The sequence below is a fragment of the Desulfotruncus arcticus DSM 17038 genome (assembly GCF_900113335.1).
GTDB lineage: Bacteria > Bacillota > Desulfotomaculia > Desulfotomaculales > Desulfallaceae > Desulfotruncus > Desulfotruncus arcticus.
This window is the reverse complement of record NZ_FOOX01000013.1, coordinates 57,672-115,342: the sequence shown is the minus strand read 5'-3', so window position 1 is coordinate 115,342 and position 57,671 is coordinate 57,672. Positions and strand designations below refer to the sequence as shown.

General features: G+C 46.9%; 62 protein-coding genes, 1 tRNA gene, 1 other RNA gene, 1 riboswitch and 1 other annotated feature (2 of these 66 cut by a window edge). Of the genes, 13 read left to right on the top strand and 51 right to left on the bottom strand.

Translation table 11 applies throughout. The annotated features are described in order from the left end of the window. A protein-coding gene (locus BM056_RS16965; protein WP_092472599.1) for a 50S ribosomal protein L25 crosses the window boundary here: on the bottom strand, nt 1–94 show its 5' end (the start). It extends 536 nt beyond the left edge of the window; only the first 94 of its 630 coding nucleotides appear in the window; it begins with the start codon at nt 92–94; the stop codon falls past the left edge of the window. 137 nt (nt 95–231) lie between these two features. On the opposite strand from BM056_RS16965, the gene BM056_RS16960 reads away from it, so the two are divergent. Then, complete coding sequence (locus BM056_RS16960) at nt 232–930, top strand: PRC-barrel domain-containing protein (protein WP_092472598.1); 699 nt, start codon at nt 232–234, stop codon at nt 928–930. Between the two features lie 27 nt (nt 931–957). On the opposite strand, the gene BM056_RS16955 is transcribed toward BM056_RS16960, so the two are convergent. The 7 genes from BM056_RS16955 to ispE all read right to left on the bottom strand — a co-directional run bounded on the left by BM056_RS16955 (nt 958) and on the right by ispE (nt 7,610). After that, nucleotides 958–1,902 (bottom strand): ribose-phosphate diphosphokinase, encoded by a 945-nt coding sequence (locus BM056_RS16955; protein ID WP_092472597.1) that lies wholly within the window; start codon nt 1,900–1,902, stop codon nt 958–960. Nucleotides 1,903–1,923: 21 nt separating this feature from the next. Beyond that, nucleotides 1,924–3,297, bottom strand: coding sequence for a bifunctional UDP-N-acetylglucosamine diphosphorylase/glucosamine-1-phosphate N-acetyltransferase GlmU (gene glmU, locus BM056_RS16950; protein WP_092472596.1), 1,374 nt, complete (start codon nt 3,295–3,297; stop codon nt 1,924–1,926). 169 nt (nt 3,298–3,466) lie between these two features. Then, complete coding sequence (gene spoVG / locus BM056_RS16945; protein WP_092472595.1) at nt 3,467–3,721, bottom strand: septation regulator SpoVG; 255 nt, start codon at nt 3,719–3,721, stop codon at nt 3,467–3,469. Nucleotides 3,722–3,823: 102 nt separating this feature from the next. Next, on the bottom strand, nt 3,824–5,053 hold the full coding sequence (ilvA, locus tag BM056_RS16940; protein ID WP_092472594.1) for a threonine ammonia-lyase: 1,230 nt from the start codon (nt 5,051–5,053) through the stop codon (nt 3,824–3,826). 189 nt (nt 5,054–5,242) lie between these two features. Then, entirely contained in the window at nt 5,243–6,004 is a 762-nt protein-coding gene (locus tag BM056_RS16935) for a nucleotidyltransferase family protein (RefSeq protein WP_092472593.1), read from the bottom strand. Next, on the bottom strand, nt 5,997–6,689 hold the full coding sequence (locus BM056_RS16930) for a GntR family transcriptional regulator (protein WP_092472592.1): 693 nt from the start codon (nt 6,687–6,689) through the stop codon (nt 5,997–5,999). The genes BM056_RS16935 and BM056_RS16930 overlap by 8 nt, the downstream gene beginning before the upstream one ends. A gap of 69 nt (nt 6,690–6,758) precedes the next feature. Next, the gene (gene ispE, locus BM056_RS16925; RefSeq protein WP_174549971.1) at nt 6,759–7,610 is read right to left on the bottom strand and encodes a 4-(cytidine 5'-diphospho)-2-C-methyl-D-erythritol kinase; all 852 of its coding nucleotides are present in this window, start codon (nt 7,608–7,610) and stop codon (nt 6,759–6,761) included. A gap of 368 nt (nt 7,611–7,978) precedes the next feature. Here ispE and BM056_RS16920 point away from each other — a divergent pair, with 368 nt between their 5' ends. Together BM056_RS16920 and BM056_RS16915 are read left to right on the top strand one after the other, a co-directional pair. Further along, nucleotides 7,979–8,530, top strand: a complete 552-nt coding sequence (locus BM056_RS16920; protein WP_092472590.1) for a L,D-transpeptidase family protein — start codon at nt 7,979–7,981, stop codon at nt 8,528–8,530. Between the two features lie 23 nt (nt 8,531–8,553). Further along, complete coding sequence (locus tag BM056_RS16915) at nt 8,554–9,273, top strand: ZIP family metal transporter (protein ID WP_092472589.1); 720 nt, start codon at nt 8,554–8,556, stop codon at nt 9,271–9,273. On the opposite strand, the gene BM056_RS16910 is transcribed toward BM056_RS16915, so the two are convergent. From BM056_RS16910 to BM056_RS16900, 3 genes are all read right to left on the bottom strand, one after another. Further along, nucleotides 9,262–9,708 carry a DMT family transporter gene (locus BM056_RS16910; protein ID WP_092472588.1) on the bottom strand — a complete coding sequence of 149 codons (447 nt, stop codon included), beginning with the start codon at nt 9,706–9,708 and terminating at the stop codon, nt 9,262–9,264. The genes BM056_RS16915 and BM056_RS16910 overlap by 12 nt on opposite strands. A 436-nt stretch (nt 9,709–10,144) precedes the next feature. Next, nucleotides 10,145–10,378 carry a heavy-metal-associated domain-containing protein gene (locus tag BM056_RS16905; RefSeq protein ID WP_238456510.1) on the bottom strand — a complete coding sequence of 78 codons (234 nt, stop codon included), beginning with the start codon at nt 10,376–10,378 and terminating at the stop codon, nt 10,145–10,147. A gap of 28 nt (nt 10,379–10,406) precedes the next feature. Beyond that, on the bottom strand, nt 10,407–11,042 hold the full coding sequence (locus BM056_RS16900; protein ID WP_092472587.1) for a hypothetical protein: 636 nt from the start codon (nt 11,040–11,042) through the stop codon (nt 10,407–10,409). Nucleotides 11,043–11,149: 107 nt separating this feature from the next. On the opposite strand from BM056_RS16900, the gene BM056_RS16895 reads away from it, so the two are divergent. Beyond that, nucleotides 11,150–11,665 (top strand): hypothetical protein, encoded by a 516-nt coding sequence (locus BM056_RS16895; RefSeq protein ID WP_092472586.1) that lies wholly within the window; start codon nt 11,150–11,152, stop codon nt 11,663–11,665. Between the two features lie 28 nt (nt 11,666–11,693). Here the strand turns inward: BM056_RS16895 and BM056_RS16890 are convergent, their stop codons facing one another. From BM056_RS16890 to yabG, 7 genes are all read right to left on the bottom strand, one after another. Next, a complete protein-coding gene (locus BM056_RS16890; protein ID WP_092472585.1) occupies nt 11,694–11,951 on the bottom strand; it encodes a hypothetical protein in 258 nt (85 codons plus the stop codon). Nucleotides 11,952–11,968: 17 nt separating this feature from the next. Next, on the bottom strand, nt 11,969–12,265 hold the full coding sequence (locus tag BM056_RS16885; RefSeq protein ID WP_092472584.1) for a YbaB/EbfC family nucleoid-associated protein: 297 nt from the start codon (nt 12,263–12,265) through the stop codon (nt 11,969–11,971). A 100-nt stretch (nt 12,266–12,365) separates the two neighbouring features. Continuing rightward, nucleotides 12,366–13,460: an SPOCS domain-containing protein gene (locus BM056_RS16880; RefSeq protein WP_092472583.1), complete on the bottom strand. Its 1,095-nt coding sequence runs from the start codon at nt 13,458–13,460 to the stop codon at nt 12,366–12,368. Between the two features lie 36 nt (nt 13,461–13,496). After that, nucleotides 13,497–15,041 carry a DUF3794 and LysM peptidoglycan-binding domain-containing protein gene (locus BM056_RS16875; protein WP_092472582.1) on the bottom strand — a complete coding sequence of 515 codons (1,545 nt, stop codon included), beginning with the start codon at nt 15,039–15,041 and terminating at the stop codon, nt 13,497–13,499. A 225-nt stretch (nt 15,042–15,266) separates the two neighbouring features. Continuing rightward, the gene (locus BM056_RS16870) at nt 15,267–15,659 is read right to left on the bottom strand and encodes a hypothetical protein (protein ID WP_131820779.1); all 393 of its coding nucleotides are present in this window, start codon (nt 15,657–15,659) and stop codon (nt 15,267–15,269) included. A gap of 54 nt (nt 15,660–15,713) precedes the next feature. After that, on the bottom strand, nt 15,714–16,715 hold the full coding sequence (locus tag BM056_RS16865) for a chymotrypsin family serine protease (RefSeq protein ID WP_092472580.1): 1,002 nt from the start codon (nt 16,713–16,715) through the stop codon (nt 15,714–15,716). A gap of 59 nt (nt 16,716–16,774) precedes the next feature. Next, entirely contained in the window at nt 16,775–17,653 is an 879-nt protein-coding gene (gene yabG, locus BM056_RS16860) for a sporulation peptidase YabG (protein WP_092472579.1), read from the bottom strand. 130 nt (nt 17,654–17,783) lie between these two features. On the opposite strand from yabG, the gene BM056_RS16855 reads away from it, so the two are divergent. Next, a complete protein-coding gene (locus tag BM056_RS16855; RefSeq protein ID WP_092472578.1) occupies nt 17,784–18,602 on the top strand; it encodes a glycosyltransferase family A protein in 819 nt (272 codons plus the stop codon). Nucleotides 18,603–18,623: 21 nt separating this feature from the next. On the opposite strand, the gene BM056_RS16850 is transcribed toward BM056_RS16855, so the two are convergent. From BM056_RS16850 to metG, 9 genes are all read right to left on the bottom strand, one after another. Then, on the bottom strand, nt 18,624–19,796 hold the full coding sequence (locus tag BM056_RS16850; RefSeq protein WP_092472577.1) for a quaternary amine ABC transporter ATP-binding protein: 1,173 nt from the start codon (nt 19,794–19,796) through the stop codon (nt 18,624–18,626). A 15-nt stretch (nt 19,797–19,811) separates the two neighbouring features. Continuing rightward, nucleotides 19,812–20,663, bottom strand: a complete 852-nt coding sequence (locus BM056_RS16845) for an ABC transporter permease (protein ID WP_092472576.1) — start codon at nt 20,661–20,663, stop codon at nt 19,812–19,814. A gap of 203 nt (nt 20,664–20,866) precedes the next feature. Next, complete coding sequence (locus tag BM056_RS16840) at nt 20,867–21,898, bottom strand: ABC transporter substrate-binding protein (protein ID WP_092472730.1); 1,032 nt, start codon at nt 21,896–21,898, stop codon at nt 20,867–20,869. Nucleotides 21,899–22,195: 297 nt separating this feature from the next. Beyond that, nucleotides 22,196–22,666: a ribonuclease H-like YkuK family protein gene (locus BM056_RS16835; protein WP_092472728.1), complete on the bottom strand. Its 471-nt coding sequence runs from the start codon at nt 22,664–22,666 to the stop codon at nt 22,196–22,198. Between the two features lie 25 nt (nt 22,667–22,691). Continuing rightward, nucleotides 22,692–23,555: a 16S rRNA (adenine(1518)-N(6)/adenine(1519)-N(6))-dimethyltransferase RsmA gene (rsmA, locus tag BM056_RS16830; RefSeq protein ID WP_092472575.1), complete on the bottom strand. Its 864-nt coding sequence runs from the start codon at nt 23,553–23,555 to the stop codon at nt 22,692–22,694. Nucleotides 23,556–23,675: 120 nt separating this feature from the next. Further along, on the bottom strand, nt 23,676–24,677 hold the full coding sequence (locus BM056_RS16825; RefSeq protein ID WP_092472574.1) for a resuscitation-promoting factor: 1,002 nt from the start codon (nt 24,675–24,677) through the stop codon (nt 23,676–23,678). 290 nt (nt 24,678–24,967) lie between these two features. Next, entirely contained in the window at nt 24,968–25,504 is a 537-nt protein-coding gene (gene cobO, locus BM056_RS16820) for a cob(I)yrinic acid a,c-diamide adenosyltransferase (RefSeq protein WP_092472573.1), read from the bottom strand. Between the two features lie 32 nt (nt 25,505–25,536). After that, the gene (locus BM056_RS16815; RefSeq protein WP_092472572.1) at nt 25,537–26,310 is read right to left on the bottom strand and encodes a TatD family hydrolase; all 774 of its coding nucleotides are present in this window, start codon (nt 26,308–26,310) and stop codon (nt 25,537–25,539) included. After that, nucleotides 26,311–27,867, bottom strand: coding sequence for a methionine--tRNA ligase (metG, locus tag BM056_RS16810; protein ID WP_092472726.1), 1,557 nt, complete (start codon nt 27,865–27,867; stop codon nt 26,311–26,313). Nucleotides 27,868–27,909: 42 nt separating this feature from the next. After that, nucleotides 27,910–28,177 (bottom strand) — a binding site (T-box leader). Between the two features lie 187 nt (nt 28,178–28,364). On the opposite strand from metG, the gene BM056_RS16805 reads away from it, so the two are divergent. After that, nucleotides 28,365–28,619, top strand: coding sequence for an AbrB/MazE/SpoVT family DNA-binding domain-containing protein (locus BM056_RS16805; protein ID WP_027364316.1), 255 nt, complete (start codon nt 28,365–28,367; stop codon nt 28,617–28,619). 7 nt (nt 28,620–28,626) lie between these two features. Here the strand turns inward: BM056_RS16805 and rsmI are convergent, their stop codons facing one another. The 6 genes from rsmI to BM056_RS16775 form a co-directional block, all read right to left on the bottom strand. Next, the gene (rsmI, locus tag BM056_RS16800) at nt 28,627–29,499 is read right to left on the bottom strand and encodes a 16S rRNA (cytidine(1402)-2'-O)-methyltransferase (protein ID WP_092472571.1); all 873 of its coding nucleotides are present in this window, start codon (nt 29,497–29,499) and stop codon (nt 28,627–28,629) included. A 6-nt stretch (nt 29,500–29,505) separates the two neighbouring features. Continuing rightward, nucleotides 29,506–29,814 (bottom strand): initiation control protein YabA, encoded by a 309-nt coding sequence (locus BM056_RS16795; protein WP_092472570.1) that lies wholly within the window; start codon nt 29,812–29,814, stop codon nt 29,506–29,508. Then, a complete protein-coding gene (locus tag BM056_RS16790; RefSeq protein ID WP_092472569.1) occupies nt 29,726–30,658 on the bottom strand; it encodes a PSP1 domain-containing protein in 933 nt (310 codons plus the stop codon). The genes BM056_RS16795 and BM056_RS16790 overlap by 89 nt, the downstream gene beginning before the upstream one ends. Nucleotides 30,659–30,661: 3 nt before the next feature. Then, nucleotides 30,662–31,642 (bottom strand): DNA polymerase III subunit delta', encoded by a 981-nt coding sequence (gene holB / locus BM056_RS16785; protein WP_092472568.1) that lies wholly within the window; start codon nt 31,640–31,642, stop codon nt 30,662–30,664. 140 nt (nt 31,643–31,782) lie between these two features. Then, nucleotides 31,783–32,403: a dTMP kinase gene (tmk, locus tag BM056_RS16780; RefSeq protein ID WP_238456509.1), complete on the bottom strand. Its 621-nt coding sequence runs from the start codon at nt 32,401–32,403 to the stop codon at nt 31,783–31,785. Nucleotides 32,404–32,422: 19 nt separating this feature from the next. Next, entirely contained in the window at nt 32,423–33,892 is a 1,470-nt protein-coding gene (locus tag BM056_RS16775; protein WP_131820778.1) for an aminotransferase class I/II-fold pyridoxal phosphate-dependent enzyme, read from the bottom strand. A gap of 426 nt (nt 33,893–34,318) precedes the next feature. Between BM056_RS16775 and BM056_RS16770 the strand changes: the two genes are divergently transcribed. Next, nucleotides 34,319–34,576, top strand: coding sequence for a hypothetical protein (locus tag BM056_RS16770; protein WP_092472565.1), 258 nt, complete (start codon nt 34,319–34,321; stop codon nt 34,574–34,576). Here BM056_RS16770 and BM056_RS27685 read toward each other — a convergent pair. The 10 genes from BM056_RS27685 to dnaX all read right to left on the bottom strand — a co-directional run bounded on the left by BM056_RS27685 (nt 34,486) and on the right by dnaX (nt 41,577). Further along, nucleotides 34,486–34,701, bottom strand: coding sequence for a sigma factor G inhibitor Gin (locus BM056_RS27685; RefSeq protein WP_092472564.1), 216 nt, complete (start codon nt 34,699–34,701; stop codon nt 34,486–34,488). The two genes, BM056_RS16770 and BM056_RS27685, sit on opposite strands and share 91 nt — an antisense overlap. An 85-nt stretch (nt 34,702–34,786) precedes the next feature. Beyond that, nucleotides 34,787–35,047: a 4Fe-4S dicluster domain-containing protein gene (locus BM056_RS16760; protein ID WP_092472563.1), complete on the bottom strand. Its 261-nt coding sequence runs from the start codon at nt 35,045–35,047 to the stop codon at nt 34,787–34,789. Between the two features lie 15 nt (nt 35,048–35,062). Further along, nucleotides 35,063–35,629 carry a 2-oxoacid:ferredoxin oxidoreductase subunit gamma family protein gene (locus BM056_RS16755; RefSeq protein ID WP_092472562.1) on the bottom strand — a complete coding sequence of 189 codons (567 nt, stop codon included), beginning with the start codon at nt 35,627–35,629 and terminating at the stop codon, nt 35,063–35,065. 1 nt (nt 35,630) lies between these two features. Further along, nucleotides 35,631–36,389: a thiamine pyrophosphate-dependent enzyme gene (locus tag BM056_RS16750; protein ID WP_092472561.1), complete on the bottom strand. Its 759-nt coding sequence runs from the start codon at nt 36,387–36,389 to the stop codon at nt 35,631–35,633. Nucleotides 36,390–36,520: 131 nt separating this feature from the next. Beyond that, on the bottom strand, nt 36,521–37,609 hold the full coding sequence (locus BM056_RS16745; RefSeq protein ID WP_092472560.1) for a ferredoxin oxidoreductase: 1,089 nt from the start codon (nt 37,607–37,609) through the stop codon (nt 36,521–36,523). A gap of 45 nt (nt 37,610–37,654) precedes the next feature. Beyond that, nucleotides 37,655–38,329 (bottom strand): hypothetical protein, encoded by a 675-nt coding sequence (locus BM056_RS16740; RefSeq protein WP_092472559.1) that lies wholly within the window; start codon nt 38,327–38,329, stop codon nt 37,655–37,657. 175 nt (nt 38,330–38,504) lie between these two features. After that, nucleotides 38,505–38,831, bottom strand: coding sequence for a pro-sigmaK processing inhibitor BofA family protein (locus BM056_RS16735; RefSeq protein ID WP_092472558.1), 327 nt, complete (start codon nt 38,829–38,831; stop codon nt 38,505–38,507). Between the two features lie 29 nt (nt 38,832–38,860). Next, the gene (gene recR / locus BM056_RS16730) at nt 38,861–39,460 is read right to left on the bottom strand and encodes a recombination mediator RecR (RefSeq protein ID WP_092472557.1); all 600 of its coding nucleotides are present in this window, start codon (nt 39,458–39,460) and stop codon (nt 38,861–38,863) included. Between the two features lie 20 nt (nt 39,461–39,480). Then, complete coding sequence (locus tag BM056_RS16725; RefSeq protein ID WP_092472556.1) at nt 39,481–39,795, bottom strand: YbaB/EbfC family nucleoid-associated protein; 315 nt, start codon at nt 39,793–39,795, stop codon at nt 39,481–39,483. 21 nt (nt 39,796–39,816) lie between these two features. Further along, a complete protein-coding gene (dnaX, locus tag BM056_RS16720) occupies nt 39,817–41,577 on the bottom strand; it encodes a DNA polymerase III subunit gamma/tau (protein ID WP_165613573.1) in 1,761 nt (586 codons plus the stop codon). A gap of 63 nt (nt 41,578–41,640) precedes the next feature. Between dnaX and BM056_RS16715 the strand changes: the two genes are divergently transcribed. From BM056_RS16715 to BM056_RS16700, 4 genes are all read left to right on the top strand, one after another. Further along, on the top strand, nt 41,641–41,835 hold the full coding sequence (locus BM056_RS16715) for a hypothetical protein (protein ID WP_092472554.1): 195 nt from the start codon (nt 41,641–41,643) through the stop codon (nt 41,833–41,835). 218 nt (nt 41,836–42,053) lie between these two features. Next, nucleotides 42,054–42,141, top strand: a riboswitch (cyclic di-GMP riboswitch). A gap of 92 nt (nt 42,142–42,233) precedes the next feature. Further along, nucleotides 42,234–42,473, top strand: coding sequence for a helix-turn-helix domain-containing protein (locus BM056_RS16710; protein WP_165613572.1), 240 nt, complete (start codon nt 42,234–42,236; stop codon nt 42,471–42,473). Between the two features lie 195 nt (nt 42,474–42,668). Continuing rightward, entirely contained in the window at nt 42,669–43,010 is a 342-nt protein-coding gene (locus tag BM056_RS16705) for a sigma factor-like helix-turn-helix DNA-binding protein (RefSeq protein ID WP_238456508.1), read from the top strand. Between the two features lie 91 nt (nt 43,011–43,101). Then, on the top strand, nt 43,102–43,443 hold the full coding sequence (locus BM056_RS16700; protein ID WP_092472551.1) for a hypothetical protein: 342 nt from the start codon (nt 43,102–43,104) through the stop codon (nt 43,441–43,443). Between the two features lie 95 nt (nt 43,444–43,538). Here BM056_RS16700 and ffs read toward each other — a convergent pair. From ffs to BM056_RS16685, 3 genes are all read right to left on the bottom strand, one after another. Continuing rightward, nucleotides 43,539–43,803, bottom strand: an RNA gene (gene ffs, locus BM056_RS16695) — signal recognition particle sRNA large type. A 72-nt stretch (nt 43,804–43,875) separates the two neighbouring features. Then, a tRNA-Ser gene (locus BM056_RS16690) sits at nt 43,876–43,969 on the bottom strand. Between the two features lie 592 nt (nt 43,970–44,561). Beyond that, a complete protein-coding gene (locus BM056_RS16685; RefSeq protein ID WP_092472550.1) occupies nt 44,562–45,926 on the bottom strand; it encodes an ArsB/NhaD family transporter in 1,365 nt (454 codons plus the stop codon). A gap of 266 nt (nt 45,927–46,192) precedes the next feature. Here BM056_RS16685 and BM056_RS16680 point away from each other — a divergent pair, with 266 nt between their 5' ends. Beyond that, complete coding sequence (locus BM056_RS16680) at nt 46,193–47,557, top strand: alanine/glycine:cation symporter family protein (protein WP_238456507.1); 1,365 nt, start codon at nt 46,193–46,195, stop codon at nt 47,555–47,557. Nucleotides 47,558–47,707: 150 nt separating this feature from the next. On the opposite strand, the gene cshA is transcribed toward BM056_RS16680, so the two are convergent. The 5 genes from cshA to BM056_RS16655 form a co-directional block, all read right to left on the bottom strand. Beyond that, the gene (gene cshA, locus BM056_RS16675) at nt 47,708–49,150 is read right to left on the bottom strand and encodes a degradosome RNA helicase CshA (RefSeq protein WP_092472548.1); all 1,443 of its coding nucleotides are present in this window, start codon (nt 49,148–49,150) and stop codon (nt 47,708–47,710) included. Between the two features lie 102 nt (nt 49,151–49,252). Beyond that, a complete protein-coding gene (locus tag BM056_RS16670; protein WP_092472547.1) occupies nt 49,253–51,322 on the bottom strand; it encodes a DNA topoisomerase III in 2,070 nt (689 codons plus the stop codon). A 193-nt stretch (nt 51,323–51,515) separates the two neighbouring features. Continuing rightward, nucleotides 51,516–53,384 (bottom strand): translational GTPase TypA, encoded by a 1,869-nt coding sequence (gene typA / locus BM056_RS16665; RefSeq protein ID WP_092472546.1) that lies wholly within the window; start codon nt 53,382–53,384, stop codon nt 51,516–51,518. 538 nt (nt 53,385–53,922) lie between these two features. Then, entirely contained in the window at nt 53,923–54,534 is a 612-nt protein-coding gene (locus BM056_RS16660; protein WP_092472545.1) for a pyruvate kinase alpha/beta domain-containing protein, read from the bottom strand. A 322-nt stretch (nt 54,535–54,856) separates the two neighbouring features. Further along, nucleotides 54,857–55,642 carry an amidohydrolase family protein gene (locus BM056_RS16655; RefSeq protein WP_092472544.1) on the bottom strand — a complete coding sequence of 262 codons (786 nt, stop codon included), beginning with the start codon at nt 55,640–55,642 and terminating at the stop codon, nt 54,857–54,859. A gap of 264 nt (nt 55,643–55,906) precedes the next feature. On the opposite strand from BM056_RS16655, the gene shc reads away from it, so the two are divergent. After that, nucleotides 55,907–57,671: the 5' portion of a squalene--hopene cyclase gene (gene shc / locus BM056_RS16650; protein ID WP_092472543.1), read on the top strand. It continues 104 nt past the right edge of the window; the window shows 1,765 of its 1,869 coding nt (coding positions 1–1,765); it begins with the start codon at nt 55,907–55,909; its stop codon lies beyond the right edge, outside the window.

Genomic DNA, 57,671 nt, shown 5'->3' with positions numbered 1-57,671 from the left:
TGACCCCGGGAACCATGCCCCGGCGGGTTAATTCCTTACGATACGACTTACCGGTTTTCGTGCGATAATTAACCTGCAAACTTACATTTTCCATATATGTGACCTCCTTTGGGATAATATTCCCTGTTTATAGTTATATCAAACAAATTACTATCATAACAATAATTAATACCTATCGGGGACATTACTTCGTCGTGTCCCTTTTCTTAAGAACGCAAAGGGGGGTTTACCATGCGTAAAAGCAAACAATTTCTTAACTTGCCTGTAATAAGCCTGGAAGAAGGTACCCAAATAGGGCTAATTAAGGGGCTGATTGTCAACCCCGCCTCCAAAAAGGTAATAGCCCTGGCCGTTGACCAAAAGGGCTGGTTTAACGATCAAAAATTTATTCCCTACGGGAAAATACACAGTGTCGGCGATGACGCCGTAACCGTAAATCACAGTGCCATAGTTCAAAAAGGCAACAGCCTATCGGAAATAATCGGCCTGGTTAAAGAAAAAAACAATATCAACGGCGTTCGCATAATAACAGAAAACGGCACCATGCTTGGCCAGGTGGACGATTATTACGTCAATCTTGCTTCAGGTGATATTGTAGGCATGGAATTCGGGGGCGGTTATCTAAGCGGCGTTTATAGCGGATCTGCTTTCCTGGACATAGATCACGTGCTTACCATCGGTAAGGAAATGATTGTATGTACAGATGAAGCCATGGAAAAAGCGGTCAAGCTTGACGGCGGACTGCACGATAGATTGCAGGACGTAAAGGAATCCACCGGCAAGCTATTGGAAGCCACGGTACAAAAAAGCAAAAGTATTGGATCAAACCTGGGCTCAAATGTAACCAGATCAATTTCACGATTAAAACGGAATAAAGATGACCATGCGCCTCAGGATGATGCTAACAAAGAGGAACCGCCCAAGGAATAACCTGATGCTTAATCGGGATGCCGGACCTCAATCAAACAGTTTGCTCACCGACAGGTCCTCATGGACCCGGATGATAGCCTCCCCAAGCAACGGTGCTACCGATAATATTTTTAGGTTATTAACTATTTTAATTTGCGGTAAGGCAATCGTATTTGTCACCAAAACTTCTTTTATTGGCGCCCCGGCCAGCCGTTCCACCGCCGGACCGCTAAGCACAGGATGTGTGCAGCAGACATAAATTTCTTCCGCGCCCCACTTTTTCAATGCAGCCGCCCCCTGGGTGATGGTGCCGGCGGTATCGATAATATCATCAATCATGATTACTTTTTTACCTTGAACGCTTCCGATGATATTCATAATTTCGGCCACATTGGGCTCCGGGCGTCTCTTATCGATTATGGCCAGGGGGGCGCCGATTCTTTCAGCCAAATCCCTGGCACGCTGCACTCCGCCTAAATCAGGACTCACCACGACAACATCATTTAATTGCTGCTGGAGAAAATATTGAGCTATCAGCGGTACACCGGGCAGGTGATCTACGGGTATATCAAAAAAACCCTGGATTTGCCCTGCATGCAAATCCATTGTAATAACCCGCCTGGTACCGCTGGCGTATAATAAATTTGCCACCAACTTGGCGGTAACGGGATCGCGGGCCCTGGTTTTGCGGTCCTGCCGGGCATAGCCGTAATATGGCATAACGGCCGTAATTCTCCGTGCCGATGCCCTGCGTACGGCGTCAACCATTACCAGCAGCTCCATTAAATGCTCGTTGACGGGTTCCGACGTGGGCTGAATGATAAAAACATCAGCACCTCTGACACTTTCATTTATTCTAACCTGAATCTCTCCATCACTGAAGCGGGTGACTTTGGCCGCCCCAACCGAAACACCCAGGTAATGGGCTATTTCTTCCGCCAAAGCAGGGTTGGCGTTACCAGTAAAAATTTTCAGCCGTTGTCGCGATGACATTTCTTAGCTTACCTCCAAAAATTATTGATCGCCACTTTTTCTTTTTGCAGCCCAGTTGTCAATATTTTTTTGTTTACCCCGGGCCACCCCCAGTGCTCCGGACGGCACATCCCGGGTTATGGTGGAACCTGCGCCCGTATACGCTTCCCGGCCAACCACAACTGGAGCCACTAAATTAGTGTTGCTGCCTATAAACGCGTTATCCCCGATTACAGTTAAAGACTTTTTCTCCCCATCATAATTGCATGTAATTGTACCGGCGCCAATATTAGCTCCCGAACCGACTTCGGCATCGCCCACATAGCTCAGGTGAGGCACTTTGCTGCCCTGACCTATCCGAACGTTTTTCAATTCCACAAAGTCCCCGACTTTAACCTGGGATTCCAGTTTACAACCGGGCCGGATGTAGGCAAAAGGCCCAATATTGCAGCCATCCGCTACGCTGCTTTCCAGAATAATAGAATTTTGAACTGTTACCCCGGATCCAATACTTGAATTTACCACGCGAGCAGAAGGACCAATAATACAATTCTCGCCAATCTTCGATTTTCCTTCTATGAATGTATACGGATAAATAACTGAATCTGGTCCAATTTCCACTGAATCATCAATAAATGTAGAAATAGGATCAACTACAGTAACACCTGTCAGCATCAACCGCTCCAGAATCCGGCGGCGCAATAGCCCTTCTACTGCAGCTAATTGAATGCGATCGTTAATACCGGAAATCTCTTCCGGATCATCAACAACCACCGCGCCAACCTTTTTACCCTCCCGGGCATAGTATTGGATTATATCTGTAAGGTAATACTCTCCCTGGGCATTGTTGGCATCCACAGCCGCCAGCGCTTCAAACAAACCATTGGAACAAAAACAGTAAATCCCCGTGTTAATTTCTTTAACCGCAAGCTCCGCGGGCTTACCGTCTTTTTGCTCCACAATTTTTTCCAGTCCACCTTCAGTATTGCGAATTATTCTTCCGTAACCTTGGGGATCGGAAAGAATTGCGGTAAGAACAGTGGCAGAGTTTCCCTGCTTGATATGCTGCCGGTAAAGCTCATTAAGAGTTTCCGGACGAACTAAAGGAGTATCCCCGCATAAAACAAGTATATCTCCTTTATAATTACCAAGAAGGCCTTGCGTTTGCATCAATGCATGGGCAGTACCCAATTGTTCATACTGATAAGCAATTTCTGCCCTGTCTCCCACCAAATTGGCAATAAGTTCACCCTGGTGACCCAATACCAGCACGGTTTTTTGCGCTCCTACCTTTTTAACGGATAAAAGCACATGTTCCACCATTGGCCTCCCGCCAACACGGTGCATTACTTTGGGCAGTTGGGATTTCATCCGGGTCCCCTTCCCGGCGGCAAGTATCACAGCAGCTAACTGCATTAAAAAACCCCCTGAAATATTCATACCTAATTCTTATTCAACATAATATTATTATTCCCTGCTTATTTTCGGGGTGCGGGGTGGGACAGGGGGACAGGTAGCGCGTCCCAATGGTGGGACGCGCTACCACCTCCTGCCGTACATACATAAAAAGAGAGCTGACGCTCTCTTAAATGGCACTTGAGTATGCTTCAAGTACCGCATTTTGTATTATTTCCCGGGCCGAAGAATTAATGGGGTGAGCTATATCTCTAAACTCCCCGTCAGGTGTCTTTCGACTTGGCATGGCTACGAACAGGCCGTTCTGGCCTTCCACCACCTTAACATCATGAATGACAAACATATCATCCAAGGTTACCGATACAATAGCCTTCATTTTACCTTCAGTGAGTACTTTACGCACTCTCACGTCGGTAACAATCATTTACTCACCACCTTCCGCTATCCAAATATGCCTGATTTTGCATATTTTTCTCTATGCAATCGAAAATTCCTGCAAATTTCCAAAAAATTTAGAAAAACTTTCCTAAAAATTTTTTTCACTAATTATTTTATAGCCTTTTTCTTTTAATAAATTGGTAATTTCCATGATATGTAGATCATTACGCGTTTCCAAAAGTAATTTTACTTCAGCTTTTTTTAAAGGCACCCGGGGGTCGACCCTGTCGTGGCTTACCGAAATAATATTAGCCTGTAAATCCGCTATTGCCTCCAGTAAGTTTTGCAATGTCCCCGGGCGGTCATCTACAATCGCTCTCAGGTATACTCTGCGTCCGGACCTGAGCAAACCCCGTTCAATTAAAATAGAAACAGCGTTAATATCAATATTGCCGCCGCTTAGCACCACCACAACATTCTTGCCGGGCATGACTATCCGTTGTTGCAGCAGGGCGGCCAGGCCCACGGCGCCCGCGCCCTCCACCACCATTTTAGACCGCTCCAGCAACATGGTAATTGCCCGGGCAATTTCCTCATCTTCCACTGTCACCATTTCATCAACATAGCGGCAAAGCAGGTCAAAATTAAGCCGGCCCGGCCGGCGCACAGCAATACCATCCGCCAGCGTACAGACCTGGCCATGCATTTCCTGCCAGCATTTTGACTGATGGCTTAAAAACATTGCCGGCGCAGCCTCTGACTGTACCCCGATTATTTTCACCTCAGGGCGCAGCGACTTAACGGCAAGCGCCACCCCCGCAATCAGTCCGCCGCCGCCAACCGGTACCACTATAGCATCGGTTTCCGGCAATTGTTCAAGTATCTCCAAGCCAACGGTACCCTGCCCGGCTATAATATCGGGATCATCAAATCCGTGTACAAATATCGCCCCGGTTTGGTTCTGCAGCTCCATGGCCCGGGCATAGGCATCATCATACCCCTTGCCCGCCAGTACAGTTACCGCTCCATAGTCCCTGGTAGCCTCTACCTTGGCTATTGGTGCATTGGCAGGCATTACCACTGTAGCGTTGATGCCTGCTTTAGCTGCAGCATAAGCAACACCCTGACCGTGATTGCCCGCCGAGGCGGTAATTACCCCTTTATCCCACTGTTCTTTGGCCAGCCGGGAAATTTTATAATACGCCCCTCTTATTTTAAACGAGCCTGTTTTTTGAACATTTTCTGTTTTAAAATAAACGTTACTGCCTGTCAGCCCGCTAAAAGTGCGCGAATAATCGACGGGAGTGGTGTAAATTACTCCCTTTAATACCCCGGCCGCTTCTTTAATTTCGGCAATGGTCAGGGACATCAGTCCCATCCTCCGCTTCGCTTATTTTCCACTATTTTCCCCCACCTTTAGCCCAAAAATACATAAACCCCGCGTCTCATAAATAACCGGGGCAAATTAAATCACGATCCAAAAAACGTGGGCGGACAGGTCGTCCGCCCCTGCCTAATATTTCACCCTGCCGCTGGTACCGCGCCGGCGGCAGGGGCCTCTATCTTCCTATTGGGCCAAACCTAAATACGCATTTACCAGGTCCAAATCGCTGGGTTTGTCAACATCCACCCCGACTTCGGGATACATGCTGATTACTACCTGGCCGTGAATTCCCAAAAGCCGGGATACCTTGGTTTGCGCTTCCTTTAATGTTATATTTCTCATTAAAAACTTAATTAAAAACATGATCCCTACAATTCGGCACAATTTGATCGGGCTTTTCCTTGCTTCCACCAGCTTTTGCCCCCTGGGCATGCATTCCTCTATAATGCCGGGATTAAACATAAACATATTACCCCCCGTAAAAGCCCCTTCCTTTAAGCTGACATAAGTCCGGTTGCAGTAAGCATATCTCTTCTCAATAACTTCCCTGGGCACAATAGGGTAATAAAGATCGGCTTCAACTTTTTCACATTGCATAATAAAATCTTCAATGGCAATGTGCGTTATCAACGGAATATCTGAAGTAAATAATAAAACTCTTTTAGAACCCGGCAACCTGTTTAGCCCCAGGAGCACATTTTCGGTTAGTTCACTGCCGTGGTTAATCAGCATAATATGATCATCTTCATTGATATACTTGGCCAGATCGTTGCGCGGCCCCACAATAGCAACCCTGTTAATTTGCCCGCATTTTCTTATTGCCTCAATCACGTATTGCACCATGAGCTTGTCACCTATGGTAATCATGGCTTCATACGCCGCTTTGCTGCAAGAACTCAGCGCTCCATTGTTAGGACTGCCAGCAAGAACCAGGGCGTCAATCATATTTTTCCTTGACCTCCCCCATGGCGGTTAAAAATAATTGTTCAGCTGTATCGATATGCTCCCGGGCCAAACTGCCGGCAAGTTCGACATTGCGGCTGCTAATGGCCTCAACAATATTTTTGTGTTCCTCCACTGCGTGTCTGCCGCGGCCCGGAAGGGCCAAAGACGTGGTACGGAATCTTTGTACTTGTTCTTTTAAATGAGTCACAATTTGAACTAGCCGTTGGTTGCGGCTGGCTTTGTAGATCAGATCGTGGAAACTGATATCACGCTCAACCAGGGTATCAATATTCTTGCCGTGGCTGACTTCGTAATTCAGCAAAACGGCTCTTTCCATTTCCTCCAATTCTTCGGTGGTAGCCCTCTCCGCTGCCAGTCCGGCCGCCAGTGCTTCCAGTGCCGCCCTGACCTCAAAAACATCAACTATATCCTTAACCGATATACCTGCAACGTAGGCTCCCTTGCGGGGAACCATCACCACAAAACCTTCCAGCTCAAGTTTTCTGATGGCTTCCCTTACCGGGGTGCGGCTGACACCCATTTCCTCGGCCAATTGGATTTCCATCAAGCGCTCGCCCGGTTCAAGGCGTCCCTGAATTATTGCCTCACGCAATGTCTCGAAAACTATTTCCCGCAGGGGCTTATAATTATCAAGTTTAATGGGGACCAACCTGGGTTGTTCCATTCCCCCCGCCTCCTTAAAATTACTTCACTTATTTTACCTTTTTTAGTCTTCCCAAGCAAGTCGAACCAGCTAGAGTGTTGGACTGGAAAACTTTGTGGCACAGATCCAGTTGTTACCACGGCCTAATCTCCCGGCAGCTTCTGCTGCGGTGTTGCAGTCATGAAAAATGCCAAATACAGTTGGACCGCTGCCGCTCATCAAAACACCCCGGGCCCCTGCAGCCAGCAGATCCTTTTTAATAGCGCCGATTAACGGGTGCATTGTCGTCGTTACCGCTTCCAGGTCGTTGTCCAGCAGGCTGGCAATTTGGTCTGTGTCACCCTGCCTGATCGTTTCAACCATTTTTAAGCAGCGGGGCTCAATTTGATCGACAGTCTGATCGTAACTCCGATATACTTCTGCAGTACTCACGCCAAAAGGCGGTTTAACCAACAGAACACCAAAGGGAGGCAAATCAGGCAAGGGTTCAATTAATTCCCCTCTACCCCGGGCCAAGGCGGTACCTCCGGATATACAAAAAGGAACATCAGAGCCGATATTGGCGGCCAGTTTTAGCAGCTCTTCCCGGGTTAATCCCAACTCCCAAACCCGATTAAGACCGCGCAAGACTGCGGCGGCATCCGCCGACCCGCCGGCTAAACCCGCCGCAATCGGAATTTTTTTGATCAACCTGATCCGGACTCCCTCGCGACAGCCGGTTTCACGACGCAACAAATCAGCAGCCCGGTAGGCAAGATTCTCCGGCCCGGACGGCAAATCAGCACCCTCTACTGCAAGATCAATACAATTTGCCGGGCTTAGCTCCAGAACATCATGAAGGGCCAGAGTTTGCATGACAGTTTCCAATTCATGATAACCGTCGACTCTAACCCCGGTTATATTTAGTACCAGGTTGATTTTTGCATAAGCTTTTACCTGCATAACAATTAAAGTATATCCAATATATACCGGACAGGCAAGTAGGGTGTAAAGCAGCCAAAGAATTCATTATCCAGTAATTTTTATCATATATTTAGTTTTAGGTATTCAGAATTCAGGAGTCAGGAGTCAGAATATAAAAAATGGTAACAAGCACGGTTTTATAACTATATTTCTGATTTTTATCTCGTTAACCGCGACTAAGGTTCAGGTGGGGTCAAAACCCCACCTGAACCAAGTCTTCTTTATTAGTTACCAGCTAAATCAGACGATTAAAACTCAAGAATGCACTGGATCAACTTTACTCATTCTGACTCCTGAATTCTGTCTCCTGACTACTCTAATTATTTTATTCCTAAGGGAGGGATAATATGAGCTCGGATAAAGCAAGCAGCGCCAGCAAGCGCCTTGCTATCAACACTGTAACCAAACGTTTGAGCCATTTTGACGGTGACCGGTTGATCAAAGAATACCCGGTGGCGGTAGGTAAACAGACCACCCCCACTCCTAATGGTTTTTACAAAATTAAAAGCAAAATCGTTAACCCCGGGGGAGTTTTGGGCACCAGGTGGATGGGCATGGACATACCCGGGGGAAATTATGGCATTCACGGCACTAATAACCCTGCTTCTATCGGCACTGCGGCTTCACTGGGCTGCGTACGCATGTTTAACCATCACGTTGAAGAGCTTTTTCCCAATGTTTTCATAGGCACTCCGGTACATATCAACAGCACTATGGCTGTTGACTGGTCAAAAACCAATAAACCCGCACAGGGCAAAAAAACTTATACCATAAAATCCGGTGACACTCTTTGGAAAATTGCACGGGACTTCAATGTTTCTATAAACGAATTAATTGCTGTCAATAACATCAGCAACCCGGATCAAATTCAACCGGGGCAGGTGATTATAATTCCCTGACCCGAAACGGGGGTAAGATTCTATTGGGTGAAATATTGTTGCAATCTACCGTTGCGGGCTTGGGAACCTGCCTCGGCGCCGGAGCAGTACTGCTTTTCGGCCCAATGCGCAGCGGTACCCTTTCTCTGCTGCTTGGATTTGCATCAGGAATAATGGCGGCAGTAGTAATAATAGACCTGCTTCCCACTTCGCTCCAATACGGACAGCCGGTTGTTTGTATTTCAGGCTTTATAACCGGCTTTCTTTTCGTTACAGGAATGGATTATTCCCTGGGTAAGGTTCTGCCGGGACGCCGGTTGCAACAAATTTATCTGCGTATGGGCTATTTGATAGCACTGGGGATTGCACTGCACGACCTGCCGGAAGGAATCGCTATAGCCGCAGGATACTCAGCCTCTGCAGTGCTTGGCCCAGTACTAGTGCTGGCCATTGGGATGCACAACATCCCGGAGGGGATGGCCACAGCTGCACCGTTAAAGGCAGGCGGGGCCAGCAGCAGCCTTATTCTGGCCTTAAACGCGCTGGTCAGCCTGATCACCCCCCTGGGTACTATGCTGGGATTGTTTATTTTGCAAGTTTCCCATGAGATGAATGCATTACTGCTTGCCCTGGCGGCCGGCGCCATGATCTATATCATTCTTGAAAAACTGCTGCCTGCATCAATGGGCAACAACGGTTTTTTGGCCTTAACCGGTCTGCTGACAGGTTTTTTGTTTATGTATGGAATACATTCACTTCTTTAAAAGCAACCAGGAACCTGAAGCCATTAATAGGGTGCCCGCCACCCGGTACCAGTTAAAGGGAATTTTTTCCAACCCGAACAAGCCAAGGTGGTCAACCAACGCAGCCGTTAGTACCTGGCCGACAATAATCGCAGTGGTTGCAACCGCCACTCCCAAACTGGGAATGCTTTTTACCACTCCATAAGTAATCATAACCCCCAGAACCCCACCCAGATAAAAATACCAGGGAACTTCGGCATAATGCTGCCAGTTCCCGCCTCCCAGGCGGAAAACAAAGAGTAGAACACCCACCAGCACCAGGCCCACCAGGTTAACTATAAACGTAGTTTCCAACAAACCAATAATTTTGCCCAGCGCGGCATTTAGCGAACCTTGAACCGCCATGGTGACCCCGGATAAAGCGGCGATCAAGAGGGCCAAAACTTTTATGCTCATTAGATCCCCCTATACTGAAAAAAGTTTTTAAGTTACTTGTATCTGGCGCTCCGGTGGTTCCCTCCGTGCGCTGCGCAATTTTCCTTGTATCTTTAATAGTTACCTGTAGCTAACGCTTACACCAAACAGCCCGGCTAAACTTTACGCCCTTTCGGGGTCAAGCTTTGGGGATTTGACGGGCTATGGACCGCATCCAGTGCTACGCTTACTCCGGGAACCACCGGATCACCTTGCCTACGGTATCTATTTTGCATCCTGCTTAAAGCATATAAAGTCACTTTCGGGTATCATAAGCAACACCTTTATTATTTGCCGTCAATCGAATAATAATGCCCACGGACCGCCCTTTAACAAATAAATCAACGCGCGCCCAAATTAGTTTAATTTAGGCGCGCGCAAATAATAAACCAGAGAAGAGGTGTGTCCCCTCTCCTCTTCAGTATTCAATGTACGGAGAATACCCCAGCGAATTCAGCGTTCGGAGAATATAGTCATTACTAATTACAGTTTGATCAAAATTTACCGTGACTTTCTTTTCATCCAGAGAAACCTGAACATCCTGAACTCCGTCAACTTGCATCAAATTGTGTTCAATTTCCTTTTTGCCACCCTCATCGCTCAACCCGCCTACCCGGGTTGACATGCTGACACTATTTTTCGCCTCAACCAAATTACCCACCCCCGAAAAGGTTATAACTTTAAGATACCCCGAATTTCCATTCCAATACCTCACCGGGCTTAGGCAGTTTTTCTTTTCTTTCATCTTCCCTGATACTCTTGATTATCTCAGTGGGAGGGTTGCTTTCTTGCGGTTTATTTTCTTTTGTCTTTTTTTCTTTTAAATCAAGGTTGATTTCCCGCTGCACGGGTTGTGACGGGCCGTTTGGAGCAGTTGTATCGCTTTGGGCCGGACCTTGCTTAAAAGCGCCGCCCTGCCCGCCAAACAGAGGTGCCAGCAGCCACATTAAACCTGACAAATCCGGCTGCCCTCCTTTGGGTTGCCCGCCCTTCGGTTGCCCTCCCCCAAAAGCGCTCAAAAGATTGAACAGCATAGCTGGGTTAAATGGTGGTTGTTTGCCGGCCTCCCCTCCTCCGGCACTGCCCATACCGGATGCCAATAATCCCAAAAGCGGCCCAAGCATAGCTTGCAAATTGTTCGCATCGGGATTCGCCGCACCGGCAGGTTTATCCCTGTTTAAAACGTCTATCATGCTCATTAAACTTATTAAACTCATCATAGTCATTAAATCCTGGCTGTTAATATTATGTTCTTTCTGGTATTCCAACAATTTTATTAAGGTTTTTTCCATTTTTTCCTGATCTTCAACGGCCATAAACAGCACTCCTTTCCCCAAAGAGTCATGTTAGTTGTAACAGATGCTTCAAATGCTTCATAGGATGTTTAAAATAAATATTTCCAAATAAAAGGAGGTTTGGTTATTTGAACAATCAAATAAAGTTTGCTAACCCGTTAATACTTTTTTTAATGCCAATATTATTTGGTATAGGTATTCAAAGCTTGAGTTACGAAACGCGCCGGTTTGCCGTACTACCGACCGGTAACACTGGAAAATGCGCCAAAGAATCGCCCGAGAAACAAAAATCAGGAGGTAATCAAGAGTTTAACACGACCCCAGGCAAGCAAAATAAAGACGTTCCTGTGAATCCTCCAAACACAGCTGGTCAAAATGAAGGTGTTGCCGTGAATCCTCCAGATGCAGCTAAGCCAAATGAAGGTATTCCCCTGAATCCTTCAAACACGGCTGATCAAGATGAAAGCGTTCCTGTGGATATTCCCGAGGCAGCTAAACCGGATGAAGACGTTGCCGTGGCTCCTCCGGCCACTTCCGATCAAGGGAACAACCAAAAGACAATTAACCCCAAATTTCCGCCAGCTATTGAAGTGGCAATGGAACCTCCCCCAAAAACCCTGCCAACTATCCGGTTCACCAGGTAATGATGCTCAGGGCAGCTTATTTGCTGCCCTAACTTTCATTTTGCTGCTTAAACTTAGGGCCGCCGAACAGGCCGATAAAAGGAGCGGCATCGGCCGGCGAAAACGGTCGCCGGCCTCCTTCACCCTTTTGTGTGGCGGGCACCCGGCGTTCAAGAAGATTTAATATTTCCATCAAATTAATCATACCCAGCATAATTAAAAAATGTTCATCACTCATATTGGATGTGCTTTTTAATTCCAGCAAGCTGGTAACCGCTCGCTCCAGTCCCTTTTCAGAATCCGGCATTATACCGCCTCATTTCACTAAACCAGTCCCGGTATTGTCGGGATATTCATACCGCCAGTCAGCTTGGAAAGCTCCTCCCGCACCATTTTTTTAGACTCCCGCATACCCTCATTAAACGCTTCTGCCGTTAACTGGGCCAGTTGAGACGGGTTCTCCAGCACATCAGGTTTAAAATGTATCTGTACAACTTCCTGGTTGCCGTTCATGATTATTTGAACAGCTCCATTGCCGGCACTGACCTTGACATTCATATTTCGCAACTGTTCCTGCAGTTGTTTGACCATTTGCAGCATACCATCCATATTTCCCATCATGGTTAGTACTCCCCCTTATATTTTAAGCTCTTTACAAATATATGTGGAAAATCCATAAAAAAGAGATGGTATAAATACCATCTCTTTCCACAACCTGCTATTAACCGGTGTAATACTTTTCGTAATACTGGTTTTGAACTCTGGTGCACTCTAACATTACATTGTCAATTAATACCTGGGCAGCATTAACCGCAGAATTAGGATCAAAGGTAAATCTCACCAGGGCGCTCCTGGCCTCTTCCGGCGCCATGGCATTAAGGCAGTACCGGGTGGTGGAGTTATCCGGAATCTGGCTGGCAGTCCATGACTGAGACTCACTGGATACAACCCTACCATGCCTGTTATAGAACACTACTTCGGCGGTCAGGGTATAAGCCGAAGTGGCTGCGCCGCCTGGTGTCACCTCCGTTGCATCGAAGCACATCCGGTATGTCCCGGTGGGGACAATATCCAAGTCAACGGTCTGGAACAAGGAAGCGGAATTAGTGGGAACATTGCCTAAAATAGCGCCTGAATTTTCGCGGATAACGTTGCTGGCACCCCAGAAAATGGGAGTGGTATCAGTTCCCCAGGATTCCAGTTCGCCGTCCTTCAACAGGTTAACCCCTTTAACGCACTTTCTGTCCAACTGCGGACATACATTAACGAAAATTTGCCGGTCTTCCACAACTTTGACCTGGAAAATCATTACACCGGTTTGCTGCAGCCTTGATCCCCTTCTTAAATCCCAGCGCATATCAATTTTCTTATGCTTTAGTTTAATATATACATTATCCTCATTAACCACGGGCTGAGCAACATCCAGGGTTACATCATCGGCAAAGGGAATGTCCTCACCAACGTGCTTAACTATATCATGTTTGTCAACATAATATATTTGCTTGTGCAGTATGCCGCTGACCAGCACTTTTTTAACTACCGGCTGTCTGTGTGTAGACCAGTGCCAGCCAAAGCGCTCCCAACCTTCTTCCTCAATAACGCTGATCCACCTGTCGCCGTTTTCATGGATAAATATCGGTCTGGCATCAAAATCATCCAGGCGGGCATCAATATGATCCACCTTCTGGGCCAGTTCCGGCAGAGCAGCGATATTGTCAACGATAATCTGGACTTCTTCTTCGGCCAAAACAACGGGAATGTCAACTTTCACGCATAATACATTATCTGGCTCACTGTAGAAGTACTCTATAGGCATAAATTGAACCTCCTTATTAATTAATTGAACTGAACATTATCCCTTGGCTCCGCAGGGGATTTTTATTACCTGGCCAACCTTTAGATTGTTGGGGTCAATGCCCGGATTGTGAGCAATAATCTGGTTGACGGTAGTGCTGTACCGGTTCGCCAGTTCGAACAGCGTATCACCGGACTTGATGGTGTAATTAATTACCTGGCCAACCGGGCATTCTTCTTCCTCTTCCTCTTCGACAATCTCAGCGCAAACCTCTTTGCGCATCGTTTCAGTAACTCTGGCCCTGACCTTGATCACCGCTTCAATATTGATATCGCAATCTGCTGGTTCTGCATCAATATACTCAATTACGGGTCTAACATCTAAATCCATACCTGCTTCAGCACCTTGAATTTCCACAAAGGTGCGGAAATTCAACCGCTGGTGCATGGCGTGCACAGCCTGGTCCGGTTTCATGGATACGTAGATAATTTTGACCTCAACGTAGCCGCGGGTAATTACCTTGTTTTTAAGAATCTTTTGCTCTGTAACTACTGTTTTATCAATGGTCACATTGAGCACTTTTTCCGGGCAAGGTTTGGCATCGGGGACGGCAAAGTTTTCCCGGACTACTACCTGTGAACTTTTTTCACCAACTAAACGTTCAACATTTAACTCAACGGTTCTTACCGTAGTTCCGGCACATTCTGTGACGACCCTGACCTCCCTGGGTTCGGTAACCCTGGCATTAAGCTGGATGACGCAATCCGCCGAAAAGTACGGGTCACCTTTTATTTCCACATCACAATTTTCAACCATTGCATCCACTACAGCATCCATATCCGGCTGTGCACCCGGTACTTCAATAAAATCGGTAAAAGTAACCGTATGATGCATATCATGCACAGTTTGTTCCGGTACCGCACCAACATACATAACTTGCAGGGTGACTTCCCCGTCAACAATTACTTTATCAGCCACAATCCTGGCGTCGGTAATCACAACAGTTGTATCAACATTCAAAATTTGCGCTGGTTCCGGTTTCTCGGGAGGATTGTCAAACTCGTCACTAATGATCACCTGGGCGGTTTCTCTGCCCACCACATCATCAACATGAATTAAATCATAATTGGCTTCCATATTGTCAGGCACTTCAACCAGCACATCCACATCCTGGGTTTCGGTGACTTTGGCTGAAACAGCTAATACCGCCGTCACGTTGTATAACCGCACATCTTTATCGCTGGGAGCAAGTCTGACATCTTCAACTACAACATCAACTTTAACGTCCATGTCCGGCAATGCACCCGGCAGGTCGACGTAAACAGTAAAAGGAACCTGCCCGTGCATTGAATGAACTGATTGAGCCGGCTCAAAGGCTACGTAAACAACGTTAAGAGTTATCAGTCCCTCAACCACTACTTTATCCGGTAAAAGGCTGGTATTTTTTACGGTAGCCGTTCTATCCGTGGAAATAATCTGCTCTACGTCCGGCTTGGGATCAGGTATTCTAAAGGTCCCACGCACTACCGCCTGTTGTAAATTTTCACTTACGACCTGGTTAACCGTAATTCTTTCCTTAACCGGTGCATTGTTAGCAGCCATAATACTTCCCCCTTTCAAGAGATTTCTATAATAGTATATGAGTGACTTATTAAAATGTGCAGAATATCTTGTATGAAGGAGCAAAAGGAAAAAAAAAGAAGATTTTCAATGTCCTATTTTTTACTCATTTGGTTTTAAATGGTGAACTTGGCAGATTACTAGAATAAAAAACGCGCTAAACCAATTCCCTTAGCGCGCTTTTCCATACTTATGCCCCGAGGCACGTTATCCTGGCGAATAAAGCACGGCCCCCATTCCCTCTGTCAGGGCCAAACACGAAAGCTTTCCCTCCGGTTCGTCAAAAAAGCAGGTTAGAATAAAAAGATTTCTTTTTAGACCCCTCTTAAACCGCTGCAACATAAGCTCATCCAGATTACTCAACGTTTCCAGCGCCATTTCAGTACCCTTGATTACCAGGGTATATCTTCCATCGGATTGTTTTAGAAAACGTATGCTGCACCGGGGGTTGCCCTTCTTTTCCCGGGAAAGTTGGTCAATCATGCCCAGGTAACTTTTAGCCACTTTTAGTGCATCCTCCTTACTTGGCAAGCGAGGGCCTATAGCAGGAATATCGTTAAGGAACGTTAATGCAACATCATTCGTTCGGTATATTTTCACAATAAGCAACCCTCCCCGGCAAGTCGACCTCGAGTCTAAAAAGACATGGACTACTCAAAATTCAATTTGCAGCAAATCCATGACATTCTGGATCCGGTTAAATATGCAATAGGCATCCGAACCGGCAAAAAGCAAACCAACAGCCCTGTTATCCTGATCCACTATAAGAGAGCCACTGTCTCCGGGCTTGCAAACCAGATCCGAAACCACCTGATCACTGAACCAACCCGCCTCTTCATCAGAAAGATCGACCTTTAAAGTTACCCCTCTGGCTGTAATTTCACCGCTGGTAAGCCCACTGGACCGGCCGCTTTTTTGCACTGTCATTCCTTCTTTGATCTCACCTACACCCGCAACCCGCCCGATTTCAAGTACTCTATCATCTATCACACCCGGGCTTACCGGTTTGGCCACGGCACAGTCCACCATGTTGGAAGAACGTGTAGATTTATAAAGCCTTAATTCGTATGCGGGACGTATCAATTTAATAATACTGTTGCCGATGCTGGCCGCTTTTGCCGCCACAGCGCATTCCGGCTGTTCATATTCCCTAATCAGGGGAATAAACCTGTGTAATTCCGCAATCCTGTCGCTATCTTTACCGCCATCATAAGCGCCGGGCTGCAATATTGGATCACCGATACTCGCCCTGCCATCTTTTCCGTCAGTTCCGTTGGCCAGGATGTGATTATTGGACAAAATCAGCTTCTCCCCTGTTTTGCTGTCCTTTACCACAGCACCAAAGGTGCCTGCCGTTATTTTGTAATGTCCAATACTGCTGCCCGGCACGGCAGGCCGCAATTTTTGCGGGCGTTCCAGCAATTTTACCCGGCCAATCTCAATCACATCGGTTGCCAGGCCTTTTACTTTATTGGGTATCCTGTGGTCCCGGTGCAAATCCCCAACCGGCAGCTTTTTCTCGACAAATACTATAATGGCGGGCTTATCGGTTCTGCTCAGGCCAACCCGCTTATATCCAACACCCACACCCCTGACGTTAGGTAAACCAAGTATCCGGTGGCGCACTTTTTCCAGGGTGCGATAATGCCTTTCCATATCACTCCCTCCTTTACTGATGCCATTTTATGCGCGGGAAGTAAAAATGGTTACCGTGCTTAATAAGGGGACCGTGGAACTCCAAGCCTGTGTTTACCTCGTGTTTCCATACCGCCAATGCCGTCAAAGCCCGTTATGGTGCCGGTAATTACATCTTTAAGGGGGATTGGATCGTAAATAGAAGTGTACGCCACCTTTTCCACTACAAAAACCGGATCAAAGGCATGAATCAGCACTCTTTGGGGTGAACTGGCGAAATTGGCCCCTGCCTTTAAAAGCGCCTCATAATGGGATTGGCAGGCCCCGGCAAAAATAACCAGATCATCCCTGCTTTTTTCATAACGGCGCGCTGCCTTAACCGCATTTACAAAATTTAAAGAATTGTAGTAGTTGCCGATATCTGAAAAATCCTTGGTATCCTTTTTATAACCGTCGTGTCCCGTCAGGACCAATAAATCGGGGCGGTGCTCTTGTAATAAATCTAAAATTTTTTCCGCCTGCTCACGTTCAGGGATGTTAAATCCGTCAGCCGGTATACTTAGCTGACGATAGGTGGTCATGCAAAGATCCAGGTATTCACCGTCACCGTCCACATGCAAGACCCTGCCCGGAATATCGAAGCTTTCCACTTCAACTGACGATTTATGAGCTTCCACAGACCGCATTAATTGTCTTTCCCGTTCTTGTTTGCGCCGCGTAAAAACCCGCCGCATCGCCTCATGGTTTTTAACCATGGCCATGCGCCAGTAATCAGCCACTTTAGCGGATTCAATTTTTTCCAGGTCCTCAATGGGGGCAGTTGCACACAGTCGCATATCAAGTCCGTTTAAACGTGCCATCTTTTTTTCATTATCTACGACAATATCCATCACTTTAAAATATACATCCAGCCCGTAAGACTTTCGCCCGACCACATCACCAACTTTTAATTCTCCCATAAGCAGGTTCCTCCAACTTTTTTTTCATACTATGACTATCCCGGTTCAAGATGTGAGTAAACGTTGAAACATTTTCGGAATCTCAGCATAATCTGGAACAACCTGGGATAGCTTGAAAGGGGCCGTGCATATGTTTGTGGCTATAATACCGGCCAAGAACGAAGCGAAAAACCTGAAAAAAGTTATCATGAAATTACCCCTGGATTCCATTGATTTAATTATTCCGGTACTAAACGGGTGTACTGATAATTCATTACAGGTGTTGCAGCAATTAAACTGCCCCATACTGGCACCGATTGTCTTTTCGGAATCTCTGGGAATTGACGTCCCCCGTGCGGTAGGCGCAATAATTTCTAAAAAAATGAACGCTGAAGGGTCTCTTTTTGTGGATGGGGATATGCATGGTGTTGATACGGGGGCATTAAAAAATTTAATTGATGCTGTTAAATACCGGGGAATAGATTTAGCCTTAACCAATTGTTATCCCGATTATATTCAAACTCAATTAAGCTCAACTGCAGCATGCCTGATCGAAATGCGCAACAGCTTAAACCGTCATCTAAAACTGTTTGATAAAATCAATTCCGCCACACCTTCACATGGTCCCCACGCAGTGTCGGGGAAATTGCATAGCCTGGCTGCACCATACGATTTCGCAGTTCCGCCCCTCTTATTGTCAAAATCAGCCGGGGCCGGGCTCAAGGTAGAGGCTGCAGCTGAAATACCTCATATAATGCTTGGCTCCACGCTAAGGAGTTATGAACATGTTAATAAAATAGCTGAAACAATTATTGGAGATTGCCTCGAAGCCCTGACGTGGAAGGAAGGAAAGAGACCACCGGGCAACAGGACCAAGGATGGCAAGGAATACATCGGGTATAACGGGGAAAGGCGCCTGGACCTTTTGGAGCAATTTGCAAAGGGAGAGGTTGAGCATAACTATTATTGAGAAAACTTGATAGCCTCTAATTTAAACTAAATTAGATAGTACTGTTACCCTCAAGATAATACCTAACATTTTTTTGTTTTCATCAACCACGGCAATGGGGTATTTAGTTTCTGTAGCATAAGGAATCAGTTCGTGCATATAGGTCTCCGGATCCGTAGTGTAAAATTCTTGCTTCAAAATATCTTTTATACTTTTATCCTCTTTAAGAGCTCTAATGGCATCATCAATGGTCACAAGCCCTTGTAACCGACGCTCATTATCCAATACAAAAATACTGGAGATTCCACCTTGTTCCATTTCTTTAATGGCCACTTTTAAGCCATCTTTAAGAGAAACCAGGGTAGAAGGTTTAAACATAATATTTTTTGCTTGCAATACTTTAGAACGGTCGATATCCTGGACAAATTTTTGAATATATTCATTTCTGGGCTTGGCCAGGATTTCCTCGGGAGTTCCGATTTGTTCAATGACCGCATCTTTCATAATGGCAACCCGGTCGCCCAGCTTAAAAGCTTCATTGATGTCATGGGTAATAAAAATAATAGTCTTTTTTAGACGTGATTGAATATCCAACAGTTCTTGTTGCATTTCCCGCTTAATCAAAGGGTCAAGGGCGCTAAAAGGCTCGTCCATAAGGAGAATATCCGGATTGGTGGCCAGGGCTCTGGCCAAACCCACCCTCTGCTGCATTCCTCCGCTTAATTCATTGGGATATTTATCTTCCCAGCCTTGCAAACCGACGCTGCTTAAAGTTTCCCGGGCTATGTTATAACGCTCCGACTGGGAAACATTTTTAATTTCCAGGCCATACGCTACATTATCAATTACTTTTCGGTGGGTGAATAAACCAAAATGCTGAAACACCATGGCTGCTTTCGTTTGTCTAAATGCTTTTAAATCTTTGCTGTCATAATGAACAATGTCTTCTCCATCTACATAGATTTTCCCCTCTGTGGGCTTATTGAGAAGATTTAAGCAGCGGATCAAAGTTGACTTGCCGCTTCCCGACAGACCCATGATAACAAAGATCTCCCCTTCGGCGACTTCAAAGGAAACTTTGTTTACGCCTAACGTATGCCCGGTTTCTTTAAGAATCTGTTCCTTGGACAGTCCTTTTGCTAATTTAGGTAAAACTGAACGGGGATTGCGCCCGAACACTTTCGTTAGTTGTTCAACTTTTAATTTTGCGTTCATTTTTTGACTATACTCCTATTCCGGATACTTAAATCGCGTGGCAACGGATTGTGACAGCCTATCTATAATAATAGCCAGAAAGACAATACTAATGCCGGCTTCAAAACCTTGTCCAATATCAATATGCTGAATTGCCCCCAGCACGTCAAGCCCTAATCCTTTAGCTCCAATCATGGATGCGATTACAACCATGGACAGCGCCATCATAATTGTTTGATTGATCCCGGTCATAATTGTGGGCAGGGCCTGGGGAAGCTGAATCTTGATCAGAGTTTGCCAGTTGGAAGAGCCAAAGGAATGAGCGGCTTCGACCATTTCTTTTGGAACATTGCGGATGCCCAAATCGGTTAAGCGAATAACGGGGGGAATCGCATAAATCATTGTGGCAAATACTGCCGGTACTTTACCCATCCCAAAAAGCAATAGAGCGGGAATCAAATACACAAAGCTGGGCATCGTCTGCATGCCATCCAGAATTGGCCGCATAAAAGTATTAAATACATTATTATAAGCCATGAGAATACCCAGGGGAATTCCCAGCAGCATAGAAATTACAACAGCAGTTATGACAATGGACAGGGTTAGCAGCATGGAATCCCAAAGGCCAAACGCCCCTACCAAAAGAATTAAAAGAGTATAGATAATACTGGACGTCAGGTCTTTAACTTTCCATCCGATCAAGAATACTATGAGCAATACCAGCCACCAGGGTATAAAAAACATTAAATTCTGCATTTGCAGAAGAAACCATAAAATACCGGATGAAACTGCGTGAAAGAATCCTCCAAAATTATGCATCAGCCATGTTATAAAATCTTCAACATATTGCCCAATATTTATGTTCAGAAATTCTGGAAATTGATTCATTTTTTACCCCTTTATCTCGTTTATCGCCACTAAGATTCCCGCCTCTATAGGCGGGAATCTAGCGGCGATAAACTCGAAATAAGTGCGACTAAGGTTCAGGTGGGGTCAAAACCCACCTGAACCAAGTCTTCTTTATTAAAAGCGGACAAAGCCGATATTTTAACATGCGACTTCGTCCTAATTTTAGAAGCTGTAATTAGATCTTATTTGAGTGTCGCCTTAACTTTTTGGGCAATGTCGCCGGGAACCCACTTGGTCCAGGTATCTTCGTTGTTTTTCAAAAACCAGATAGCAGCCTGATCCACTTTGACATCATTTTTCTGCATATAGGCCAGGGCGCTGCTCAATAACTCACTGTTGGTTTGATAGTTTTTTAGAAATTCTGCAACATCCGGCGCCTTTTGGGGAACATTCTTATTAACAGCTATCGTGATGTTCATCGAAGGAAATGCACATCTATAGCCACCATCCCACAATTCTTCACTATAAGGTGTGTCTTGAAGCAAAGTCATATCGTATTTACCCATAATCCAAGTTGGTGTCCAATAATAGCCGAGCCAGGGGGTTCCTTCTTCATAGGCTTTAGTTATGGAAGTGGCAAGAGCTGTGTCTGAACCGGGGCTAAAATAATTGTAGTTTTTATCAAGCTCATAGTTTTTAATCTTTGCCTGAAGAATCTTATCAACTTCCCACCCGGCGGGAGACCCGAAAATCCGGCCTTTAGACGGGTCCTCGGGGTCCTGGAATAACTGCTGGTATTTTGGCAGGTCCTGTACCGATTTCAGATCCGGAGCCAGCGGTTCTATACCTCTGGCGGGATCACCATTAATCAGATATGTGGGTACATAAAGCCCTTGGGCATTGTCACTGAAATTAACGCCAAGTTCTTGGATAGCGCCGCTTTTTACGTCTTCTCCATATTTGGGCTGCAAGTTATCTGTCCAAACTTCCATGTAAATGTCAATGTCGCCGTTAACTAAACCCTCAAAGGTAATTGCCGTAGATCCGCTGGTGGTATCCGTTGGATAACCGTATCCATTTTCAATAATGTATTGAGCCACGGCATTATTAAATTCTACGCTATCCCATTGAGGATCGGCAAAAATAAGTTGTGGTTTTTGCTCGTCGGCTGCCTGTTGTTGATTCTGATTAGTAGCGGCACAGCCACCAAGTAAAAATGTTACCAAAATGACCAATAAACCGGATATAAATTTAATCCAACCTTTTTCCCGCATGTCCACCTATTCCCTCCATTTCCCTCCATTTTTCTGATTATTCTTTAGTTTACTTTATTATTTCAGCAAAATGAAATCCTGGCATTCCTTTATTTCCGGGGCATTTTTAGATTATTCCCACAATAACAGCAATATGCTTATAAATACATCAATTTACAACTTAATATTTTTAGTTAAGTTGTCGGATGAATCTCTCCACACGGCCATTCAAAAATCAACTGGCAGATGCTATATTTTTAATTACATAAAAAAACCGTGCAAAAAAGTTTTTATACACGGTTTACCGATCACCTTTTATTACTTTGTATGTTTATCTGCAACACTGGAGGCCCCGTAAGCCTCAGGTTTGATTTTAGCCTGAAACCCGCTGCCGGTCACCATACCTACTACTTCTTTAATTAAGTTCCTTGTTTCCCCTTGTAAACCAACATCAATATGAATTTCCACCGGCAGCTCTGCAAAACCGCTTTCAGAAAAAACCTTGGCTATTTGTCCACCTAATTCAAGACTTAAGGCCGTTTCATAAAAAACCTTTTGCCTGATGCTTTTAATTTTTCGATGTTTTATTTTACGATAATAGTACCTGGCTCCTTTACCCAAACGGTGCACAACAACTGCAGTTATAAAACAGGTTTCTTCCCTGACCATGGAATCCGTGCCAATAATAATTTTATACGATGATAAAGGCAAACCTTTGATATATTCAGTTATGTCCTTCATCATTTTCTCAAAGGAAAGCCTCCCTTTAGAAGGGCTGATAAAGACCAACAGGTCCATCTCCTTTTTGTTACAGTTACTTGTCATGGGTATAAATATTAGCTAGAATAGCGAATTCCCCCAGGTCCAAAGTTTCTCCCCGGCGCGAGGGGTCAATGCCCGCCTCACCCAGCATACCCAACCAATCTTCCCTGGAATACTCTCTGTCCACCGCGCTAAGGGCATTTAGCAAAGTTTTGCGCCTTTGCTGAAATGCCGCTTTTACCAGAGCAAAAAAATTATCCCTGTTTAAAACACTAACAGGAGGGCCATCCCGTACATCAAGGCAAACTACCGCCGAACCAACTTCCGGTTTGGGAATAAACACCGTTCGGGGAACCCTGAATGCTGTTTCCACGCTGGCATAGTAATTAACGGCAATAGTCAGTGCCCCGTATTCTTTGCTTCCCGGTTTTGCTGTTAACCTGCGGGCCACCTCCTCCTGGACCATTATGACAATCCTGCTTACATTAAAACTGTTTTCTAGAAAGTGCATAATTAATGGTGACGTAATGTAATAAGGCAGATTGGCAACTATTTTATACTGCGCGACGGGACCGGAATACTCCCCAACCACCCGGTTAAAATCAGTTTTCAAAGCATCTGCTTCTATGAGAGTTACATTATCATATTCGCCAAGTGTTTCTTCCAGAATAGGCAGCAGAGTGCGATCAATTTCCAAAGCTATAACCCTGCCCGCCCTTTCCGACAACCTGCGGGTCAGAGAACCGAGACCCGGCCCAATTTCAACCACTGTGTCAGTTGATTTAAGTTCAGCAGCTTCCACTATTTTCTTAATTATATTATTATCAATGAGAAAATTTTGTCCGAAACCTTTTTTTATCCTGAAATTATACCGGCCCAGCAAATCCCGAACCAAACCCGGTGACAGGGATCTCATAGCTCTCCTCCGCTCTACCAGTAATCAGGAGTCAGAAGTCAGATTAATTCTGACTCCTTACCTATTATATTAACCGATTTAATCCTAAAGTCAAAAAAAGAGGGCTTTTTACCCCCTTTTTTAATTAAGCAAGTATACATTTACATTTCGCCTGCCCCATTGTAAAGCCTGGCCTCTGGTATCCATAAACACGTCAATCCGATTCCCTTTGACTTTAGCGCCTACATCCGCCGCCTGGCAATAGCCGTAGCCCTCAACGTAAAGCTTGCTGCCCAGTGGTATTACAGAGGGGTCCACCGCCGCCACCCCCACCCTCGGCGCAATACCGGTGCGAGTGTTTCTACCTGTATGGGTGTATGCAGTTGAAACCATGCTAAAAGCTTTGGAAAATCTAATCTGGTTGCCGCCCCGGGAAACTGTTTGCAGCGTTCCTATTCTGACAACCCTATCCACGGGCTGCTGCACAATATTGCTGGCCAGCAGTCGTTTTTCGGTTTGCTTACCGTTTTTCAAAACAATTTCCCATTTTTTAATAGCTAATCCCTGGCGGCCTTCCCGAATAATCCTGACTATGCCGCTAACCAGGCTGTTATCTTGCTCGCGCTTGATATTATTAGGTATCGAAACTTTTTCTTCAATAACGCTGGTTGTTATTTTATCTACTTGTATTTCCAAGCCTTTTTCAACCGGCTGATCAACCGCGGGATTGACGATATCAAGTTTATTTAATGTAATAGCGTTTTCTTCAAGCACCTCACCGACAGTAGCAGCGGACGTAATCACCTGTGATCTTTGATCCGCTACCTGTAAAGTAACCGGTACAGCCTTTCTTACTGTGACAGTCATGTTGTCTTCCAGCTTTTCCGATACCCCGGGATAAACCCTGTCTTTTTCCCCCAGCCTGACGTTATGCTCACTGAGCAGGCCGTCAACATCGGAAGCAAAAGTTTTTGCTTCAATCTGTTTTCCGTCCATCACAAGGTTTATATTTTTTTTGGAAGCATGATAGGTTATGATACTGCAAGTCAACAGAATTAAAATCGCCGCGGCAGCTGCCGCTACGCGGCCAACAGCCAAGTTGGCGGCCGCCGCATTGTTTACCGTTTTTCCATTAATGCTCATTATTACCTCCCAAAGAGTACCGACAACAAACTACCTGTCCAACTTAACTCTTTCAAAGCGGTAATATTATTAATTCGCTAAGTTGCAGTTTGTTTCCTGCCAGTATATATTTTTTATTTTTTACCAGCCCTTTCTATATATATGAAGCAGGTATCAAAATATCCACTCCCTGGGAGATTTTAAAAAACACAGCAGCAGGGACAGGCAGCGTATCCCTCCCTCCTTGGCCCGGTTGCCTGGGAAATTTAAAAAAAAACAGCCGCCCCGGGGCAGCTGAAATTGTTGATCAACTAAAACTCGATTCCCTTTTGGGCCGGTATACCGGCAGCAAAGGGGTGTTTTATCTCCCGCATCTCGGTAACCAGATCAGCCAGTTCCACCACCTCGTCAGCCACGTTGCGCCCTGTTAGCACAAGATGCATCTCCGGTGGCTTGGATTTGATTATCTCCAAAACATCCTTTAAATCCACCAGCCCGTACGATAACGCGTAATTTATTTCATCCAGTATCACCAGGTCATGTTCACCGGCCCGCACAGCCTGCGCAGCTTGAACCAACGCCTTTTGCGCAGCGGCGCGGTGGGCTTCCAGTCCGTTACCGCCGGTATCTTTGATGAAACCCTCTCCCATTTGACGCATCTCAAAATTTGGTCCCAGCTTTTCCGCAGCGATTAATTCGCCGTATTTCCAACCACCTTTAATAAACTGCAACACCAGCACTTTCATCTCCTGCCCCCAGGCGCGCAGGGCCATCCCTAAAGCCGCAGTGGTTTTTCCCTTGCCGTTACCGGTAAAGACCAGCACCAGCCCCTTTGTCTCTTTGGCCAAGTTCGAATCCCCCCCATTCTTTTTTAATTTATTTAAATTTGAAATAATTTAATGGCGTTGGCGGTAGTGTTTTGTGCTATCACTTCCAGACCAACCCCACGCAGTTCTGCAATATGCTCGGCTACATAACGGACGTAGGCAGGCTCATTGCGGCGGCCGCGGCGGGGCTCCGGCGCCAGATAAGGACAGTCGGTTTCAATCAGCAGACGGTCCAGCGGCACCCGGGCGGCAATTTCTTTTAATTTTACCGCATTTTTAAAAGTTACCGGCCCGGCCAGTGAAATATAAAAGCCCATTTTCATACATTTCAGGGCCACCTCCCAGCTGCCGCTAAAACAATGCATTACCCCGCCCGCCGGGCTTATGCCGTCTTGGCACAGTATTTCCAGCAAATCGCCGAAAGCATCCCGCACATGAATAATTACCGGCATGTTCAATTCCCGGACCAGGGCCAACTGCTCCCGAAACACATTCTGCTGTACCGGCCTTGGGGATAGGTCGCGGTAATAATCCAGCCCCATTTCCCCCAGAGCAACCACTTCCGGCCGGCGGGCCATTTCAGCCAGCCTGGCCAGGTAATCCGCAGGAACTTCCTCCGCATCATGGGGATGAATACCCACAGAGGCCCGGATACCCGGCCGGCTTGCGGCCATAGCTATAGATTCCGCTGAGGAATTAAGGTCAAAAGCTATAGACAATGCCCGGGTAACGCCGGCATCAGCCATTCTGCCAAACACATCTTCCAAATCACCCGCAAACTGTTCGTCGTATAAGTGCGTATGAGTATCGAACAGCTCCAATGACATCTATTCAACCTCCAAGGTCGCAGGGTCAATACGCGGGAACAAGGGCTCACCGCGCTTCAGCACCGTACCCCCGGGCAATTTGCCCCACTCCAGGGAATCCCAGCCCTGCAGCTCGGGGCGGTCCTCCATCCCCAGCAGCGGCCAGGCCCGGCCCGGCAGTCCCGGCATAAACGGCGTAATCATCACCGTGGCGATACGCAGCACTTCAGCCACGTTATATAGCACGGTATTCAGCCGGCCTTGTTTTTCGGGGTCTTTGGCCAGCGCCCAGGGAGCCGTTTCTTCAAGATACTTATTGGCCCTGCCTGCCAGGCGCAGTATTGCCGCCAGGGCGTTGGAGATTTCTCTGCGTTCCATCAAGTCTTCCACCGCCCCGGGGGTTTTTTCCGCCAGCTCAATCAGCTCAGCGTCCGGCCCCTCCGGCGCACCGGGCGCCTCCAGTTGTCCTTTAAAATATTTATATACCATGGCGCAGGTGCGGTTGAACAAATTGCCAAAATCGTTGGCCAGGTCCTGATTAATTCTATGCACCAGGGCCTCCTCCGAGTAATAGCCGTCAGCGCCAAATGGCAATTCTCTTAGCAAATAATACCTGATCGCATCAACGCCGTATTTGTCAATAAGTACCAGCGGGTCCACCACATTACCCTTGGATTTGCTCATCTTGCCGCTTTCCAATAACAGCCAGCCATGCCCCACCACCTGTTTGGGCAGCGGCAGATCCACAGCCATCAGAATCATCGGCCAGATAATGGTGTGAAAGCGTACGATATCTTTACCCACCAGGTGAATGTCCGCAGGCCAATACTTTTGATACAGTTCATCATGCTCTTCCCCGTAACCCAGGGCGGAGATGTAATTAGTCAAAGCGTCAACCCAAACGTAGATGACATGCTTTGGGTCAAAGGGCACCTGGATGCCCCAATCAAAAGTAGTTCTGGATACGCATAAGTCTTCCAACCCGCTTTTAATAAAACTGACCATTTCATTGCGCCGGGAAACCGGCTGGATAAAATCCGGGTTGTCTTCAATGTGCTTCAACATCCTGTCGGCATACTTGGACATTTTAAAGAAATAGCTTTCTTCCCTCAGCAGTTCCACCGGGCGCCCGCAGTCCGGGCAATTACCTTCTTCAAGCCGGCCTTCCGTCCAAAAAGTTTCGCAGGGAGTGCAATACCAGCCTTCATAACTTGACTTGTAGATATCACCCTGATCATAAAGCTTTTGAAAAATCTTTTGCACCACACGCTTGTGTCTTTCTTCCGTGGTCCTGATAAAATCATTGTTGCTGACATTTAATTTTTGCCACAGGTTTTGGAAACCGGCCACTATTTTATCGACGTATTCCAGTGGCGTTTGTCCCCGTTCCCGGGCTGAACGTTCTATCTTTTGGCCATGCTCATCCGAACCGGTCAAAAACCAAACATCATAGCCGGTAAGCCTTTTATACCTGGCCATGGCGTCAGCGGCCACTGTAGTGTAGGCGTGGCCGATATGCAGCTTGTCGCTGGGGTAATAGATAGGTGTGGTAATGTAAAAAGTCTTCTTGTCAGACATGATAAACTCCTTCCTAAAGTTAAATAAAAACGCCCCTGGAAACCCAGGGGCGGAATAATCCGCGGTACCACCCTTATTTTGCCCTATCCCGGCCGGAATAAAGCCTTTGCAAGGCACAGGGAACGTAAATTCCCGATACCCCAAGACTGATAACGGTGCTTAACCCGGTGCGGCCTAATTAAACACAATAAAATTTGTTCAGCCGACGGCTCGGAAGCCATATTCAACCCGAACCATCCGGCGGGCTCTCACCTTGCCCCGCTCTCTGAACGGATCTTCCGGATTTACTCTTCTCCTTCATCGCCTTTAACAAGGAAATTTTAATTAAAAACCTGTATCTTGTCAAGTTTTCCCTAAACAATAAATTTTTATGCATAATTAACCAAAATTTCTCAAAAAAACGTTGACTTTTAATTACATCATTGGTACCATTTACTTGTGCAACATAATCACTTTATGTCGAATTATGTAGTGTATAATTTTGGGAGGGATAGTTAATGAAATCAACTGGTATTGTAAGAAAAGTGGACGAGCTGGGTCGCGTAGTTATACCCATTGAATTACGCCGCACCCTGGGCATTGATGAAAAAGATGCGCTCGAAATCTACGTAGACAACGAAAAAATCATTCTGAAAAAATACGAGCCGGCTTGTGTATTCTGCGGCAACGCCGCCGACGTGCAGCATTACCGTGGCAAGCTTGTATGCAGAAGCTGTGCCGTGGCCATGTTTGAAAATGTAAAAGCCATCTAGTAGTAAATTATTTTTCCTTACCGGTTCTGTTTGTTTTTAACCGCTGGTATAATTCCCGTCTGGATATACCCATCAGACGGGCTACTTTTTTAATCGCCTCGTTGGGAGACAGCCCCTCATCAGTTAATATCCGCACCTGCTCATCCGGTGTCAAGGAACGGTCTTCCCACCCTTCTGCGGCCGTTTCTCTTGACCCGGAATAACCTCCTACCACCAACACGAATTCACCTTTAGGCGCATGTGCGCTAAAATGTTCCAATAGCTGACTGATGGAGCCGCGTCTGACTTCTTCGTACCGCTTGGTCAGTTCCCTGGCCGCGCAGGCCGGACGATCTCCCAGGCAGTTCAGCAGTTCCTCCAGCGTTTTGATCAGCCGGTGCGGCGCCTCATAGATAATTATGGTTCGGCCCTCCGTGGCCAGCTCGCTAAGGCGTCCGGCCCGGTCTTTGTTCTTTCTGGGCAAAAAGCCTTCAAAAACAAACCGTTCCGCTGAAAGGCCGGAAACAACCAGCGCCGTAATCAGTGCGCTGGGGCCGGGCAAAGGGATAACAGGAATGCCCCTTTTTAACGCCTCAACAACCAATTCTTCGCCGGGGTCGGATATCCCCGGCATACCGGCATCGCTAACCAGGGCCACGTTCTGTCCGGCAGCCAGCTGCTGCAGCAAGTTTTCGCCCTTGCTGCGGCGGTTATGATCATGATAGCTGGTTAATTCAGCCCGTATATCATAATGGTTAAGCAGCTTGCGGGTATGGCGCGTGTCTTCAGCCGCAATTAAATCCACTTCCTGCAATACCCGCAGCACTCTTAAAGTGATATCCTCCAAATTACCTATTGGTGTTGCACAAAGATATAAAACACCGCTTTCCGGTGCCGTCAAAAAGCATCACTCCTGATCCTTGCGTAAAAAGGCGGCGCAAAACAGGCAGCCTTCGAACCTGGACTGCCCAAAATACAGGTTGCAGACATGAAAGCCGGCATCGTACAAATTAAGCAGATTCTGTCTGCCCGTAACCTTTTCCCTGCCCGGGCTTATGGTACCGGCGTTACCCGCGTCTTCAGGCTCATTTACACCATATAGGAGTGCCAGCTGTCTCCTTAGCTTTTCATTTTCTGTTTCCAGAGTTTCGACCAGGCTTTTCATGCCTTTGATTTCGTTCAGCAGGTCCTGGGCTTTGGTCTCCAGCGCTTTCATTTTTAGAGTCAGTGGCTTCAATTTGATCACCTGCCACGGGTTCAGTTATCTGAACTATATTAAGGGGGTATTCCATGATTATCTTACTTTCGCGCAATTCAACACTTACGGTTTGCTTAAAAATATTAATACCGGTTACCCTTCCGTCACCATCAGGCGTGGTTACCCGCTTACCCGGCTCGGGAAATATTTCCTTGGCTTGCTCATACGCATCGTTTTCGAATTTCAGACAGCACATGAGTCTTCCACAGATACCTGAAATTTTTGTGGGATTTAAGGAAAGATTTTGATCCTTGGCCATTCTGATGGACACCGAAGCAAAATCAGACAGCCACATGGAACAGCACAGTTCCCTGCCGCAGCAGCCCAGTCCGCCCATCATTTTAGCCTCGTCTCTTACGCCAATCTGGCGCAGTTCTATACGTGTTCTAAAAACTGATGCGAGATCTTTAACCAGTTCTCTAAAATCAATACGGCCATCCGCCGTAAAATAAAATATGATCTTGTTACCGTCAAAGGTTTGTTCAACATCCACCAGTTTCATCGGTAAACCATGGGCCGCTATTTTTTCCAGGCAAATATCAAAGGCTTTTTTTTCTTTTTCCCGGTTAGCCTGCAGTTGAGCGTAATCTTCCTCATTAGCCCGGCGGAGCACCTTTTTCAGGGACCCTACCACCTCTTCCTCCGGGACCTCCCTGGAGCCGATAACAACTGTGCCATACTCAATACCCCGGGATGTCTCAACAATCACCCCATCATCGATAGACAAATTTAAGCCGTTGGGATCAAAGTAATATACCTTCCCGGCCTTTTTAAAGCGCACTCCAACAACCAGATATGACAATATCTATACCTCCCGTTCGCTCCCTGTTATTTGAAGCACCAAGGAGTCAATCAGTAAGCGCTGGTTAGCGTTTCCCGCCAGCCTGCGCGCGGATTTTTCCAGTGTTAACAGTATATCCACCAGGTCCTGTTCTTCATAAGCCCCGGCCAATTCAGCTATAGCTTCCTGATAATCAATATTGATCAATAATTCCGTTGAACCGGAAATTTTCCACACCAAAGCATCTCTAAAAAATAATCTGGTACAATTAATAAATCCATCCAGGTCTTCCCGCCCGTCTAAACCTAAACCATCAACCGGCAGATAACGTCGCTGCCCGGTCAAACTCATCAGCAGTTGCAGCATTTCTTCCCGCTGATCCGATCCATTTAGCATCAGTAAGGCACGGCCGGGGCAGCCCATGGACATTCTTGCCGCCACCCGGGCTTGATCGTTATTGCCGCCGCAAGTCCGGCCCAATACCTGCAGGACATCATCCTCAGGCAGCGGATTGAACCGGTAATGCTGGCAGCGGGACATTACCGTAGAGAGCATGGCCATACCATCATCCGCAACCAGGATAAATACCACCCCCGCAGGCGGTTCCTCCAGTATTTTCAAAAAGCAATTGGCCGCCGCGTTGGTCATTTTCTCAGCTTGCTCTATTAAATAAACCTGCCTGCCCCCTCCAAAGGACGTCAGGGCAGCGCTGTCTTGAAGCTCTCTTAATTGTGCTATTTTAATGGAAGCTCCCTGGGACCTGATGATTTTCAAATCCGGGTGCGCTCCACGTTCAAATAATTGGCAATCGTAACAAAAGCCGCAGGCATCAGTATCACCTTTTTTACATAAAAGCGCTCTTGCCCAAGCCAGTCCCGCAGTTTTTTTACCTACACCGGGCGGTCCGCTGAACAGGTAGGCATGCGATATGCGTCCCAACTGCCGGGCTTTAAACAAGCTTTCCTTTATTCTTTCGTGTCCCGCAAGATCACGCCAGAACAGCATTTTCTTACCTCCAGGTGCAATTATATTAAAGAAGACTTGGTTCAGGTGGGGTTTTGACCCCACCTGAACCTTAGTCGCACTTATTTCGAGTTTATCGCCGCTAAGGCTCCCGCCTGTAGAGGCGGGAGTCTTAGCGGCGGTTAACGAGATAAATCAAGGGCTGTTAACACCCTGCGATTAACTTCTTGTTTATCTTCACCGGCCTGGATCACCCGAAATATTTTAGGGTGGAGTTTCGCCTGCTCAAGATAACCTTGCCGTACCCGCTGAAAAAACGCATTTTTTTCAATTTCCAGGCGATCGGGCGAGCGTTCCCCCAGAGCCCTGGCGAGGCCTTTATCCACATCAATATCCAAAAGGATCACTCTGTCCGGCACCAGCCAGCCGCTGGCCAAACCGTTCAAACCGGTCAAAAAACCCGTGTCAATACCGCGGCCCCAGCCCTGGTAAGCTATGGTTGAATACAGATACCGGTCGCAAATAACAATTTTGCCCGCTTCCAGCGCAGGTAAAATTACCTCTGTTACATGCTGGGACCGGTCAGCTGCGTAAAGAAACGCCTCTGTACGGGGGTTTAAATCATTATTGGCGGGGTCCAGCAGTAGCTTGCGCAGCATGTCCCCGATTCTGGTGCCGCCGGGCTCGCGCGTGCAAACAACCTGTCTGCCCCGCTCTTGGAGAATTTTGGCTACTAAATCAATCTGGGTGGTTTTACCGGAACCATCGATACCTTCAAATACAATAAACTTACCGGATGCCAAATTGTTCATCTCCCTGCAGTCAGCAATCCACAACCTCAATGGTGCCAAGCCGCGGGTCAGCCGCACCATGCAGCTGCAAACCGTGGTCCCTGGCAACCATTAAGTATTCTATAATCGCAGGTGTAATTTCCTCCCCGGGGTAAATTACCGCAATTCCGGGCGGCTGAACTGCTACCGCCTCGGCACTGACCAATCCGGCGGACGTTTCCAACCTCACCTGTCGCTTACGGGCCAACCAGGCCAGGCGTGGTGTCATAATTTGCGGAGGCAGTTGGGGCATGGTTAGCGGTGGGCTGTCCCCCTTAAGCGCAGCGCCCCGCACTTGGCCGCTGATACCGGCCAGAGCATGTACCAGCGCACCCACTTCTTCCCGGTTTACCCCTATCGGCAATACCGCCACAATATTATAGATGTCAGCCATTTCAACGTATATATTGTATTCCTCCGCTAAAAGCCGGCTGGCCTCATAACCGCTCAGCCCCAGTTCCCTAAAAGAAACTACCAGCCGGGTGGGGTCATAATCAACCGCTCCGGGACGGGCAAGATGTTCCGGTCCCAAAACCGTCAAACCCGGAATAGCCTTAATCGCGCGGGCTGCCTCCAGCGCTGTGTCCAACGCGGCATCCAGAGACGCCCGTCCGCACAGGGCCAGCTGCTGCCTGGCAGCATCCAATGAGGCCATCAGCAAATAGGAAGGGCTGCTGGATTGCAGCAGACGCAAGACTCCCGCCACTTTCTTCCGGTCCACCCGCCCTCCCTCCGCCAGGTGCAGCCAGGATGCCTGGGTTAATGCGCCCCCCGTTTTATGCACACTTTGTACAGTGGCGTCAGCTCCTTGTTCCAGCGCATCGGGCGGTAAATGCGGGCTAAACCGCAGGTGCGTTCCGTGTGCTTCATCAGCCAGCAAAGGTATATTATACCGGTGGCAAATTTCGGCAGCTTCCGCCAGATTGCCAACCACCCCGTAATAGCAAGGATGAACAGCCAGTACAGCAGCAATTTCAGGAACTGCTTGTAAAACCTGTTTTAAAGCTGCCCCGGTAAACCCGGCGGCAAAATCAAACCCGGGCACCAACTGAGGCTCAATAAAAACCGGCCGGGCTCCGCTGAACACCAGACCGCCCAACACCGACCGGTGGACATTGCGCGGCAGGGCTATGGCGCTGTCAGGCTCGCAGCAGGCAGCGGCAATTAATGCCTGAATGCCCACAGTGGTGCCGTTGATAAGAAAAAAAGTATGCCTGGCCCCGTATAGCCCGGCGGCTTTTTTTTGAGCCAGCTCAATCACCCCGGAAGGGTTGTGCAAATCATCTAAACCGTCCAGCTCCGTAACATCCCAGCTAGGCAGATTCGCCTTGCGCATTGCCGGGTGCAGGGCTTGTCCGCCTCCATGCCCCGGCACATGAAACCGCAATGGTTTTTTTTGGCTAAAATTATCTAAAGCGGCAACTATGGGCATCTCAGTATGATCACCAGACAATGTTCTCACCCGTTTTAGTTTTTAAGTTACTTGTAACTGGCTCTCCGGTGGTTCCCTCCGTGCGCTCCGCAATTTTCCTTGTAGCTCGTGTAGTATTTATATACAACGCTTGCAACAAATAGCATTAGCGATACGCTACGCCCTTTCGGGGTCAAGCTTTGGGGCTATGACGGGCTATGGACCGCATCCAGTGCTCCGCTTACTCCGGGAAGCCACCGGATCACCTTGCTAACGTTATCTATTTTTCATCCTCTGCTTGGCTGAGCTTAGAGGCATGGCGGTCTATTCAGAGTTCAGAATACTTAAATGTTCTTTTATTCTGACTCCTGTCTCCTAGCTTCCCATTAATCATAAATCTTGATCCCCTGTTTTGCAATTCATTTACATAATAAAGATCACCACATGGGTCAAAATAAAATGAAGGAGTTGATGGGCATGTCCTATGCAAATTTCGATACCAAGGAACTTTGCCGCAAGTATCGTACTAATGTGCCCCGCCTGATCCGGGCCTGGAAAAAAGGCTTTAATGATCTGGAACTTTCCAGGATTACCGGAGTTAACGTTACCACATTGCACCGAATTAGAAGCGAAATTGAATTATATCACCGCCGGGCCAGGCTGGCCAGAATGATCTCGGCTGACGGTGAACAAGCGCCGGCGCAACGCCACATTTTTTTAAGGCCGCTTTTGTAAAAGTCATAATTGGTATCGTTGGCTTTAATTGTTACAAGTTTGGACTCGCAAAGTGCACAGATATAATTTCCCAGAACAAAAAGCCCGTCATCAATTATCTTTTCTCCGCAAAAAGCACAAATCATTTTAATCACCTATTGTAGTATATGCACATTTAAGTGTTCCGGTGCAAACCAAAAGCTGCGGTATTTCCCGCAGCTTTACAAATTTTTAATGTTTTTCTTTTTCTTCCTTCTTTTTTTCTACAGCTATGGCACAGTCCGGGCAGAAATTCTGGCAGATGCCGCAGGCAATGCACTCATCATTTATCTCAACCGAAGGAGTGCCGTAAACTCCCAGCACATCGGACCAGCTCATGCATTTTTTAGGACATTTCTGGATACAGAGGCCGCAGCCCTTACAAAGCCCGGGGAAGATTGTCCAATGTCCCTTTTCTGTTTCCAAGGTTCGACCATTAAAGGTTTGAGCCATTTATTTATACCCCCTTTACATTACGCTGGCCACAAGTTCCATGCCGCGCTCAATGGCCCGGAAGTTCATATCCCGCAGCTTGGGGTTCTTCTCAAATTTATAGCCAAGCTTTTTCTCAATGGCAGCCTTGGCATCGTCCACGGCCACCACTTCAGTTGCTTTAATCACCGCGCCCATAATGATAATATTGAACACCCGCGGGTGCAGTTCTTTCTTGGAAACTTCAATAGCGGGAATGCCCAGAACCTTTTTGGCATTTTTGGGCAGGTCTTCCTCTATGTCTTCAATCCCGTTGTCGTAAACAAAAACTGTTTCAGGGCCAACGTATTTGTTAGTTCTCCGGACAGCCCTGTCACTCAAAGCCACTACGATATCCGCTGTTTGAAATTTAGGCGCCCCGATAGGTTCGTCTCCTATTTGCAGGTAAGCAACTGAAACGCCGCCGCGCTGCTCAACACCAAAGTTTGGTATATACAGGGCTTCGCGCCCTTCTTCATTGGCCGCCTCAGCAATGATTTGGGCCACGGACTGAACCCCCTGGCCACCTTCGCCGGCCAGGGCGATTTTTACCACCTTAGCCATACTATTGTCCCTCCTTCTCCCGGGGACCGGGTACTTTAACTTCCCCAACCTTAAAATATTTGGTCATTTCCTTTTCAACAAAGTTCCAGGTTTCTTCTGCATTGGTGCGCCAGTTGGTGGGGCAGGTGGATAATGCTTCAACAAAGCTGAACCCGTTCCCGGCTATCTGGTTTTCCAGCGCTTTTTTAATGTAGCCCTTCAATTGCTTGATATTTGCCACTGTACCCCTGGCCACATAAGCTCCCTCCGGAGTTATCGCCGCCACCATTTCCGGACCCTGAGTGGGATAACCTGTTTTTTCAGGATCACGGCCGTAAGGAGAAGTTTCAGTTTTCTGCCCCGGCATGGTAGTGGGAGCCATCTGGCCACCGGTCATACCATACTGGGTGTTGTTGACCAGAATGGCCGTAATGCGCTCATTACGGGAAGAGGCATTTACCAGGTGCTGTGAGCCAATGGCATATCCGCCGCCGTCGCCCATATAGGCTATGGCAATAACGTCGGGATTGGCCCGTTTAATACCGGTAACAACCGGAGTTGTGCGGCCATGGTGGGTTTGAATGGTATCACAATTGAAGAAGTCCCAGGACAACAGTGAGCAGCCGATGTCACAACCGAAAACAACCTTATCCTGAATGCCCAGTTCATCTATGGCCTGCCCAATAGCTTTGAGCACCAGGCCATGTCCGCAGCCCGGACAGAATTTATGGGGTTTGGATTCAATGCGCCAGCATTTTGGCATGGCAGGCTGTACTGACATTAATTAAAGCCCCCTTTCAATCTCTCTCGGCAAATTTTTTATACGCCGTAATCAAGAAAACAATTTTATATCATAATCTTTTTATCTATTAAACCAGCCCAAATTCTATCTTTACCTTAAACTAAACTTTACTAACCTTTTATCTCCTTAACCCTGGCGACTACTTCCTCGGAGGTTATCCCCACACCTGGTTTAAACAGGGACAGCATTTCCACTGTTGAACCATAAATGGCCTCCTTGACCAACCGGTCAAGCTGACCGTTGGCGGATTCCACCACCAGCATTTGCTGGCACTTGCCGGCTGTTTCCCTTAGCTGGTCCACCGGCAGCGGGCGCAGGGTAATGGGGCGGAAGTAACCAACTTTATAACCCGCCTCCCTGAGTTCTTTAACCGCAGACTTACAGGCTCTGGATACTACACCGTGTGAAACAATCACCAAATCAGCATCTTCAGTGTCAAAAGCTTCATATTCGGCTATTTGCGGCGCAGCCTCGGCATAGTCGGCCAAATACTGCTCGAGCACCTCGTAAAGCTCTTCCTCAATATTGTAAGTATTTCTCATATGTGTGGGAGGCCTGTCCGTGCCCGGCAGCCCGGGTTTGCCTACATAAGCTTCGGTCGGCACCATTTCAATCCCTTTGGCTTGTGGATCATAAAGCATCAGGGATTCTCTCATCTTGGCCTGGTAGCCGTCGCCTAAAACAAAGGTGGGAAAACGGTATTTCCAGGCGGTATTGAAAGATTTGATGGTATAGTCGAAAAGCTCCTGGTGGGTAGCGGTTGAATAAACCACTCGCAAACCTTCACCATTACCTCCCAGTGTGGTCATGGTAACTTCCTGTTGTGAATAAATAACCGTTGCAGTTGAGGGACCGCCGCGCTGCTGCACCACTACGACGACAGGCAAACGCATTGCCTCCGCCATGCTTAAAGGCTCTTGCATCAGAGTGTTCCCGGGTCCGGCAGTAGCTGTAAAAGCCCTTCTCCCGGCCAAAACGCCGCCCACGGTGGTGAAACCGGCGGATAGCTCGTCCTCAGTCTGTAAAAACCTGCGGTCGTACTTGGGAATCATTCTGGTCCAGTAATGCATGATCTCATTTTGGGGAGTGATGGGGTAACCGTACATAATTTCGGCACCCGCCGCCATGGCTGCCCAGGCGACTACCTCGTTACCGGTCATGAAAGCCCTTTTTTCTCCCTGAATAGGTTTTTCCGGCATTGATTTATGCACCTCCTAAATCTTTAATCCCATAATGGAATTTAATTACCATAATGTTCGCGGCATATACCTTACCAACTTCCTTACCGGGTTGCCTGCAATATCCACCGGCCCAATCAACGCCGCAATTTCGCCAACCGCCGTGGTTGCCACCAACGGCAGGCCCAGTTTTTCGGCAGCGGCACCTACCACCCTGGTACCATCCTGTACAATTTCCAAATCAGTATCGTCACCCAGGTGGCTGTTGTTGATTAATCCGTCCACCCTGCCCAGATCTCTGACGTATTGCACAATTTCATCAACTGTTGAAGTCATAGGACGTGCAATATTGATTACGGCAAAAATCTTAAGATCGGGATCGGCCCCGGAATCCTCAAGTAGGTTCAATGTTTTAGCGCCTTCGACACCATAACCGATATCCAATATGATATCGCCGGAACGCCGCAGCGCCCAACGATTTTCCGCCCGGAGCACGTTACCCGTCTCACCCAGCCCGACAGTGTCCCTGGTTTCCCAGGCCAACACGGTGATACCCTTGGCCTCAAGTTCTTTTTTAATTGGGCGTAAAGTATAACAGGGTTCCACAATATCCAGGTCCACCAGGACAACCTTGCGGCCCCCGGCCGCCAGATCCAGTGCCCTGTTTACAGCTACCTCGCTTTTACCGCTGGCATACTCCCCGATGTAGGCTTCAACAACCCGCGGGCCAATAGCTCTCACCCCCGCGTAAAATATTCTAGAATTTATTTTAACAGTTTTAATAAATTAGAAATAGTTTATGAAGAAAACTAAACTAATATTTATAAACCAAGGATATTATTTAAGTATATTTCAAATAGTCAAAAATCGTCAAGAAAGCTTAGCATTCACAGAATTTTGCAACTGCATACGGTATTCAAATAAACCACTGGCTGATTATTAAAAGCATAATTATTCCCGGTACCTGTAAAACACCGGCAATAAGTATAGTGAAAAAATTAACCGCCAAATGCATGTCTAAAAAGCCTAAAATGAAGTTGCTTATGGCTAGAAGAATCACTCCGGTCACCGCATATAAAGCCAGTTTGAGCAATACAGCCAAAGGCTTGAACAGCGCCGTCAGAAAAAAAACGGCCACCAGCGCGGTTACCCCCGCTACCACTATCATCAGCATATTCATTTGCAAATTCCATTCCAAAACCAGCACCCCCGGTAAAGACTTTTCTACCAATATATGGGGCATTAATGGAATTAATTACTAAATTAACATCTTTACTTCATTTCTCTGCGGCCTTCCATAGCCTTCCCCAGAGTGATCTCATCGGCATATTCAAGATGCGCCCCGACCGGCAGGCCGTGAGCAATCCTGGTTACCTTGACGCCCAGGGGTTTGATCAGCCTGGCCAGGTAAAGGGCGGTAGCGTCACCCTCCACATCCGGGTTCGTGGCTAAAATTACTTCCCTGACCTTGCCGCCTTCAAGTCTGGTCAGGAGATTTTTTATATTCAGCTTTTCCGGACCGATGCCCGCCAGAGGCGACAGTACGCCATGCAATACATGATAAACTCCCTTAAAGCCGCGGTACTTTTCAACAGCCGCCACATCCCTGGGGTCCTGCACCAGGCAAATAATACCCGTGTCCCTGCCTTCATCAGCGCAAATGCGACAGGGATCCAAATCCGTCAGATTGCCGCAAACGGAACACCGCCTCACTTTTTCCCTGGCTTCTTTAATGGCTAAAGCCAGTTTTTCAGCAGTTTCCGGAGGCTCGTTCAAAAGAAAGAACGCCAGGCGTTGCGCGGTTTTAGATCCAATCCCGGGTAACCTGGCCAATTCGCCGATCAAGCGTGATACTGCTCCGGCATATTGCATTGATTGTTCACTCCCGTTTCCTAAAACAAACCAGGAATATTGAGTCCGCCGGTAAGCTTACCCATCTCGGTGGTCATCATTTCCTGGGCCTTTCTCAGTGCTTCGTTGACCGCAGTCAGAATCAGGTCCTGAAGCATTTCCACATCCTCGGGATCAACGGCTTCGGGCTTAATTTCCACAGCAAGGACCTCCAATTTGCCGTTGGCCACTGCTTTGACCACACCGCCGCCCGCCGTGCTTTCCACCGTTCGGTTGCCCAGTTCTTCCTGCATTTTGGCCATTTCCGCCTGCATCTTCTGGACCTGCTTCATCATTTTAGCCATATTACCACCCATATCAATTTACCTCCTTAATTATTATCCTTTCGTATCTTCGTCAACAGCTATTTCCTCCGCCTGGAATAAACTTATGGTGTCGGTACAATCTAATTGCTGACCGCCTCTTTCTTCCCAATTCGGCGGAGGTGCTTGATAAAAATTGCAACGGATCTGCCAGTTACTGCGGGTAAACGAATATAACGTTTGCGTCAGCAGCTCCCTGGTAGCGGCTTCCTCTACCATTTGCCTGGAGAAAACATCTCCTTCCGGCACCCCCAGCACCAGGCAGTGCTCCTTGACTTCAGCCGGCCAGACCTGGCAAAGATAATTATATGCGGCCAGACTGTTTTTTTTAACCATCTGCAGCAGATCCGGCCACCACTTTTGGATTTGTGCCAGGTCATATAAAGCTGCGTTGACAGCTTTTTCTTCCACTGCAACTGCTTTATCTGCTGCAGCAGGCTCTTCCACCCGCCGGCCCGGTTTTTTGGGCGGAGTAGCATCATATTTTATAGTATTTCCCTCTATAACCGGTTTCTTACCGACCGGTTTGTCTGCAACCACCTCAGCCACAGCCGGGGTGTCCTGTACTTGCTTATTTTTTTGACGGGCCGGAGTTGAATCGGGCGTGCTCATTACCGCCTGTTCCAGCCGCTCTATCCTGGCGCAAAGCTCATCAAGGGAACCGGCGCCGGTTGCTACGGCTTCTCTGCCGGCCCTGATCAGGGCCAATTCGAAAACCACCCGGGGGTGGGAACTGCGCTTCATTACCTGCTCCGCCTCCACCAGCAGATCAATGGTGCGCATCAGCCGGTCAGGATTTAAAATAACCGCAGAATTATTGTCCCCCGCATATGAAGCACTACCTCCTGTTTGCCCGGACGCCAGCATGGAAACCAGCAGGCCGCGCAGAAATTCAGTTAGTTCCGCGGCTAACAGATGCAGATCTTTACCCTCTGTGACAATGCGGCCAATCAGGCTTAATACCTGAGGCATATTTTTTTCAGCAATACCTCGGGTTATTTCCCATAACGCTTCTTCCCGTACCGTACCCAATATGCCGTGCACAACATCATCTGTGACAGCCGCATCCCCTGAAAGCAGCAGCGCCTGATCCAACACGCTGAAGGCATCCCGCAAGCTGCCGCCGGCAGCCCGGACTATCGCCTTAATTGCGCCGGAATCCACTTTTAAGTCGCTTTTAGCCGCTACTTCCTCCAGGCGCCCGGCAATTATTTCGTCCGGTATGGGCCTGAAATCAAAGCGCTGGCACCGGGACAGTATCGTTAGCGGGACCTTATGGGGTTCCGTTGTGGCTAAAATAAACAGCACATGGGCCGGCGGCTCCTCAAGTGTTTTCAACAAAGCGTTGAATGCTTCGCTGGTGAGCATATGCACTTCGTCCACTATGTATACCCGCCGGCAGCCCAGGGACGGGAAATATTTAATATTCTCTTTTAAATCGCGAATTTCATCAATGCCCCGGTTGGAGGCGGCATCTATTTCAATGATGTCCATAGTAGCGCCGGATAAAGCTTCCCGGCAGTTTTGACACTGATTGCACGGCTCTCCCCGCTCCTGACCGGAACAGTTGACCGCCCTGGCCAGCACTTTGGCGGTACTGGTTTTACCCGTCCCCCGGGGGCCGCAAAACAAATAGGCATGGCTGACCCGTCCGGAAATAATGGCGTTACGCAAAGTTTCAGTAACGTGCTTCTGGCCGACAATTTCACTTAACAGTTTGGGACGCCACTGGCGGTACAGAGCTAGATAGCTCAAAGCATTCACACCTTTAACCAATTTTTTACCACCAAACCTTATTCGCTAATGCAGTTGCTTTTCCCTTCCGGGTCAAGGATATCTTTGCAAGGTAAAGAAATGCAAAAAACCGGCTTTTGCCGTTTTTTTAATAAAATTAAATCACGCCTGCTCCTGGAGGAATTAAATATTATAAAGAGAATTTTTAAATTACTTCTGCAGCTGGGCCGGAATCTGCCCGTAATAATCAAAACATTCCTGATTGGTCAGGGCATCCCGGTACTGAATTTAGCAACCTAGTTTGACTCATGTAATCGCCGTTTCCTGCAAATTATAGGGAAGCAGCGATTTTTTTCAGATTTATACCATACGGATCACAAAAATCATCGAAAATTATAAGATAACAACGATAAGTTCTTACATACAAAAGGAACCATTTCGTTTGTATAAACGTCAAAATGGTAAAATAGTGCAGATAAATCTTATCTGCATTGATTGTAATAATAACAACTTAATATCAGCGCTAAGGGCAAACTCATCGAAAGGTGGGGACGCAAAGCCACAGGGTCTAAGGTATTTATGTGCCATGACAGCCTGGCCGCCGCTTTTATTAACCTTGGCCTGCCCATTTAAGCAGGTTTTTTGTTTTTTTTTGGTAGGGGAGATACTATAATTAACCAGGGAGGCTGGAGACTTTTGTGATAAGACTAACCGAATTAATCGCCAGGGCCCAAAACGGCGATCAAGAGGCCCTTGCTCAAGTAGTTGAAAGATTTTTACCGATTGTGAAAAAATATAGCCACGATTTGGATCATGATGAAGCTTATTCTGATTTGATAGCATGGATTGTCGTTGCAGTTAATCGTTATAAACCTAAATCCAACTGGGGTAAGAATGAATTGAGCTTTTATCTGTCTAATAAAAAAAAAATTGAATAAACATTATCATATGGGGTTGTCTGCAAAGTCTCTTTTTTCTCTTTATATAGTAGGGGGATATAGGTTATTAATTAAAATAAAAGTGAATGGAGGTGATCAAATGGTCCCCCAAAACCTGAAAGGTATAATTTAAATTCCGAAGATGCCCGGCTGACAGCCTGGTTTTTAACCGGATTACGTCATGAATCAATCCGGTTGTCTAAAAAGTATAATCGTTTACGGAAATACGAGTTCTTAATCTTAAATGATTCGCCGGGTAAAGATACCGTAGACGATGCAATAGAATTAATTGATACAATCGCCTCAAAAAACAATACCCTGGTGGAAGCGCTGAGCGGTTTATTTATTCAGGAAGTTTTCTCGCTGCTGACAACGCAGCAGCAAAAGGTCATTAAGGCAACTATCCTGGAAGGAGCAACTGAACGGGAAGCAGCCATTGAATTGGGTGTAACCAAGCAGGCGGTGAACAACATAAAAAACCGCGCTTTAAAGAAGTTAAGAAAACATTTTGTTTCGACTGAACCCTTTGACCAATAGAATTTTGTCCATACAAATGATTATTTGTATAGTTGATGCTTTTGACCTGCCCGGTTCATGCGGCAGGTTTTCTTAACAGGAGGTGAGAAACATGTTAGAGTTTTTCACATTTACATCGCTCGGTACTTTGACCGGGGCAATTACCGCCACAGTACTGATAGTGGAATTTTTAAAGGACTTTAAGCTATTTGCCCTGGTAACCACCCGCTTTCTTGTGCTGGTGGTAGCCGAAATGGTCATGTTTATTGCATGCATATCCAGCGGTAACTTTGCATTTAAAGACTTACCGATTAATTTTCTCAACGGTTTAATAGTGGCGTCTTTTGCCATGGCAAGCTGGCAAATAGTGTATATCCACCTGTTTGGTAAGATTCGGGAGGATATGAATGGCCGGAACATAAACTCCCGGGATAAATCACCTGGTTCCCTGTAAAGTTTAAAAGATCCAAACAATCGGACGGAGGTAACCATGATAACCAATAGAAACAAAAAAAACCGGCTTTTGCCGGTTTTTTTAAAATTAAATGGCCGCACACCTGCCTTCGAATAATGACTTCCGGGCGCTACTCCTGCAGGTAGCTCGGGCCAGGCTCCCTTGCGGCACCCGAAGTATCTTCCTTAGTGCTGCTTCCGTCAGGACCTGACACGGTTCAGAAGGCTCCGTCGCGCAAGACCCGGCCGTCAACACCCCTTACAGGAGCCGGACCCCACAAGTCAAACCCTCGGGCGGGAATTCAACCCCGCTATAGCGGATTGCGGGTACAGGGCACCGCTACCTCCCCGTCTAGCACGGCCAAATTTAAAACTTTTTACTTAGGACGAGGACGGACCCATCATAAAAAGGCCCGTCCCCAAGTAGTTTATATGGCGGAGAGAGAGGGATTCGAACCCTCGAGACGGGTTCACGCCGTCTACGCGATTTCCAGTCGCGCGCCTTCGACCGACTCAGCCATCTCTCCGTGGTCTACGTGCAAAAAATTATTTAGCTCTCTATACTTAGCTTCCCTTCAACTGCGCAATCTCTATTATACATGCATCCACGGGTTACCGCAAGTCTTTTTGCCAGACTGGGCTTTTAAAAATGTTTCCACGGTTGGACATTTGTACAAAATTTAAAGAGAGAAGGCCGGGCCTTCTCTCTAAAGCAACCATCCCTACAGTTTATACGTTCCCGCAACAATCTTGATAACCAATTTCCTGACAACCAGTTGAGTCATGCTTTAGATGTGCTAACGTGATACCACCGAGAAAAGGTTAGCTTAAAATCCTCCTTGAAAATGTGATTTCTTAGGTCACAAAACCCTAGGCTTACTTCAAAACTTACACTTGATTTGAAACACTTAATCTTACCTTGAAACACTATCCTACGACTATGGGTAAACCGACAAGTAACTTAAAACACTTGTAACTATACAACCTGAGTCCTGTAAGGATGGTGCTTAAATACATAATAGCATAAGCTCCTTAAAATTGCAAGATTAGTCTGTTAATTATTCTGCGGAACAGAAGGCCGCCAGGGCCGGAATTCTTGGGCAGCAGCCCGAAACGCATTTATATTTTCCCGGATAGAAATTTTAACAACAAGTAAATAACTGCGGCAATTATCAAAACGCCTAAAAGAAAAATATAGCTATAAAATTTATACCATGCCCAAAGGTAGACTGTGGAAATAACGATTGACATTAGCATAAGAGGAAATGCTATTTTCATAAAGCCCCAAAAGCTTATGTCATTCCCTCTTTTTTCAGCCAAGCCTATTACCACAACATTTGCTGATGAACCGATAATTGTTCCGTTACCCCCCAGGCAGGCACCCAGGGACAATGACCACCATAGAAAGTTTAGGTTTTCAATATTGCCCAACCTGCCCATTTCTTGAATAAGTGGAATCATTGTTGCGACAAACGGAATGTTATCTACAAATGATGATGCAATGGCCGCAAGCCAGAGAATGGCTACACCCGAGGCTAGAACTTCACCTCCTGTGACATTGAGTGTATATTTTGCAAGAACCTCGATAATCCCCAAATGTTCCAATGCACCTACTAAAACAAATAACCCGATAAAGAAAAATATGACTGTCCATTCCACAGAATGCAGAACGTGCTCCGGATCTTCCCGGCTTAACAACATTAGCAAACTGGCTCCGCTTATAGCTATTATTGAAGATTCAATATGAACATACTGGTGTAAGGCAAATCCAATCATTGTTAACAAAAGCACAATCAAGCATTTTTTCATTAGTGCCGTGTCTTTAATTTCGTCCTTTTCATTTAGGCTTAAAATGTTTTTTTGTTGAGTTGAGGAAGTACTTAATTGATTTTTATAGTAGATTCTCAAAAAGAACACTGTAAAAATATAAACAATCATGACAACAGGAGTTAAATTTATTACAAAATCCATAAATCCCAAGTTAGTTGCGGTGCCGATCATAATGTTGGGCGGGTCACCAACCAAAGTTGCCGTGCCGCCTATATTGGAAGCGATTATTTCCACAATCAGGTAAGGAATCGTATTAACACCAAGCTTTTTAGTAATTGCAAATGTTACCGGAACAATTAGTAATACTGTAGTGACGTTATCAAGAAGCGCCGATAAAACGGCAGTTACAAGCGCCAGGGCAACCAGAATATTTAATGGTTCTCCATTAGCCTGTTTGGCCGCTTTAATGGCCAAATATTCAAATAACCCTGTTTGCCTGGTAATCCCAACGATAACCATCATACCAACAAGGAGGCCGATGGTGTTAAAATCTATGGCGCCAATTGCTTCTTCCGCTGATAAAATTCTAGTTAAGCCGATTATTGATGCGGCCACTAAAGAGATTATCGTTCGATGAATTTTTTCCGAAACAATAATGGCATATGTTAATAAGAATAAAATGGCTGCAAAATAAACCTGACTATTTTGGGACATATATCTCAACTCTCTTTTTTAAATAACCTAAATAAATATCCTTTCCGGGGACATTTAAATTAATCCCAACCGGGACAAATCCGTCAAAATAGTTACTTTGTTGCCAAACTTCCACGTATTTATGTTTAAAAACTAAAAAAATATAAAATGTTTCCTAAAAAATACAAACAAAATGACTCCTCTTGCTGCTAAAAAAAGGGACATATCAGTTAAGTGTCGAATAGAAACTTTATTTTAAAATATTATCATGGGAGAGTGGTGTATAAGTGGAAGCATTTTCAGCCCTCATCGGTACGATTAACGGGTTCGTGTGGGGCCCGTGGATGTTGGTTCTGCTGGTCGGCACTGGTATTTTTCTTAGCCTGCGGCTGGGGTTTTTACAGTTTTCTTCGCTGCCCTATGCCTTAAAGCTGGCTTTTTCACCAGCCCGGCAGGACAAAAAGTCCAAAGGGGATATTTCTCACTTCCAGGCTCTGATGACTGCCCTGGCAGCCACCATCGGCACCGGTAATATCGTGGGTGTCGCCACTGCGGTTGTACTTGGCGGGCCGGGTGCCGTATTTTGGATGTGGATTACTGCCGTTTTCGGAATGGCCACAAAATACGGGGAAGGTGTTCTGGCCGTTAAATACCGCGTGACTGACGAAAAAGGCGAAATGGCCGGCGGCCCTATGTATTATATTGAAAAAGGCATGGGACAAAAGTGGCTGGCATATATATTTGCCTTCTTTGGAGCCTTTGCCGCTTTCGGTATCGGTAACATGGTCCAGGCCAACTCGGTGGCTGGAGCTGTTCATGATACTTTCGGCGTATCAACATGGATTACAGGACTAATTTTAACTGTTTTAACCGCCGCGGTAATTCTGGGCGGCATTAAATCCATCGGTAAGGCTACAGGTATTATTGTTCCTTTCATGGCAGTTTTTTATGTTTTAGCAGGACTTATAATCATTTTAATCAATATTGATAAAGTACCCGCAGCTTTTAGCATTATTTTCAGCAGTGCCTTTAATTTGCAGGCAGGCTTCGGGGCATTGATCGGTTCCACTATTCGTTACGGCGTAGCCCGCGGCGTATTTTCCAATGAAGCCGGCCTTGGCTCCGCCCCTATCGCAGCAGCCGCGGCCAAAACAGACCATCCCTGCCGGCAGGCTCTGGTTTCTATGACCGGTACCTTCCTTGATACTATAATCGTCTGCACCATTACCGGCTTAACCCTGGTAATGGCCGGCCTTTACCCCGGCTTGGAAAAAGCCCAGGCCGCCGCTCTTACCAGCCGGTCCTTTGACTCATTCTTCCCGGGCATTGGCAGCCTTATCGTCACCATCGGACTTGTTTTCTTTGCTTATTCAACAGTGCTGGGCTGGTCTTATTACGGTGAAAAATGCTTCTATTACCTGGTAGGGCGGAAAGGAATTATCTTTTACCGGATACTTTTCAGCCTGGCCGTACTGGTCGGGGCTACACGAGAACTGAGCCTGGTCTGGGACATCGCCGATACCTTAAACGGCGCCATGGCCATTCCCAACCTGATCGCCCTGCTGGCTCTGTCCGGCGTGATTGCAGCGGAAACCCGTGATTTTAAAAAGATCCGCGCCAAAGAAACGGCCCGGGATACAGCAACGTCGTAATAACGGCGGCAATTTAGCAGCAAAAGGCAAGCACGGGCAGGAAAAACGCATTAATATCCTTGAGTTGTTCAAAACGAGGCAGGGGGCTTCAAAAAAATTGAAACCCCCTGCCTCGTTTTATAGACAAAAGTATGTTCTTAAAGTTATTGTTTATTTGCTGAATCTGCTTTTGCCGCCCATCCTGCCGCCCCGCTGAAATCCACCTTTCTTGTTGTTACCGCCACCCCTTGCATAACCTCTATGCCCGGTGTTAAATTTTTTGTTTTGTTTTGCCCTCAGGGGCTGCTCTTCGGTAAGCTTGACAGGAGTTTGATCAATGTCTTTGGTCAGCACTTTTAACGCTGCTGCAACAAGTGTAACAGAATCAGTTGCATCCAATAAATCTTCGGCGAAACCCTTGTAATGCTCGATATCACCTTTTTCAACAGCATTCATTAGCTTTTCCACCGCCAGGCGCTGCTGCCCTTCAATGGCCTCTTTTATTGTTGGAATCGGTTTCCTGGCAATCTTGCCTCTGGTCATATTCTCAATTATCCTTAAATGCCTGATTTCCCTGGGCGTAACCAGAGTAATAGCGGCACCGGTTTGCCCGGCCCGGCCGGTTCTGCCGATCCGGTGTACGTAACCTTCCGGGTCCTGGGGAATATCAAAGTTATAAATGTGGGACACCCCGCTGATATCCAACCCCCTGGCGGCAACATCTGTGGCCACCAGGGTTTCAATAAGGCCCTCTTTAAACTGCCGCATCACCTGGTCCCGCCTGGCCTGCGACATATCTCCGTGAATCCCTTCGGCCGAATAACCGCGCTTGCTCAGGGCTTCATAGAGTTCGTCCACCCGGCGTTTGGTACGGCCAAAGACAATACTCCGGGTAGGCGACTGCGTATCAAATAAGCGGCACAGCACATCAAATTTTTGTTTCTCTTCTACCTCAATATAACTTTGCTCAATCACCGGAACGGTAACTTGCCTGGATTGAATCCTAATTACCTCCGGGTTGATCATAAACCGCTGCGCCAAGGTTTGAATAGGACCGGGCATGGTCGCGGAAAAGAGCAATGTCTGCCTCTCCTCGGGGATATCCTTAAGGATAGTTTCAATATCCTCAATAAAGCCCATATTGAGCATTTCATCCGCTTCATCCAATACCACTATATTCACCTGGTTGACTCTGATCGTCTTTCTCCTCATGTGGTCCATGAAACGCCCCGGTGTACCTACAATTATATGCGGTCTATTTTTCAGCGCCCTGATCTGGCGGTTAATATCCTGTCCCCCGTATATCGGCAGCGTTCTGATACCCTTAAACTGGCCAATTTTATTTAGTTCTTCCGCCACCTGAACAGCCAGTTCACGGGTGGGTGTTAAAACAACCCCTTGAATCTGCCCTTGCTCAACCTTTAAAAACTCAACCATGGGTATGCCAAAGGCTGCCGTTTTACCTGTCCCCGTGTGCGCCTGGCCAATTAAATCTCTGCCTTGCAAACCAACGGGTATGGCTTTTTCCTGTATGGGTGTAGCTTCTTCAAAGCCCATATTGTTAAGCGCCCGAATTACCGGCTCATTCAAACCAAAATCATTAAATGTAACCATTACCTAATAACCCCTTTAAAAAAAATTAATCTTTAACGTATTCCTAGTATAAACAGTTTTGTCACCAATTTACCCATATAACTTTAAAACTAAGTTTTGGTACTATTTTTCCCGGTCTTCTTTGGCCAGTGCCTGTTTCAGCAATTCCCCCAGGTTGCTGCCAACAGAACCTTGATCGCTGTACCGGGCGATAAGTTTCTGGTTCATCCTGCTCGACCGTTTGGAGCTGGCAAACCCGAAATCATTTTCCTTCTCCGGCTGCCGGTGCCCGCAGCTCCGGTCCTGGCAAACCAGCAGATTACCCCGCTTACCCTTGACTATCAGCATAAACTTACCGCAAACCGGGCACTTGGTCCGGGTAATATTGTCAGCCTTATAAACCGAGTTATCGGCTGCAACACCCTGTACTAATTCTCCGGCTTTAAGTCTGATTCCGTGAATAAATTTCTTTTTATTCTCCTTGCCCCTGGCAATGTTGGTTAAACTTTGCTCCCACCGGGCAGTCAATTCCGGGCTTCTCATCTCCGGAGCAACAAGATTTACCAACTGGATGCCTTTAGAAGTGGGCACCAGTTCCTTGCCGTTGCGCTCGATATAGTTGGTGTAGAGCAGTTTTTCGATAATATCCGCCCGGGTGGCGGGTGTCCCCAAGCCGCTGCCCTTCATTGTTTCCCTCAGTTCTTCATCTTCTATGAATTTGCCCGGACTTTCCATGGCTGAAAGCAAAGTTGCTTCGGTATACCGGGCCGGGGGTTTAGTTTTGGCCTTAATAGCTTTAGTGCTTTTAACCTTTCGCTCTTCGCCCTTGCTGAGATTAGCCAGGATTTGCTCCGGCAGCGCATCCTCCCTGCTCTCTTCCCGGTCGGTCAGGTTGCGTGATATCGCCCGCCAACCCTGATTTGTTACTATTTTACCCCGGGCATAAAAGCTTTCCCCGTTAATGCCGGTGACCAGAGTTATTTGGTCATAACGGTATGGAGGGTAAAGCACCGCCAGAAAGCGCCGGACAATCAAATCGTGTATTTTCTTTTCATCCGCGTTTAACTCCGTTAGCTTAACCGGCTGCTCCGTTGGGATGATGGCATGGTGGTCGGTAACCCTGCTGTTATCCACAAAACGTTTGGTTGGCTTTAATTGCTGCTGCAAAAGTTGCCTGGCCGGTTCAGCATAGGATCCTACCGCCAGGCCCTTTAGTCTGGCCGGCAGGGTCGGCACGATGTCAGTGGTGATATAGCGGGAATCCGTACGGGGATAGGTTACCAGCTTATGTCTTTCATACAGATCCTGAAGTGTACTCAGGGTCTTTTGCGCCGAAAAGCCAAAACGCCGGTTGGCTTCCCGCTGCAGCTCAGTTAAATCGTAAGCCAGGGGGGGCGGCTCACTTTTGCTTTCCCTGCGCAAATCAACTATTTTGCCGGTATGCCCCTTTAGTTTCGCCAGCAATTCCTCTACCCTGGCATAATCAAAAATGCGGTTTCCCTCTTTGCCCCGCCAGTCGCCAAAATAATCACCGAAATCCGCCCGGATGGTCCAGTAATCTACAGGCACGAAGGCTTTGATTTCTTCCTCCCGCTGCACAATCATCGCCAGCGTGGGCGTCTGAACCCGCCCGGCGGTGAGCTGGGCATCAAACTTACAGGTTAAGGCCCTGGTAAGATTTAACCCGATCAGCCAATCCGCCTCCGCCCGGCAGATAGCCGCATCATAAAGGTTGTTATATTCCGCTCCCGGCTTTAATTTGGCAAAACCCTCGCGAATTGCCGCATCTGTTTGAGAAGAAATCCATAAGCGCTTAAAAGGTTTTTGCCAATTTCCCAGTTTCATAATCCAGCGCGCCACCAGTTCACCTTCCCGCCCGGCGTCTGTGGCTATAACTACTTCCCCGATATCCGGTCGCTTCATTAAATTGCGAATCGATTGAAACTGTTGGGAAGTCTTGCGGATTACTTTAAGCTTCATTTGCTCCGGCAGCATGGGTAAATCTTCTAAACGCCATTGTTTAAACTTTTTATCGTAATCCTCCGGCTCGGCTAATGTCACCAAATGACCCAAAGCCCAAGTCACCACATACTTTTGACCTTCAAGATATCCCTTGCCTTTTTTCTGGCAGTTTAACACCCTGGCAATTTCCCGGGCCACGCTTGGTTTTTCCGCTAATACCAGTGATTTCATAAAATCCCCCGTTAAAAGATCAGTAGTCAGGAGTCATTAGTTAGGAGTCAGAATAAAAGAAGCGGTTGGGCATTCTGACTACTAAATTCTGACTACTGACTCCTGAATAGTAATTATAGCACAATTATAACAATTATAACTAGAAAAAGGGTTACCTCACCCAGTAAGCGGGAAAGAGTAACCCTTTTGCTATCTATAGAGTAGTCTCAAACTCAGTCCGGGGAGTGTTCTCCAAATTAGACTGGGCATACTTCTGGCTCTTAACCCGGTCATGTTTATTCAATATCCTCTTTCTTAACCGCAGGTTTTGGGGTGTAATCTCCAAAAGTTCATCCGTGCCCAGGTATTCCAAAGCTTCCTCTAAACTAAAGCGGCGGGGTTCTTCCAGGCGGATAGCTGTCTCTGCCGTGCTGGAACGCATATTGGTCAGGTGTTTTTTCTTACACACGTTAATTTCCAAATCCTGTTCGCGGGTGTGTTCCCCGACCACCATGCCTTCGTAAACTTTAGCTCCGGGCGTAATAAACAACACGCCTCTGTCCTGAACGGAATGCAAACCATACATGGTGGCTTCCCCGGTTTCCATAGCGATCAGTACGCCCCTGTACCTGCCTTTGATCTCCCCTTTATACGGCTCATAGCCCAGAAAGATATGGCTCATTACACCATGCCCCCTGGTCTCGGAGAGAAGCTGCGAGCGGAGACCGATCAGCCCCCTGGCCGGAACTCTGAACTCCAGCCGGAGTTGGTTTGGCCCTATATTGGTCATATTGGCCATTTCACCTTTCCTGGCCCCGATAATCTCCATAATCACGCCCATTTTATCTTCAGGGATATCCACCATCAGAAGCTCTATGGGCTCCAGCAGCCTGCCGCCTTCACGGCGGTAGATAACCTCCGGTTTGGATACCTGGAGTTCAAAACCCTCCCGCCTCATGGTTTCAATTAAAATGGAAAGGTGCAGTTCACCCCGCCCGCAAACCTGGAATATATCAGGGCTTTCGGTCTCCTCTACCCTTAAGCTGACGTTTCTTTCCATTTCTTTAAACAGCCTGGCCCGCAAGTGACGCGAGGTCAGGTATTTGCCGTCCTGGCCGGCAAACGGGCTGTCGTTAACCATAAAAGACATCTGCAAGGTCGGTTCGTCAATGGTAATGGGTTCTATTTGTTCCGGGTTGTCTTTACAGGCCACAGTCTCTCCAATTTTAATTTCTTCCAAGCCTGAAAAAGATACGATGTCCCCGCAAACAGCTTCCTGCACGGGCAGCCTTTCCAAACCTTCATACGTATAAAGCGTACCTATGCGCCCCTGGCGAATACTGCCGTCATGAGCAATGATACTTACCTGCTGCCCCGCAGAAATGGTCCCCCTGTTGATCCTGCCCAAACCCATGCGCCCCACAAAATTGTCATATTCCGTGGTGTTTACCAACAGCTGCAGCGGTCCGTCAGGGCTGCCGGGCGGCGCCGGTATATGCTCTATAATAGCCTCAAACAGAGGTTTCATGTTTTCTCCCGGTACGCTTGAGTTCACCGCAGCGGTCCCCGCTTTGGCCGAGGTATAGATAATCGGGAAATCAAGCTGCTCATCATTGGCTTCAAGCTCGAAAAAGAGCTCATATACCTCATCAACAACCTCGGACACCCGTGCATCCGCCCGGTCTATCTTATTGATCACGACAATGGGTTGCAGCCGCAGCTCCAAAGCCTTGCGGAGTACAAAACGGGTTTGCGGCATAGCCCCCTCAAAAGCATCCACCAGGAGCAATACGCCATCAACCATTTTAAGCACCCGCTCAACCTCGCCGCCAAAATCGGAGTGTCCCGGCGTATCCACAATGTTGATTTTAATATCACCGTAGCTCACCGAGGTATTTTTGGACAATATAGTTATGCCGCGTTCCCTTTCCAGGTCATTTGAATCCATAACCCGTTCCGCAACCTGCTGGTTTTCCCTAAAAATGCCGCTCTGCCTTAACAAGGTATCCACTAAAGTAGTTTTCCCGTGGTCCACATGGGCGATAATAGCGATATTTCTAAATTTATTTGCAGACAAAGCGATTTAAACCTCCTTGATTAATACATAAACATCAAACAATAAAATCATAGTAATCGAGGCCAACTTTATTATTATATCAGGTGCCGGGTTGGTTTGCATCATAACCTTTCGTAATCTTAACTTTATTTTAATAAAGAAGACTTGGTTCAGGTGGGGTTCTGACCCCACCTAAACCTTAGTCGCACTTATTTCGAGTTTATCGCCGCTTAACGAGATTAAAATAATACAGTTCGGTTAATATATCTCAGTGGTATTTAGGGCAAAGGGCTTGCTTCGGCTGAAAACATTTTTAAACAAGTATCAGGCAAAGACCCTTACCAGCACGTAAAAGCCGCTGCGGAGCTGGGGTTGGGATCATGGGAATACGAAATTGAAACCGTTTTGTGCAAACCAAAACCGGATGGCAGCACCGAACCCAGCAACCCGTTTGATCATTAAATTTGTATCAAAAGGCCGGTGACTCTCCGCTGCGTTCAGAGCTTCGCACCAACAGCACCGGCAACTATCAGTTGGGGACATACCTTCGACCAAAACCCTGACCCTAAAGAGAAGGTGTGTCCCCTTTCCTTAAATCCATTTTGTCCCTTAACTCATCTATATTCCAGGGATTCAGGGGCTTGCAAATTATCTCGTTAACCCGGAGTTTTTTGATATTTTGTGAAGAGGCTGCCTGCATTACCAGGGCGGTATCAGAACCCCGGCCGGTCCCGGCCACGGCGATTATTTTTTCACCGCTTTTTAAATATCCCGCATCGGTGGCCATGAGAACTATTTCAAAGCAGACCTTAACTCCCTGGCTAAAGCAGCGCAGCAGGTTGGCCATTACGCTTGCGGTATTAGACCCGTACATGTTATCGGTGTGAAAAAGCATGGTGCCAAAATGCACTGCGTGGCCGGCATCCCGCAAGGTTTCTACCAACTCCCGGGGAAACGGGTTTTCCTTTCTGATAAAATCAAACTGGTGGGGCACCACAATTAATTGAACCCCGCTGTCTTTAAAAAAATCCATGGCCTTGCGGGCTGTTGCACCGGTGGTTGAGGCAAGCACCAATTTTTTCACTGCCAGGTTATTCATTCTCTCTTTGACCAAATCAAAAACGGCCTCAGTATTATCCGTCTTGATACTTTCAAAATAAACCACTTTGCTTTCCATATAACTCAAATCCTTTCTATTGGTATAAATATGCGGGATAGTATAAATATAAGGGCGGCTTCAACGACAGGATGGTTTTAACAAAGAAGACTTGGTTCAGGTGGGGTTTTGACCCCACCTGAACCTTAGTCGCACTTATTTCGAGTTTATCGCCGCTTAACTCCCGCCTGTGGAGGCGGGAGTCTTAGCGGCGGTTAACGAGATCAACCAATAATATTCTTTTTATATACTACCCAATGAGTTCTGTTAGTAATAAAAAACCCTATTGTTAAAGAACTATAAAATATCGGAACTTGTCGTGTTTAATAACCGGCGGGCATTGTTAATTAAAACATGCTCCAACGTTGGCCTCGTTAACCCAAGCTGCAGGAGCCCTTCCAAACCATATTCCAGCTTGTAGAATTGGAAAATCACTGCCATATATAAACCTCTTCGGGAACCGTTCCATAAATGCAGCCAGTTGTTCTAACGGTAATTTTATCTCGGGTTTGCCCAGCACCCAGGAAGTATCGAGGTAAACATTGGGGTACCTTTCCACAAAAGTAAACGCCTGATCCAATTCATAAAGTCCCAGATGTGGAATAACCACTTTTAATTCGGGCCATCTCGCCATAACTTTTTCCAGAGGGCCCAAACCCAGATATGGCGAGCCTGGAGGATACGGCGCCGTGCCGGTATGAATAATAACCGGTTTCTGACGTTCATAAGCCGCCCGGTAGATAGGATCCAGACCCGGATCATCAGCGGCAAATTGCTGCACCGCCAACTGCAATTTAAAACCGGCGAACTGCCAGTCATCCAATACCGTTGCCATTATTTGTTCCAAATTACTATCCTTGGGATGGATACAGGCAAAAGGGATGAAACAAGGATATTGCCGGCAGATATCCCGAACCCACTTATTCAAGTCCAGGGACATATCGGGCTTGTGAGCATAAGTCAGCAAAAAAGCGCGCTCCATCCCCATCTGTTGCAAACAAACAACATATCTCTCAATATCCCAGTTCTCATAGGGTAATTGCCAACCAATATTTTTAAACCAGCGCCAAATAGCTTTAAACAACGGCTGGGGGAATAAATGGACATGGGCATCCCAGAATTTTACCATTAGTTACTTCGCCTTCTTACTTCCAAAATTTTGCCCTCTCGTAATTCCATTAATCAATCAGCAAAATATACTAAATAAAGAAATTGGTAATTTTTTAATTTACACGTTAATTATAACTTTTTTCTTAGTTTCTTTACCAGTCATATTAATATGCTTTTTGGTGTCCCCCGCCGGCTTTGATCTTCGCATAGCCTATAAAACCCCATCTGAACCAAGTCTTCTTTAGCAGCATAGATTAAAGAAAAAGCAAAAGGGGTATTTACTTTGGCTTTAGACAATTTACAGGCACAAGTTAACGAAAAGATCACTGGTATAACCGCTTACCTGGTAAACTCCCAGGCTGCTGACGGTTCATGGTGTTATTGTTTTGAAAGTGCAATTTCAATTGACTGTTATATGATAATTCTTTTAAGACATTTGAATATCCGGGATAATACACTGATTTATGAACTGGCGCACAGGATCAGATCCAGGCAGGATCCTTCCGGCGCCTGGAAACTTTTTTATGACGAGCCGGAAGGTAATTTATCCGCTACTATTGAGTGCTATTATGCTTTGCTCCTAACCGGCTACACAAGCAAGGATGACCCGCAAATGCAAAAAGCCCGCGATTTTATTCTTTCCAAGGGAGGACCTCATCAGGCCGGCTCGGGGACCAAGGCGATTCTAGCCCTTACCGGTCACTATCCATGGGAAAATACGCCTGAATTCCCGGTGGAAATGATATTGCTGCCCACCTGGGCACCATTCAACATTTATGATTTTGTTAGTTATAACAGGGTTCACTTAGCGCCACTGATGATTTGCAGGGATAAAAAATTTATTCTTCCACTGACTGATGGCCCAGATCTTTCAGATTTATATCCATCCACCCCTGCACCACAAGTTGACCTGCCCAGTTTTTTACTAAAAGCGATAAAGTCGGGATTAAAAAATATTCCTTTACCTACTAAAGAAATCCACGATTTGGCCCTAAGCAAGCTTGAAAGATTCACGCTGGCCAGAACAGAAATAGACGGCACGCTTTACAGCTACTTTACTTCTACGTTTTTTATGATTTTTGCCCTGCTGGCGTTGGGCTATGAGTCAAGGCACCCTGTCATTACAAAAGCGGTAACCGGTCTTAGGAAGATGGTCTGCTATACCGGGGTTGATTACCACCAGCAGGAGACAACATCCACTATTTGGGATACCGCTTTAATTACCTATGCGTTACAGGAGTCCGGACTTGTTTACAACCATCCCACAATAAATAAGGCTACAGAATTTTTGTTATCCAAACAACAAACCGGGTATGGCGATTGGCAGGTTCATAATCGCCAGGGGCACCCTGGAGGCTGGGGGTTTTCCAGAACCAATACGATCAATCCGGACGTTGATGACACCGCGTATTCATTACGCGCGCTGTGCAGGCCGGCCGCTCACCATCCTGAGACCATGGGTGCAGCATGGAAGGCCGGACTGGCATGGTTGTTGAGTATGCAGAACAGCGACGGCGGCTGGCCTGCCTTTGATAAAGACACCGCTAAAAAATGGCTGGACTTACTGCCCTTGCCCGATGTAAAACCAGTGCTGACAGATCCTTCAGCAGCGGATTTAACGGGTAGAGCAATTGAATTTTTAGGCAATTACGCCGGGCTGGCTTCCAGTAACCACGTTCGGAATGGGGTAGAATGGCTGCTGCAAAATCAGGAATCTGACGGGTCCTGGTATGGCCGGTGGGGAATCGCTTTCATTTATGGCACCTGGGCGTCCGTTACAGGACTGGTAGCTGCCGGTGTAAGCCCGGGCCATAAAGCCATCCAACAAGGCGTGAAGTGGCTGCTATCCATTCAAAACCCCGACGGGGGGTGGGGTGAATCGTGTTTAAGTGATGCTGAAAGAAAATACATTCCGCTGGGGTTTAGCACCCCGTCCCAAACAGCCTGGGCCATTGATACTTTAATTGCAGCCGGACTGCGTGATAACCCTGCAGTTACCCGGGGTATTGAAGCCCTTCTGCCGCTAACGGCAAATACCGGCGCTGCTT

Coding starts and splice junctions, on each gene's coding strand:
- BM056_RS16770 (WP_092472565.1), top strand. CDS start 34,319: ATGTCCTATGCAAATTTCGATACCAAGGAACTTTGCCGCAAGTATCGT.
- BM056_RS16760 (WP_092472563.1), bottom strand. CDS start 35,047: ATGGCTCAAACCTTTAATGGTCGAACCTTGGAAACAGAAAAGGGACAT.
- BM056_RS16795 (WP_092472570.1), bottom strand. CDS start 29,814: ATGAAAGCGCTGGAGACCAAAGCCCAGGACCTGCTGAACGAAATCAAA.
- BM056_RS16885 (WP_092472584.1), bottom strand. CDS start 12,265: ATGATGGGAAATATGGATGGTATGCTGCAAATGGTCAAACAACTGCAG.
- BM056_RS16890 (WP_092472585.1), bottom strand. CDS start 11,951: ATGCCGGATTCTGAAAAGGGACTGGAGCGAGCGGTTACCAGCTTGCTG.
- BM056_RS16880 (WP_092472583.1), bottom strand. CDS start 13,460: ATGCCTATAGAGTACTTCTACAGTGAGCCAGATAATGTATTATGCGTG.
- rsmA (WP_092472575.1), bottom strand. CDS start 23,555: ATGAGATCCCTGTCACCGGGTTTGGTTCGGGATTTGCTGGGCCGGTAT.
- BM056_RS16735 (WP_092472558.1), bottom strand. CDS start 38,831: ATGCCCCATATATTGGTAGAAAAGTCTTTACCGGGGGTGCTGGTTTTG.
- BM056_RS16685 (WP_092472550.1), bottom strand. CDS start 45,926: ATGTCCCAAAATAGTCAGGTTTATTTTGCAGCCATTTTATTCTTATTA.
- BM056_RS16805 (WP_027364316.1), top strand. CDS start 28,365: ATGAAATCAACTGGTATTGTAAGAAAAGTGGACGAGCTGGGTCGCGTA.
- BM056_RS16900 (WP_092472587.1), bottom strand. CDS start 11,042: ATGGCCGTTGAAGATCAGGAAAAAATGGAAAAAACCTTAATAAAATTG.
- BM056_RS16910 (WP_092472588.1), bottom strand. CDS start 9,708: ATGAGCATAAAAGTTTTGGCCCTCTTGATCGCCGCTTTATCCGGGGTC.
- BM056_RS16815 (WP_092472572.1), bottom strand. CDS start 26,310: ATGTCATTGGAGCTGTTCGATACTCATACGCACTTATACGACGAACAG.
- BM056_RS16655 (WP_092472544.1), bottom strand. CDS start 55,642: ATGGTAAAATTCTGGGATGCCCATGTCCATTTATTCCCCCAGCCGTTG.
- BM056_RS16855 (WP_092472578.1), top strand. CDS start 17,784: ATGTTTGTGGCTATAATACCGGCCAAGAACGAAGCGAAAAACCTGAAA.
- BM056_RS16850 (WP_092472577.1), bottom strand. CDS start 19,796: ATGAACGCAAAATTAAAAGTTGAACAACTAACGAAAGTGTTCGGGCGC.
- BM056_RS16725 (WP_092472556.1), bottom strand. CDS start 39,795: ATGGGTGGTAATATGGCTAAAATGATGAAGCAGGTCCAGAAGATGCAG.
- BM056_RS16745 (WP_092472560.1), bottom strand. CDS start 37,609: ATGCCGGAAAAACCTATTCAGGGAGAAAAAAGGGCTTTCATGACCGGT.
- yabG (WP_092472579.1), bottom strand. CDS start 17,653: ATGGGAGAATTAAAAGTTGGTGATGTGGTCGGGCGAAAGTCTTACGGG.
- BM056_RS16840 (WP_092472730.1), bottom strand. CDS start 21,898: ATGCGGGAAAAAGGTTGGATTAAATTTATATCCGGTTTATTGGTCATT.
- ilvA (WP_092472594.1), bottom strand. CDS start 5,053: ATGGGACTGATGTCCCTGACCATTGCCGAAATTAAAGAAGCGGCCGGG.
- BM056_RS16960 (WP_092472598.1), top strand. CDS start 232: ATGCGTAAAAGCAAACAATTTCTTAACTTGCCTGTAATAAGCCTGGAA.
- BM056_RS16845 (WP_092472576.1), bottom strand. CDS start 20,663: ATGAATCAATTTCCAGAATTTCTGAACATAAATATTGGGCAATATGTT.
- spoVG (WP_092472595.1), bottom strand. CDS start 3,721: ATGATTGTTACCGACGTGAGAGTGCGTAAAGTACTCACTGAAGGTAAA.
- ispE (WP_174549971.1), bottom strand. CDS start 7,610: ATGCAGGTAAAAGCTTATGCAAAAATCAACCTGGTACTAAATATAACC.
- BM056_RS27685 (WP_092472564.1), bottom strand. CDS start 34,701: ATGATTTGTGCTTTTTGCGGAGAAAAGATAATTGATGACGGGCTTTTT.
- holB (WP_092472568.1), bottom strand. CDS start 31,642: ATGCTGTTCTGGCGTGATCTTGCGGGACACGAAAGAATAAAGGAAAGC.
- BM056_RS16755 (WP_092472562.1), bottom strand. CDS start 35,629: ATGGCTAAGGTGGTAAAAATCGCCCTGGCCGGCGAAGGTGGCCAGGGG.
- BM056_RS16920 (WP_092472590.1), top strand. CDS start 7,979: ATGAGCTCGGATAAAGCAAGCAGCGCCAGCAAGCGCCTTGCTATCAAC.
- BM056_RS16935 (WP_092472593.1), bottom strand. CDS start 6,004: ATGATTGACGCCCTGGTTCTTGCTGGCAGTCCTAACAATGGAGCGCTG.
- glmU (WP_092472596.1), bottom strand. CDS start 3,297: ATGCAGTTAGCTGCTGTGATACTTGCCGCCGGGAAGGGGACCCGGATG.
- metG (WP_092472726.1), bottom strand. CDS start 27,867: ATGTCTGACAAGAAGACTTTTTACATTACCACACCTATCTATTACCCC.
- BM056_RS16670 (WP_092472547.1), bottom strand. CDS start 51,322: ATGAAATCACTGGTATTAGCGGAAAAACCAAGCGTGGCCCGGGAAATT.
- cshA (WP_092472548.1), bottom strand. CDS start 49,150: ATGGTTACATTTAATGATTTTGGTTTGAATGAGCCGGTAATTCGGGCG.
- BM056_RS16955 (WP_092472597.1), bottom strand. CDS start 1,902: ATGTCATCGCGACAACGGCTGAAAATTTTTACTGGTAACGCCAACCCT.
- BM056_RS16865 (WP_092472580.1), bottom strand. CDS start 16,715: ATGGAAAGGCATTATCGCACCCTGGAAAAAGTGCGCCACCGGATACTT.
- recR (WP_092472557.1), bottom strand. CDS start 39,460: ATGCAATATGCCGGAGCAGTATCACGCTTGATCGGCGAATTGGCCAGG.
- BM056_RS16930 (WP_092472592.1), bottom strand. CDS start 6,689: ATGGAACAACCCAGGTTGGTCCCCATTAAACTTGATAATTATAAGCCC.
- BM056_RS16825 (WP_092472574.1), bottom strand. CDS start 24,677: ATGAGCATTAATGGAAAAACGGTAAACAATGCGGCGGCCGCCAACTTG.
- BM056_RS16660 (WP_092472545.1), bottom strand. CDS start 54,534: ATGGAAAGCAAAGTGGTTTATTTTGAAAGTATCAAGACGGATAATACT.
- BM056_RS16875 (WP_092472582.1), bottom strand. CDS start 15,041: ATGGCTGCTAACAATGCACCGGTTAAGGAAAGAATTACGGTTAACCAG.
- BM056_RS16750 (WP_092472561.1), bottom strand. CDS start 36,389: ATGTCAGTACAGCCTGCCATGCCAAAATGCTGGCGCATTGAATCCAAA.
- BM056_RS16700 (WP_092472551.1), top strand. CDS start 43,102: ATGTTAGAGTTTTTCACATTTACATCGCTCGGTACTTTGACCGGGGCA.